Source organism: uncultured Algoriphagus sp., from assembly GCF_963974365.1.
In the GTDB taxonomy this organism is placed as follows: domain Bacteria; phylum Bacteroidota; class Bacteroidia; order Cytophagales; family Cyclobacteriaceae; genus Algoriphagus.
Genome location: NZ_CAXBBX010000011.1, coordinates 115343 through 173013, shown reverse-complemented (window position 1 = coordinate 173013; position 57671 = coordinate 115343). Strand labels below are relative to the sequence as shown.

Here is a 57671-nt window from a genome sequence, read left to right as displayed (position 1 = left end):
CATATCTACTTTATTCATAAATACTACTAGTTGAGGTACACCTACCTGGCGAGCTAGAAGGATGTGCTCTCTAGTTTGAGGCATTGGTCCGTCAGTAGCTGCTACTACTAGTATAGCGCCGTCCATTTGGGCAGCACCAGTTACCATGTTCTTAACGTAATCAGCGTGACCTGGACAATCTACGTGAGCGTAGTGTCTGTTTTCAGTTTGATATTCTACGTGAGAGGTGTTAATGGTGATACCTCTTTCTTTTTCTTCCGGTGCATTATCGATAGAAGAAAAGTCTCTTAATTCAGATAGACCCTTACTAGCCAGAACGGTAGTGATGGCAGCAGTCAAAGTGGTCTTTCCATGATCTACGTGACCAATCGTACCGATATTAACGTGCGGCTTGGAACGGTCGAATTGTGCTTTTGCCATGCGTGAAAATCCTCAGTTTAAGTTTAAAGATAAATTTATTTTTTTTCAATATAAGCCGAAATGAGCCAACGAGGGGATTTGAACCCCTGACCCCTTCCTTACCAAGGAAGTACTCTACCCCTGAGCTACGTCGGCTTAGACTCTTATGCTTTCCGTAGAAAGCAAAGAGCGGGAGACGAGGCTCGAACCCGCGACCTGCAGCTTGGAAGGCTGCCGCTCTACCAACTGAGCTACTCCCGCTTGTAATCTTTTGAGATGAAATCATCTCTGCCGCTCTACCTCTAGGTACTAGATCTTGCGATTTATACCTTGGAGAGCTACTTCCCTATAAATCTGGTCTTATCCAGATTTTTTTCGCCCAGCAAAATTAGGAAAAAATTTTGCATTAGGACAATAGTGTGGGGGAAATAGGATTCGAACCTATGAAGACTTAAGTCAACGGATTTACAGTCCGTCCCAGTTGGCCGCTTTGGTATTCCCCCAACTAACGCTACTTTTCAAACCTTTCTCTCTGGCTTTTCTATCGTAACGGATGGCAAAATTAGAGGCTTTTATTAAAGATTCAAAACATGCATTTCAAATTTGATGAGATTTTGTTGTTTTTATTTCCAAACAATTAAAAATCAAGCCATTAATTTTCATCTTTTAGTGCTTCTAAAAAATATTGGTAATACTGAACTAGGTCGGTATCCTTTTCCAGTGATGCTACATCACTGATTCTTTTCAAAATCTCAGGATCATCAGAAAAACCCAATAGTCCTTGAAATGCCCCCAAACGAATGTAGCTTCTCGAATCAGAAGACATTCTTTGTAATAGAAAAGTGACTGCATTATCCTCACCCTCTTCAGGGAACCGGCTGAAATATTCTCCAAAATACCCAAGGTAATAGTACAATCCCTCTCCTGATATAGTGTTTGCCTGGTCTATAAACCAATCTCCTTTTCCGGGAATGGCATTAGTAATGTAGTAATCAGCCACAGGAATTACCATTCGAAAGTTACTCTCTGTAGCGTAGCCTTCAATCACCGCTGGATCTACAGTTTGCGACTCCATCGTTACGAGACCCATCAGCGCAGATCCTGCTACCAAATAGGAAGAATCCTGTGCTAACTTTAGAAATGTTGTGTAAAAGTCATCTGGAGAAAATGCTGAAAGCACATCCAACGCTCCTGCTCTGACTGAATTTCTAGTATCATTTAGCGCCATGTCGCTAATTTTTCGAGCTAATTCAGGCGTATCTTCGAGCCACTCTGGATATCCTTGGAGAATAGATAAGGCTAATTCTCTGACCGACCAAAACTGGTCTGTCAATGCCTCAGGGATAATTGACTCCAATTCAGTCACGGCCTCCCAAGTAGCAAGACTATCCAGTGCTTCATACCTTGTAACGCCAACATTGGAAACTCTAAATTGCTGGCGCATTTTTTCTGTGTTTTTTCCAAAAGACTTTTTGGCTAGGAGATTTTTCTGTTCGTCAACAAAAACCAAGTCCACCGAATTTTCATTTTCTAAAGAAATTTGCTGAGAAGCCTTGGTTATTATAAAGCGCTTACTTTTTCGCACTTTCCCTTCATACCAGCTCACATCCAAAGGAAGTTGATACAGTGGTGTTGTGTTCAAATTTTGTTGTTGAGTGACGGTTATTTTAATGTTTGTTGGGTCTGAGTAATCAAAATCGAAGTGAAGATCTGGATGTCCTTTTGCTAGAAACCACTGGTTGAAAAACCAATTCAAATCCTCTCCGCTCACCTTTTCCATAGCTATTCTGAGATCATTCACTTCTACATTCCCAAAGGCATGTTCAGTCAAATAATAATTCAAACCCCTATAAAACGCCTCTTCCCCCAGGTACTCGCGAAGCATGTGAATTATTACTCCGCCTTTGGAGTAACTATGCGAGTCAAACAAATCTTCTGCATCCTGATATTCAAATCGTATCAGCGGGACTTGCTTAGTCAATGCTTCGGTGAAATAATTTTCTGTTTCTGCTATCAGCTTGAGTTTTGCCTCATCTTCACCATACTTATATTCGTTCCATAGGAACTCACTGTAATTAGCAAAGCCTTCATTCAATGTAAGATTTGCCCACGATTCCATGGTCACATAATCGCCAAACCATTGATGAAAAAGCTCATGAGCAATGATGTAATCCATCTCAGAATCAATCGCTTCCCGTTCGGTAAGTCTTAGTTCCTCCATGAAAATAGACACCGTAGTATTCTCCATCGCGCCGGAAACAAAATCTCGAACAACTACCTGATCATACTTAGGCCAGGGATACCGCACACCAAGTAATTCGGAAAAGAAACCAATCATCTCAGGGGTATTTCTAAATACTTTTTCAGCTCCCTTTTCATACCCTTTTTCCACAAAGTAACCCAACGGAACATCCTCCCAATTAGCTTCAATCTTACCAAAATCACCTATGGCAAATGCAGACAAATAGGCTGAATGTGGAAGTTTCATTTCCCAATAATCCTTCCTCATTCCATTTCCCAAATTCTCTTGCTTGATTAATTCTCCATTACCAATAGTCATCAGCGTATCTGAAACAGTCAATTTTATCAGCTGAGTGAATTTATCATTGGGAGAATCTATCGTAGGAAACCACTTCGAACTGTGCGCAGTCTCGCCTTGCGTCCAGATCATGGTCGGCTTACCTGGCAAAGTATCAAGCGGATCTATAAAATAAAGGCCTTTGGTATCCGTAATAGCCTCACTACCCCCACCGGCATTTCTCTCTGGAAAGGCCTTATAATCTAAGACAATCCGAAAAGTATCCGATCTAGACAATTCTCTAGGGAGGTGAATGTGAATTTTATCCTCATCGTAATCATAAGGAACCGATGCAGAAGTTCCATCCTGAATAAATAATATCTCCCCCAATTCAAAATCCTGCGCATTAAGAACCAATTCTTGACTTGGATAGAAAAAAGGTTTTATCGTCAGCTCAGCTTTCCCAAGTACTAGTTGATTTTGGTAGTCAAATGATAAATCCAAGTCAGTGTGGAGTATATCAAAATCTTTTTTGGCTGCTGGCTTATAGGCTTCAATTTCAAGCTCCTTCTCTGCGACAAGTGCTTCTAAAGCTGTGCTATCGACTTTTTTCAAGGGGATTTCCACTATCTCCCTATCTTCAAGCTCCTGAGTTAAGACTTGAGTTGATTTACATGCAATCCCGAAAAGAAGAAAAATAACCGACAAACCAGTTGAAGAAATCCATTTGGTTTTTGGCGTATGCTTAGCTAATTGATTCATTTTTAAAACGTATGAAGAAGGATCAGTTTTAGGGGAAATTGTATATTCGGTTTCAAATTAACATGAATGTTTACAGTTACCATCCAAAACAAAAGCTATTCGGTAGAAAAAACCGACGATTCACTTCAAGTAAATAGCAAATCGATCGATTGGGACCTTAAGTGGGTTTCTGATCGAAAAATACACCTGATCCATGAAAACAAGTCTTTAGAAGCTGAGTTAATTTCTATAGATAAGGAAACAAAAACAGTACAACTCAAGCTTGGAAATAAAATCTCCAGTCTCCAAATCAAGGACAGATTTGATCTACTTTTGGAGCAGCTTGGAATGAACGCCAACGCCTCTCAGACTTTGAAAGAGATAAAGGCGCCTATGCCTGGATTGATTCTAGACCTGAAAGTGAAGGCAGGTGATGAGGTAAAAAAAGGAGATGTAGTCTTGATTTTGGAAGCTATGAAAATGGAGAACATCCTTAAATCCCCTGGAGACGGGATTGTGAAGGCAGTAAAAGTTTCTCTCAATCAAAGTGTAGAAAAAAACCAAGTCTTGATTCAATTTTAGCTTTTAAGCCTAGCATAATGAATTGAAGAAATTATATTTGTCGGATTATTTAGTGCAAATCGTGCCCTGCCCGATTCTTTTTCAGTCAATTTTGCTAATGTTTTTTAGCGCCAATCTGAGAATAACGCGCCTCAAATAATCGCAACAGTAGCGATAATCAACCTCTGAAAACAATACCAATCACATGAAATCGAGCCTTCCGAAAGTAGCAATCAGAACTGCTATCAAACAGAATGCGAGATACCATGTGGCCTTTGAAAAGCAAATTATAAGCACATGAAATACAAGAGAATACTGCTCAAACTCAGTGGAGAAGCGCTAATGGGTGATAAGAATTACGGCATCGATCCAGTTAGACTTCAGCAATACACACAGGAGATCAAAAAAGTACACGACATGGGGGTGGAAATTGCGATCGTAATCGGAGGTGGCAATATTTTCAGAGGAGTTCAAGCTGAATCATCCGGAATCGATAGAGTTCAAGGTGACTACATGGGGATGCTAGCGACCTTGATCAATGCTATGGCTCTTCAGAGTGCACTTGAGCAGGGTGGAATGTATACTCGCTTGATGTCTGGTATCAAAATTGAAAGTGTTTGCGAACCATTTATCCGCAGAAGAGCAATCCGCCACCTAGAAAAAGGTCGTATCGTTATTTTCGGAGCGGGTATTGGCAACCCTTATTTCACTACAGATTCTACTGCAAGTTTGAGAGCAATCGAAGTAGAAGCTGACATCGTTTTGAAAGGAACCCGAGTTGACGGCGTCTATACTGCCGATCCGGAAAAAGATTCAACAGCCACAAAATATAAAATCATTTCGTTTCACGAAGTGTATGAAAAGAACCTAAATGTCATGGATATGACAGCCTTCACACTTTGCCAAGAGAACAACCTTCCAATCATCGTGTTCGATATGAACTTGTCTGGAAACCTTAGCAAATTAGTACAAGGCGAAGAAATCGGGACTTTGATCACTTCTCTATAAGTTTTAAAATCATGGAAGAAATCGAATTATACTTAGAAGAAGCAAAAGAATTGATGCAGAAAGCAGTAGCTCATACTTCTGCCGAACTTTTGAAAATCCGTGCAGGCAAGGCAATGCCAAACCTCCTTGACGGAATTACAGTGCAGTACTACGGTGCAAACACGCCTTTGAGTCAAGTATCATCAGTGAACACGCCTGATGCACGTACGCTTTCCATTAAGCCTTTTGAACGTTCCTTAATTTCTGAAATTGAAAAAGCCATCATCAATTCGGATCTCGGACTTGCACCTCAGAACAATGGTGAAGTGATTATCCTGACTATTCCTGCACTTACTGAAGAAAGACGTATTTCGCTGGTGAAGCAAGCTAAGCATGAATGTGAAGGTGGAAAAATCTCACTGAGAACCGTTCGTAAAGACATAAATGACGAACTCAAAAAGCTTCAAAAAGATGGTGCGTCTGAAGATGAAATCAAACGCGCTGAGGAGGTTGTTCAAAAATTAACTGACCAATTTTCTACTAAAATAGATGAACTACTAGCCAAGAAAGAAGTAGACATCATGAAAGTCTAACTCATAAAAAAACCCGGTTTGAAACCGGGTTTTTTTATGCCTAATTTTTCTCAATTAATTGCCAGAGCTAATATTTATAAACGTGGCAACACCAAATCGAACTCCCCCACGTAGAAACTTACTGTCTTCAAATCCTGCCCCCATTTCTACCCGGAAGATTCTAAAGAGATTGTCCAGTGAATATCCTACCTCCCAATAATTTGGAGAGCTGTCTGTCTTCAGGTAATTAAAGAAAATATTCTCCCGGACTCCTGAGAACCTGAGCATGGGCAATTGGGTAAAAATGAATTTTCTAAACTGATAATGTACAATTCCGGAGAAATACTTCGAATTCGTGCTGTACTTGTAATAGTCCATGAAACGATAATTGGATGCAGGCCCAAAGTTTGAAAAAATGGTTCTATTTCCTCCGAAATGCTGGAAATCGGGAAAATAAACCTGATCATTTGACAAAAAAGCTCCCGCAGAAAGGTTGAAGTCCAGCTTGCCACTCACTCCAAATGTGTAGTCATGCTGAATTCCAATTTCTAAATGGTCGAAATCTGCCGCAGTTCCATCGCTACTAATTCCGCCAAAAGCCTTGTTATAAGCAAGCTTGACTAAAGGAGAACGCCCAGTAATCGGATATTTTCTTCCGTTTCTAATTCCGTATTTTATCCCAGGCCTCCATTCTAGCTCCGCATTCAATTTTAAAATATCGTGATCTGCAAATGAGTTTGAATTTGTCTCTACATTCTCAGGCTGATTGGGTGAATATTCCCGCCCTTCCTTATTGTAGAAACTGTAATTATTGGTATCGAACAATTCGGTACGATTGGCATAGGTCATGTTTACACGATAAGTAATCCCTCCATTTACCCGATGCGCCCAGTAAGCTTGCGCAAAATCCTGTTCGTAGAGCTTCATGTAATTCTGCCTGAAAAGCAAGGAATACACCGCATTCACCTGCTCGTTGATCGGCTCTCCTCCATTAAACTGATAGATGAACCTACCGCCTTTCAATCCAAAAGTAGTCCCGGATATAGGCAAGGTACTGGACCATCGGAAGTCTACTTTCCCGTAAAAGCGATTGCTCGAAAATCCATAGCGGAGCTCAGGTTCTATATTGAAGCTTTTGCGCAGTATGCTCACACTATCTGCAGCCTTAGTGACTTTCTCCTTTCGGTAGAAAAGCGCCATTCCCAACTTAAAACCCTCAACCGTATTGAAGGATGTTTTTGTCCAATTTTGCTTAAACCCAATTGAAGTTCCCTTTCCCAAATTGTAAGTCGCTCCATTCATAAAATCCAGAGGTTTGAATTTCCTCCTCGCTTTTTTGGCAATAGAGTCTACATCACTCATCTTGGCCGCTTCTACCGTCGCCACACTATCATCCCGCTGATATCCCTGAATCTCACTTTCGGTCAAAGGAACTGGGCGAATGCTATCCCAATAAGCTTGATTGTATTTTTTCGCCATGGAATCTACCTCATAGTAGCTTTCTTCTATCACCTCTGGTTCCTCCTGCTCTTGCTGGTTTTCTTTCTCGTACTCATTCAGGAGTTTTCGATATTCCTTTCTGGTTTTAGGTTCTTCTGATGCGAGCTGCTCCAGCGCCGACAGAGACTTGTCAAACTTGACCGCCTCATCAGGAACTTCCTGCACTTTCTCATCAATAATCTCTGGGACCAATTCCAAATCAGGGTTTAGCTCGATTTCATACTCGCGGGTAGATGCGAGGTATTTGAAATTACCTTCAAACCCAAAAATCTTCCCCCCAAAATCATACGTATGAGTCAACGGCATCCACACATTTTCAGCTACTGGGGCATATTGCTGCTTTGCCGTAATCTGAAAGCCCAACAAAGATGTCTGTAGATTCAAACTGTGAATTGCCCACAAATCTTCAATTATGTAAATAAAACCTTCAAAGACCTGCTCTCCTCTGGAGCGTGGGGTTACCTTGATTTTACTTACCATCACATTTTGATCAAAAAAGCTTCCTTCGTATTTGAACTTATAATATTGGAAGGCAGATCTGGAAAGTGGAGAGATTATTCCATTAATTTTCTCTTGGTAAAAAGTAGTCTGAATGTAGGGAGCTGGAGAAGTGGATTGATTATCACCATTGGTGCGGATCGAAATCACTTTTTCCTCCACCTTATTTGGCTGAGTAAACGTAATCCTCGACACAGATTCAGAAGTGTAAGCTTCATTAAGCTTTAGTCCTTCTTTTTCTATAGTCTTACGAAGGAAAAACGGCGCATCTGTCAGCTTTCCAGTTCCCTTGAGATAGACAGTCATACTGTATTTCTGGATTTGAAGCCGGTGATATTTTGCCTTTGCGATTGCTTTTCGCATAATAGTCAGCGCCGGATCTTCCGCGCCAGCCCTTACTTCCACTTCTGCCAAGGTATATTCTTGTGGCTCCAGTACAAAGTCTTTGACTGTCCATTCGTCAGTGACGATGATGGTCTCGAGTTGGGACTTGTAACCTAGATACTGAATTAACACATCGTAAATGCCTTTCGGAAGTTTATACTCAAAGCTCCCTTCCTCATTGGTAGGAACTCCGTCGCCCAGGTTCCGAATATATACTGAAGCAAATGCTAAAGGTTCACCCTCAGTGGTCGTCACCCTACCACGGATTCCCTGTGCATTGGATTGATTAGTATAAAAAAATGAAAGGAAGGAAAAGCTTAGGACAAGAATTAAGTGTACTTGTTTTTTCATAAAAGTTGGTTTGACAATCAAGATAGTCACCTTTTCAAAAACGGCCTTTCTAGCGCTCATGTTTTAAGATGATTTAGGGATTTTTTTATTTCCTACAAAAGTCTCAAATCACATTACCTACTAAGCGAAACTATTCTAATTAGGGCTAACTATTCAAGTATTTGACTAAAAAACTTCCACTCAATTTTTCTTATTTCTTACAGCTTTTTAAAAAATTTTAAGAAAGTCTTTTATCGAAAAAATTTCTACAGCACCTAGAAAGATTTTTTTTTGAATTTTTTAAAAAAAATACCATTCCATGACTTTTCGAAAATGGAAAACGATTTCCATTACCAATATTTCAACAAAACCTTGAATATATTAATCAATCACTTGTTAAAACAATATTCTGTTAAATCGTGTTTTCCGAATGCCGAATGGCACAAATGTTAATAATTGCAAAATTAAAATTTATGCACCACTTTCGATTCGAGATGTAATGAACTAATTAAATCTCGCAGATACCAAACAATCAAACCCTATGAGAAACTATTTACTTAAACAAAAGGCGTTTCTACTTGCCTTAGCGCTCATCTTCTGCGCTACTCTTGTAGCCAACGGTCAAGGGAGAACTGTGACAGGAACAGTCATGGATCCTACGATTGGAGAATCAGTTCCTGGAGCTACAGTACTTATTAAAGGTACTACCCGGGGAACTGCAACTGACTTAGATGGTAAGTTTTCACTTGACCTACAGCCAGGCGATCAGATACTTGTTATTTCATTTGTTGGATATTTAGTCCAGGAAGTAGAAATCGGTAACCAAACTAACATTACTATCAACCTGGAAGAAGACATCCAAAGCCTTGAAGAAGCGGTAGTAATCGGATATGGCTCACAAGATAAAAAAGAGATCACCTCTGCGGTGGTAGCTGTGAAGCCTGAAGACTTCAACAAGGGTAATGTATCGAACCCAGCTCAATTACTTCAAGGTAAGGTAGCCGGATTATCGATCACAAGACCAGGTGGCAACCCTAACTCAGGCTTCAATGTAAGACTTAGAGGTCTTTCCACTTTCGGAGCAAACTCTTCTCCCCTAATTGTTTTGGATGGAGTGATCGGTGCCTCATTGGATAATGTCGATCCTAACGACATTCAATCCATCGATGTATTGAAAGATGGTTCTGCAGCTGCTATTTATGGAGCAAGAGGGTCATCAGGTGTAATTTTGGTTACTACTACCAAACAAAACCCAAAAGATGGAAGGGCTAGTGTCTCTATTAATTCCTTTGGCACAATGGATCAAGCTACTAATCTGATCCCAGTGCTATCTGCTGAAGAATTTGTAGCAAGAGGAGGTACAGATTTCGGAAGCAAAACGGACTGGAGAGATGAATTAATTGATGATTCGTTCTCTTATACAACTAACGCAAGTTTATCCGGTGGATTTAATAACACCAACTACATGGCAGCAGTAAACTACCGTGACAATCAAGGGATCGTAAATGGCGTTTCAAATAAGAGACTGAATACAAGGCTGAATCTTTCTCAAGGAGCACTTGATAATAGACTTAGATTTAATGTCAACCTCTCTTTTACGAATGTGGACAGAGAATCTATCAATGATGCAGCATTTAGATATGCTACACTATATAATCCTACTGCTCCTATTTTTGAAGATACACAAGATGCTAATGAGCGTTTTGGCGGCTACTTCCAGCGAGATCTTTTCGATTTTTATAATCCTGTGGCTTTAGCAAATCAGCAGAAATTTGTGAGTGAGACGAAATCAGCCCTGACTTCCTATAGAGCTGAATTCGATATTATTAACAATCTGACTATTTCCGCGCAATATTCTCAGGATAGAAGCAACACACTTTCAGGAGATTTCTGGTCTAGACTTGACTACAACGTAGGTCTAGGAACTGGCGGTTCGGCCCAGAGAAGAACTAATGACCGAGTGCAAAAGATTTTTGAGACTACGCTTCGTTATGAGCTTGATCTGAGTGATGGTTTGAATATGACTCTATTGGCTGGTGCAGCTACACAATCCACCAAAAATCAAGGTTTCAATGCTAGAGTAAAACAATACTTATTTGACTTAGGCTGGGACAACTTAGGCGCAGGTTCTATTAGACTTGGTAATAGCACAGAAATCGCTTCTTATGCCAATGAAGATCAGCTTAACTCTTTATTCGGAAGAGCTAACTTCAACTTGAACAATCAATTCTTCCTGTCTGCTTCAGTTCGTGCAGAGACTTACTCAGGCTTTGGAGCAAACAACCAAACGGGTGTGTTCCCCGCTGTAAGTTTAGGTTCGGATTTCACTCAGATCTTTAACATGGGGCTATTTAGCCAGTTCAAACCAAGAGCTTCATTTGGAATCACTGGGAACCTTCCTCCATCTCCTACTTTGGCGTTAGGTGTATATGGCAACGGAAACAGAGTGGATCTTGATGGAGATCCCCTTACTACGACTGACGTATACGTAGGTATCGTACAAAATTCAAATCCAAACAAGGATTTAAAGTGGGAGACCAAACAAGAAATCAACCTTGGTTTGGACTTCGGACTATTCAATAACAAGCTTACCGGTAGCATGGATTACTACATCAGAAACATTTCTGATCTCCTATTCAACGTACCTGTTGCAACGGGAGCACCTAACCCATTTGATCCAGGAAGATTCAATACTGCTTCATCAACTTGGGTAAACCTTGCTGATTTGAGAGCAGCAGGATTCGAGTTTGCACTAAGCGCACATGACATTCAGTTGGGACCTATCAAATGGCATCCAAGCGGAAACTTTACCATTTATGACAAAACAACGATAGAGAGTTTGTCAGCAGGTGACTTAGGATTTGATGAGTTAAGGTTTGCGACTCCAGGATCTCCAGGTCAAAATAACAACCCAATTATTTATAACAGAGTAGGACAAACACTGGGTGATTTCTATGGTCCTGTATTGGAAGGCCTGACAGAGGATGGTCAATACATTCTTTCTACCACCGATCCAGATGAATTCCAGAAGTTGGGTAATGGTCTTCCAAAAGGAGAATTTGGCTTTGCCAACAACTTTGTATGGGGTGGCTTGAATTTAAGCTTCTTCTTTAGAGGAGCTTGGGGACATGATCTTTACAACTCGTACAGAGGCTTCTACGAAAACCAAGATGCATCTTCTAACACATGGAATTCCGTAATAACTGACAAAACCCCTGTAGTGACTTCAACTCCTACTTTCAACAGTTCTTACATTGAGAATGCATCTTTCATTCGCTTGGACAACATGGAGTTGGGATACAATTTCAAAACTCCAGCGAAAAACCTAAGTTCGTTCAGAGTATATTTTGCTGCGCAAAATCTATTCACAATCACCGATTACACTGGAGTAGATCCTGAAGTGAGAATTACTGATTCAGAAAATGGTAACGGTTTCACTACCTCATTATCTCCTGGTCTTGAGCGTAGAAACACCTACTTCCAAACGAGATCATTCACATTAGGTCTTTCTCTAAATTTTAAATAACAAAATCTAACTACAGAGATATGTTAAAATATATAAGTAAAATCTGTCTTTTGGTTCCAGCTTTATTTCTGCTGGGATCATGCTGGGAGCTAGATCAAGAGGTTCTTGATGGGGTGACACCTGATGATGTTGCAAATAGCGACAATCCTATTTTGATTGATGTATTGAAAGCCTCTGCTTATTCCAGAATCGTCGGAAGCTGGGGTGGCCACAATAGTATCTGGTCGATCAACGAAGTAGCCTCTGATGAGATGGCTATACCGCAGAAAGGTCCGGATTGGGAAGATGGTGGCATCTGGCTAAGAGTACACCGCCATACTTGGGGTGCTTCCGAAGACGCATTCAACAACTCTTGGAACTATTGCTTTACGGCAGTTGGTGAAATCAACAACTTGATTATTTCTTTTCCGGATGTTGAGTTACTAGTAGCCGAATTAAAAGTGCTGCGTGCTCTACCTTACCTATGGCTAATCGATTCTTTTGGCAATGTGCCAATCATTACCGAAGAATCCACTGGAGGAAATCCTACGAATAATTCTCGTCAAGAAGTGTTTGACTTCATCGAGCGATCAATTTTGGAAAACATAGATCTTCTACCTAAAGAAGACACCAGAACCACGTTGAATTACTATTCGGCGCATGCAATGCTGGTGAAACTTTACCTAAATGCAGAAGTATACACTGGTACTGCAAGATGGGCAGATGCAGAAGCTTCAGCTAACGAAGTGATCTCTGGGCCTTATTCATTGAGCTCAAACTTCTTCTCCAACTTCGCGACAAGAAACGGAGGATCTACTGAGAACATCTTGACACTTCCGTACGATGAGAACAATGCTCCAGGATTTAACCTTGCTATGATGACCTTGCACTACTTGAATCAAAACACATTTGATCTTAGTGCTCAGCCATGGAATGGATATGCTTCCCTAGAAGAATTTTACAATAATTTCGACGAAGGAGATGTGAGAAAGCAGAGCTTCCTGGCTGGCCCACAATTCTCCTCTGATGGAACTAGATTGGAAGATCTATCGGCAGAAGCAAGTGATCCTGACGGTCAACCATTGACCTTCACCCCTAATATTAACATGCTCGCTCCTAATGCGCTTAGACAAGCCGGAGTAAGAGTTGGAAAGTTTGAGTTCTCCTCAGGTGCTGGTCAAGAATTAAGCAATGACTATCCATTGTTCAGATTGGGCGAGATCATTTTGGCAAAATCAGAAGCAGCTTTCAGACAAGGGAAAATTGCTGAAGCGCAAGATGCATTGGATCAAGTAAGAGGAAGAGCTGGTCTACCAGTGGTTCCAGTGTCCTTGGATGCGATTTATGATGAAAGAGGATTTGAAATGTTCGCAGAAGCTAGTCGTAGAACTGACATGATTAGATTTGGCAAATTCAGTCAGCCTTGGTGGGAAAAAGGAGTTTCTGAAGACTTCAGAAAGCTATTCCCAATTCCACTTCAGCAGATCAACGCAAATCCTAACTTGGTTCAAAACCCAGGCTATTAAAAGAAGCTAGTTGTAAGAATTAAAAGGAAGTACATCTAGTGTACTTCCTTTTTCACTTAATGGGACGTGGTACTTCTGGTAAGAATTCAGAATGAATGGCCATAAAACTTTCGATTCTCTTAACATCGGCTATCTTAACATCTTAATCGTTAGACACCCCTAATCCCCATAGTCAAACGAAGTATTACGCGTAATGAAGACCCTGCATAACCAATTACAATTCCCCTTACTAGTACTAGTATTTGTAAGCCTCAGCCTCTTTTCATGCCAATCTGAATATCAAAAAATGGAGGAAAAAGAATTGGCTTCCGGTAAAATCCAAAATGACCTCTTTTTAGGATTAGAACTCGGGATGGATAAAAAGATTTTTTATGAAAAGTGCTGGGAAATGAATAAACAAGGTATTTTGCTAAACGGCCCAACAGAACTTTCTATCGAATATCAAGTAAAATTACCATCCGCCTTGCCTTCAAAAATGCGCTTTTACCCTAAATTCAATCAGGACAAAATATACCAGATGCCAGTGGACTATACTTATGAAGGATGGGCACCATGGAACGAGGAACTTTCGGTTGAGAAACTGAGAACTGATGTATTAGCACTCTATGAGAAATGGTACGGTCCGGGCTTTATAGAAGTGAAAAGTGAAGACGGAAATCAAGTGGCATTTGTTAAAGTGGATGGTAATCGTAGAACTAGAATATTTAAGAAAAATCTGTCAACAGTACGAGTCGAGATCATGGATCTGAATATTCAACATGAGCTAGAAAAAGATCCCGCATGAGAAAGTCAGTCATCATATTAGCTGCATTTGCATCGCTTCTTGCCTGTAAGCCCAAAGTGGAGCAAACGAAGACGCTCTTTGAATCCATTCCTACTTCTGAGTCAGGGGTTGACTTTGCAAACGAACTTTCTTTCGATGAAGAGTTCAATATTTTCACGTACAGGAATTACTACAATGGCGGTGGGGTAGCTCTCGGGGATATAAATAATGACGGGCTTCTTGATATTTACTTTACAGCCAACCTAGGTCCAAACAAACTTTACCTGAACAAAGGCAACTTCAAATTCGAGGATGTGACCGAAGCATCTGGAACAGCAGGAACCCGTGCCTGGAGTACAGGAGTCGCTATGGCAGACGTGAATGGGGATGGTTTTTTGGATATTTACGTTTGTAATTCAGGTGATATCGCAGGTGACAATAAACAAAATGAGCTGTTCATAAATCAGGGAAACGGCACCTTTTCTGAGCAAGCAGAAGCTTATGGATTAGCGGACAAAGGGTTTTCGACTCACGCTGTATTTTTCGACTATGACAAGGATGGTGACTTAGACACTTACCTACTGAACAATAGCTACCAAGCAATCGGCAGTTTCAATAAAATGCAAAATGAACGCCCTAAACGCGATTCTGTAGGAGGAGATAAACTCTTCAGAAACGACAATGGTAAATTCGTCGACGTCAGCGAGGAGGCCGGAATCTATGGATCCATCATCGGTTTTGGCTTGGGAATCACGATTGGAGATGTGAATCAGGATTCTTGGCCGGATATTTTTATTTCCAACGACTTCTTCGAAAAAGACTACCTGTATATCAATAACCAAGATGGAACGTTCACCGAATCGCTTGAAAAATCCATGCGCTCAATCTCTGCCGCTTCGATGGGTGCAGATATCGCTGATATCAATGGAGATGGGTTGCTGGATATATTCGTGACCGATATGCTACCAGAGCCTCAAGTGAGATTGAAGCAGGTGACCACTTTTGAGAACTGGGATAAATTCACCTTCAACAAAACGCATGGGTATCATTATCAGTATTCCAGAAATATGCTTCACATCAATAATGGTGATGGCACTTTCAGCGAAATGGGAAGAATGGCTAATTTGGAAGCTACAGACTGGAGCTGGGGTGCATTGATCTTCGACATGGACAATGATGGTAAGCGTGACCTATTTGTAGCCAATGGCATATACCAAGATGTTACTGATCTGGATTACCTGAATTTCATCGATAATGAAGAGACCAAACTCAAGATCATCTCCCAAGAAGGCGTAGACTACAAAGCATTGATCGATCCTATCCCGATCAATCCAATTCCAAATTATGCTTTCCGAAATCTTGGGGAATTAGAGTTTGAAGATGTCTCCACTGCTTGGGGTTTTGGTGAGGCTATCCATTCCAATGGCGCGGCATACGGAGATCTGGATAATGACGGTACGCTTGATTTGGTCTTGAACAACGTGAATAAACCTGCTTCGATCTTCAGGAATTTATCAAAGGAATTTTATCCGGATTATCACTCCCTACAAATAAAGCTAGTAGGAAAAGACAAAAATACCGATGCTATAGGAGCTCAGATTAAAGTCTTGGCAGGGAACCAAACCTTCTTTGCCGAGCAAATGCCAAATCGTGGGTTTGAGTCTTCTGTTGATCCAAAAATCACAATTGGACTCGGTAAAATAAATTCTATAGACCTGCTTAAAGTCCTTTGGCCAGATGGGACTTTTACTCACTTAGAGAACATCCCTGCGGACACCTTACTTACACTGAATTGGGCGGATGCCAACCCAATTCTTGAAAATGAAAGTTTCTTTGACAAAAAAGAACCTACATTTTTCCACCAGGAAGAAGTCTCAAATTTGAGCTTTACCCATGTGGAAAACCCAATGGTAGATTTTGATAGAGATAGGCTCACTGTTCACATGTATTCGACAGAAGGCCCAGCTTTCGCAAAGGCGGACGTGAATGGAGATGGAATCGAAGATCTCTATTTTGGCGGAGCCAAAGGTTTCCCTGGTCAGCTCTATTTAGGATCTACCTCTGGTCAATTCAATAAGTCAACACAAAATGCTTTTGAAAATGACGCCATTTCGGAAGATGTAGACGCAAAATTCTTTGACGCGAATGCAGATGGGAGCTTGGATTTAATGGTTGTTTCAGGCGGAAATGAATCTGGACTTGGAACGCCGGAACTTACTGACAGATTATACCTGAACGACGGAAAAGGCAATTTTACCAAAAGCACTCAGACAGGATTCAACTCCAAACGAGGAAGTAGTTCTGTAGTCGAAGTGCTTGATATTAATAAGGACGGGTCTCCGGATCTGTTTATTGGAGGTCGACTTGTGCCTTTTGTTTATGGTGCTCCCGCGAGTAGCAGCATTTGGATCAACGATGGCAAAGGCAACTTCACTGATCAGACCGCTACATTGGCTCCAGAGCTGAACGAAATTGGAATGATCACCGATGCCAAAGTTTTGGATTGGGACAATGACGGAGTCGAAGATTTGGTGCTTGTTGGAGAATGGTTGGCGCCACTATTCATGAGAAACACTGGAGGCAAGTTCCAGAAAATTGAAATGCCGGAACTTCAAAATCTAAAAGGTTGGTACAGAACGGTGGAAGTTGCAGACCTAGATGGAAATGGTTTACCAGATTTGCTATTAGGAAACAACGGTTTGAATTCCAGATTCAAAGTCTCAGAAAGCACTCCTGTGAAAATGTACTTGAATGACTTCGATCAAAATGGATCAGTGGAGCATATTTTCATACGCGAAGAAGGCGGTGTGCAGGTTCCTTACACGCTGAAGCATGAGTTGGAAAAACAAATACCATCGATCAGGAAGAAGTATATGCGTTACAGCAACTACAATAATCAATCGCTTTCGGATATTTTCCCAAAAGACGTATTGGACAAATCTATCATCAGCGAACTCAACAATCTGTCCTCAGGTGTGCTAATGAATGAAGGGAATGGAAAATTCACCTGGAAACCCTTCCCAAGAATGGCTCAGCGTTCTTACGTTTTTGCAATCCATGTAACAGACCTGAATCAAGACGGTATTCAAGATTTGATCCTAGGCGGGAATCTGTTCAATGCAAAACCTGAAGTCGGAAAATACGATGCGAGCTATGGTGATGTATTGCTTGGAAAAGGCGACGGAACTTTCGACTATTGGCCAAATTCTAAAAACGGACTTCAGCTAGAAGGTGATATCAGAGCATTTGCAGACTTGGGAGAGGGAAAACTCTTGGTCGTAAAGAATAGCGCACAAGCGGAGATTTGGAAGTATTGAAATGAAGAATTTTTCTTTACCCTTTCTAATTGCAATTAGTCTACTTTTTTCCTGCAAGGAAAAAGCAAAAGAGGATACACTTTTTGAATTGATGCCAAAAGAAAAGACTGGAATCTCCTTTGAAAACACGCTGATCTCTTCAGATTCCCTGAATATTCTTGAATACCTCTATTTCTACAATGGCGGCGGAGTAGCTGCTGGAGATATTAATAACGACGGCTTGGTAGACTTGTATTTTTCAGGAAATCAAGTTTCAAACCGTCTCTACCTTAACAAAGGTGATTTTCAGTTTGAAGATATTACCGAATCTTCAGGAGTAGATGGTGATGGTGGCTGGTCCACTGGAGTTACTATGGCAGATGTAAACGGGGATGGACTGCTGGATATCTACGTAGCCCAAGTCGGTGATTACAAAGGATTATCCGGAAAAAACCTGCTTTATATAAATCAGGGCGACACAAAATTTGTAGAGTCAGCTGAAGAATATGGGATAGATTTTAAAGGTTTTAGTACTCAGGCAGCCTTCTTTGATTACGATCGAGATGGGGATTTGGACATGTATTTATTAAATCACTCGGTCAAATCTCCTGAAGTTTTTGCGCAAGCTGAGCAAAGAAACTTAGCCGATGAAGGGGGGGATAAACTCTACAAAAACCTAGCTTCAGAAGGCAGGATAGGTTTTGAAGAAGTCACCGAAGTCTCTGGAATTTATTCCAGCGTCTTAGGATTCGGTCTTGGTGTCGGAATAGAAGACTTCAACGTCGATGGCTGGCCGGATATTTATGTTTCCAATGACTTCACCGAAAACGATTACCTCTACCTGAATCAGCAGGATGGGACTTTTGTAGAATCCCTGCAAAAACTAATCTCTAATACCAGTCGCTACAGCATGGGAAATGATGTGGCGGACCTGAATGGAGATGGATTTCCTGAGATTTTCACCACCGACATGCTTCCGCTAGATCCAGAAATATGGATGAAATCAGTTGGAGAAGACAAGCCTGAAGTATATCAGATCAAGAAGCAATTTGGCTATGCTGATCAATACGTCAGAAACCACCTTCAGCTCAACCAGAACGGAAATGGATTCAGTGAAATCGCTCTTTTTTCAGGAATTTATGCATCTGATTGGAGTTGGTCGCCACTGATTTTTGATATGGACAATGATGGACTGCCGGATATTCATATCACTAATGGCATAGAAAAACGACCTAACGATCTTGACTTCATTCAGTATAGTCTTCAGGCTGAACCAATCTTAACCTTGACTGAGCTGCGCCAAAAGCAAATCGAAATGCTACCTACCGTCAAGCTTCCCAACTTAAGTTATCAAAATAATGGTGGGTTGATATTCTCAGATCAAGCTGCAATTTGGGGTTTGGATCAGCCGAGTTATTCCAATGGCAGCACCTATGCAGACTTGGATAATGACGGAGATTTGGACCTGGTTACCAATAACCTGAATCAGCCTGCATTTATCTATCAAAATCACACCGAAAAATCCGGGAATTCATTTTTGAGAATTAATCTTAAAGCTGAAGGAAAAAACCCGTTTGGGATGGGTGCTAAAGTAGGGATCTACTACGAAGGACAAGCCTTATTCCAGTATTACTCTGGAAGCAGAGGATTTATGTCTGGAACATCATCTACATTGGTTTTTGGGCTGGGAAAAACTCAGGAAATAGATTCCATCTCTGTCAGCTGGCCTAATGGAGCAAGGGAGATCTTTTCAAGCCAATCAATCAACCAAACTTATTCGCTTACCCAAGGTAAAGGAAAGCCACTCCTCAGGCTAGAAAAAGACACTCAAGACTCTTTTAAATCCCCTGAAATCTCATGGGAGCATGTGGAGAAAAACACGGTAGATGAAACAAAACGGGAGTATTTGATCCCGAAAAGCTTTGCGAGTATGGGACCAGCCTTAGCAATAGGCGATGTAAATAACGATGGACTGGACGACTTCTATGTCGGGGGAGCACAGGAACAATCAGGAGCGTTATTTATCCAACTTCCGAATGGGGAGTTTGAAGAAAAAAAACAGCAAATATTCGAGCAACTAGCCAGAGCAGAAGATGTAGTGGCAGAATTTGCTGATCTGAACGGAGATGGAAATCTGGACCTCTACGTGGGAAGCGGTGGAAATGCCCATCCTAGTGGAGCACTTTTCAACTTTGATCGTATTTTTTTCGGAAATGGAAAGGGTGATTTTCTTTTTAACCCAATGGCATTACCCAAAGTCGGTGAAAACACCTCCACGATAGCAATTCACGATATAGACGCAGACGGTGATCTAGATCTATTTGTAGGTAGCTCAGTGGAAGCTGGCGATTATGGGGTGAGTCCTTCGAGCGTATTGCTCATCAATCAAGGCAATGGGACTTTTCAAGATAAGACTGCAGCTTGGTTTGGAGAGGGAAAAGAGTTAGGAATGATCAATTCTGCACGCTGGACTGATCTGACTGGGGATGGAAAGCGTGAACTAGTGTTTACGGGTGATTGGCAAGGAATCCGGGTTTTCAGGAATATCAACGGAAAATCCCTCCAAGAAATTTCTATCAACGGGCTGGAGCATTCTTCCGGATGGATTCAAGACCTAGCAATTACCGATATAAATGGAGATGGCAAACTTGATATTTTAACAGGAAATCTAGGGTTGAACTCAAAACTAAAAGCAAGCGTAGACCAACCACTATGGCTCTATCATTCGGATTTTGACGAGAATGGTCAGGCAGACCCAGTCATTTTTCATTCTATGGAGAATCGTCTGGTTCCTTTTGCTTCCAGAGATGAACTAATCAAACAAATTCCTGGGCTTAAGAAAAAGCATACCTCTTATCAGAGCTATTCACAGATTACTGGCCCATCAGATTTATTCTCAGAAGAAGCCTTGGAAAAGGCCTCAAAGTATGCAGTTTACGAATTTCGCTCCGGCGCTTATTTGCAGCAAAAAGATGGTAGTTTCCTATTTGACCCATTTCCTGATACCGCCCAGCTATCCCCTACCTTCACTATTAGCTGGGATGAATCTGAATCATCAGCTTTACTTGGCGGGAATTTCTCTGGATATCGCGTAGATCTGGGTAGTAATTCAGCGGCAGCGTTTCAGTCTTTTCACTGGACAGAAAAGGGCTGGGAGAGAAAGACATTTACCAATACAATCCCTTCGAAATCACAACTCAGAATCATTCGTCAAATCAAGGTAAACGGAATTGAATTTGGACTTGCAGCAAGTAACTCAGGGCCCATTTACTTGATCAAACTTGATTGAAATCTTTTGATACTTCCTTTATTTCCAATAGCTTTGAAAGCCAAACAAGTTCAACTGAAGTCCGCTTTGACAAAGCTCTACCTCGATTTCAGACTAACACAGACTTAAAAAAATCCAAAATATGCGTATCCTAAAACTCATGCTAATTTCAGGAATACTCCTGACTGTAGCCTCTTGCGCAAAACAAGTTGATTATACCGATGCCATCACAGATGGGCAATACATTAGTGAAGCCCAGAATAGAATTACCGAAGTGATCATCCATGATATTTTCTCTCCGCCAGTTGCCGCGAGAATCTATACCTATGCCTCGCTTGCTGCCTATGAAGTCGCTGCATCGGTGGATCCAAATTACGAATCTCTTTTAGGTCAACTTAACGGATCTGAGAAGATCACCTTTACTCCATCTGAAAAAGTATATCCTCCTTTGGCATCGCTTGCTGCATACTATTATGTAGGTACAGGGTTGATTTTCTCAGAAGACATGATGAATGAGCACCGGGATGCGACCTTTGCTACCTTGAAAGAAAAAGGCATTCCTGAAGATGTATTTGAGGCTTCTCTAGCCTACGGCAAAGAAGTGGGTGACGTGATCAAGGCATATTCCTCTAAGGACAATTACCATCAAAGTCGCTCTTTCCCGAAATTCACCGTGACGGGTGAAGAAGGAACTTGGCAACCAACTCCTCCCGCTTATATGGAGGCGATTGAACCACATTGGAGTAAGATCAGAACTTTCGTTCTAGATTCAGCTTCCCAGTTTAGACCACTGCCACCACCTCCATTTTCTACGGAACCAGGAAGTGAGTTTTACAAAGTCGCCAAAGAAGTCTACGACATGGATCGGGCTGCAACTCAGGAACAAAAAGACATCGCATTATTTTGGGATTGTAATCCTTACAAAATGAATGTGAAAGGTCACGTGATGTTTGCTGAGAAAAAAATCACACCAGGAGGACACTGGATGAGCATTGCAGCGATAGCATCTAAAGCCGCAGGAAAAGACTGGAAAGGCATCACAGAAGTTTTCGCCATGACAGGTATTTCTTTGAATGAAGCATTCATTTCCTGCTGGGATGAAAAATACCGAAGCAATCTCATCAGACCTGAAACCTATATCAATCAGCACATCGATGAGCAATGGGTACCACTTCTACAAACACCTCCTTTCCCAGAGCATACCAGTGGACATAGTGTAGCCTCTGCAGCTTCTGCCTACACATTGGCACATATCTTTGGAGACGAGTTCCATCTAGTAGATAGCTCGGAAGTGGCTTATGGCCTTCCAGTCCGAGAATACAACTCATTTTCTCAAGCTGCGGAAGAAGCAGCGCTGAGCAGATTTTATGGAGGCATACATTACCGACCCGCGATAGAATATGGAATCACCGAAGGTCGTGATTTAGCTGCTTTCATCTGGAAAAAGGTTGACACAAAACCCAAAAATGTAGCAAGTAACTAACACCAAAAGCATCCGCCTCAACGGATGCTTTTTTGTTACCAAATTATGAAATATGACCATTGAATGAACTCATCAGGACTCTTCTGGTTTATATTCTTGGAGATATTCTTTATCTTAACTCATCACCTTTTTGAATCGGACTTATCCTTTTCTTGTTTTTAAACCTACTATTTTATGTCAAAAACCATCATCGTTTCCAATCGCCTTCCTATCAGCCTACGTCACCGCAACGGCAGATTCGAGTTCAAACCAAGTGCCGGCGGGCTAGCTACCGGCCTTGGGTCAATCTATAAAGAAGGAGAAAATATTTGGATCGGATGGCCAGGAAATACCGTCGACGATCCTGAACAAAGAGCAGAAATCATTCTTGAACTTCATGAGCTAAAAATGGCTCCTGTTTTCCTATCAAAGGAAGATGTAGAAGAATTTTACGAGGGTTTTAGTAATGAAACACTTTGGCCAGCATTTCACTATTTCACACAATACATGGTCTATAATCCAGAACACTGGGAAGCCTATGTACGCGTGAATCAAAAATTTTGTGATGCTATCCTGAAAAAAGCCGGACCAGACGATACGATCTGGATTCATGATTACCAGTTGCTTCTACTTCCGCAGATGCTACGTGAAGTGTTACCAAATGCTACTATTGCTTTTTTCCAGCATATCCCATTCCCATCCTACGAGATCATCCGAATGATTCCTTGGAGGAAAGAATTGCTGAATGGAGTGTGCGGAGCAGATTTGATCGGTTTTCATACCTACGACGACATGCGTCACTTCCTCAGTGCAGTAGGGAGAATTACAGGCTTATCCAGTGAAAGCGGCTACATCCAAGCCGAAAACAGAATCATCAATGTGGATTCTTTCCCCATGGGAATTGATTACGACAAATTTGCCAAGCAGGCAAAAAGCAAACGAACGCAACGCTTTGTAGGGGAATTTGGGAAGCAAGTAGAAGGTCAAAAACTACTTCTCACAATCGATCGACTAGACTATTCCAAAGGAATTCCTCAGCGAATTCAGGCCTTCAATCAATTGCTCGAGCAGCATAAAGAATTGCATGGCAAAGTATCCATGATCATGATCGTGGTGCCAAGTCGTGACAAAGTTCAGTCGTACAAAGAACTGAAAGAGGAAATTGACCTGCTCGTAGGGCGTATAAATAGCGAGTACTCCACGCTGAATTGGGTACCCGTGCATTACTTCTATAGAAGTTTCCCTTTCGAAGAACTGAGTGCCTTCTACAACATGTCTGACATCGCGCTAGTAACTCCCCTGCGTGATGGTATGAACTTGGTTTGTAAGGAATTTGTGGCCAGCAAAACTGATCAGACTGGTGTATTGATTCTCTCGGAGATGGCTGGTGCTTCCAAAGAGCTTCAGGATGCAATACTGGTCAATCCAAATGATCGACAAGGTGTGGTTGATGCGATTTATAATGCGCTTTCTATGCCGTTGGCGGAGCAAAAAGCCAGGATCAGCAGTATGCAGGAAAGTCTCAAAAAATACGATGTATTCCAATGGGTGAGAGTATTCATGGATCGTCTGGAGCACGTGAAGAAAAAGCAGGAAGAACTCACATCCAAAGATGTGGACACCAAGGTGATGAATGAAATTCAAGCAAGCTTCAAAAAAGCTAAAAATGCGGTGTTATTCCTGGACTATGACGGCACACTTACCGGATTCCATTCGGACCCGCAGAAAGCATATCCTGATGAAGAATTGAAAAAAATAGTGAAAGACTTAAGCGCACTTGCCCAAGTGGTGGTCATCTCAGGAAGAGATAAGGATACCCTAGGGAAATGGTTCAATGGTCAACATATTGACATGATTGCCGAGCATGGTGTATGGGTCAAAAAGAAGGAAAACAAGGGCGATTGGGAACTTTATGCCGAAGTCGAAGATGGCTGGAAAGACGATATCCGAAAAGTAATGGAATATTACGTACTCCGGACTCCTGGTGCTTTTATAGAAGAAAAACATCACTCACTGGTTTGGCACTACAGAAAAGTGGAAAGTGGTTTGGGAGATCTCAGAATGCGAGAGCTTTTCAGTCACCTGAAGTACATGGCCAGAGGCTACAACTTGCAGGTACTGGAAGGAAATATGGTTTTGGAAATCAAGCGACCTGACATCAACAAGGGCCGAGCAGCTACAGCGATGATGAAAGGAGCAGAATATGACTTCATATTGGCGATTGGTGATGACTGGACTGATGAAGACACGTTCAAAGCAATGCCAAAAAATGCCTATTCTATCCGAGTTGGTTATGCGTATACCCAAGCAAATTACAATATCAAATCATTCAGACAGGTAAGGCAACTGCTTCAAAAGTTGACTTCTTGATCTCTTGATCTGAATAATGATCTGAATTTTAATGATAGGAGCGAAAGATTTTTCGCTCCTTTTTTTATGTGCTTTTCGTTTGGTTCAAGTCCAGTATGGATCAAGTCTCATGACCATGGCCTAAAGAATTTCTGTCTTCAGACTGCTTCAATTATTAACATATTCAAGAACCTTCACTTGCCCCAGCGGAGCTAACTATGGGTAAAAAAAGGCAATTCGTTTTTACTGTGCCTTTAGGTACTGCGCTACAATTAAAACAAGTAATAAAGCCGTACCTAACGGCACGGCTAATTAGGGAATTAATTATTTCCTACCCACAGAATGTCCCTAAGGGGACTGAATAGCTGAGAACGAAGACTTTGAAAACCAAAAGTGACAGCTACGGAAAACCTACGGCTCCAGCTTAGACTGATGGAATTGATAAGATTTTTTACGGTAAAATATTTTTATCCCCACCTAATTAAATCCCGACTTTCCCATTTGTGAAAACCACCGTGCGCTCTGCGGCATAAACTACTACAGATACTTCTTATACAGATTATCCAAGATTCTCTTATCAATTTCGGTCAGTGGTGATTCTATATCCCGCTGAACAAAGTGGAGCTTAAACGAACGTATTGCAGCTTTTTCATCACTTACGTCGTAGCCAATAATTCTTAATGCCAATACCGGATCTACTGTATTCGATGGCAAAGAGTCGGTAGTTTCTATAGGAAAAGTAGTGGCATTTTGAGAAGATAAAACTGGGAAAACCACATCCTCATCATACCATAAACCATATCCTTCCTCAGCTAATTTTTTCCAAGGGAAATAGGTACTTGGGTCGACTTTTCTCGATGGCGCAATATCCGAATGACCGATAAAATTGGCTGTTGGAATTCCATATTTCCACTTGAGCCGCTTAAGCAAAACCAATAAACTTTCAATCTGTGCCACAGTAAATGGCTCGCTTCCATTGTTATCCAATTCGATGCCGATGGAAGCTGAATTTAGATCTGTGTCATTTCCCCATCTTCCTCTTCCAGCATGCCAAGAGCGCAAATAATCATTCAGCATCTGGACAATCTCACCATCTCTACCTACGACATAATGCGAACTTACTTGAGTTCTGCTAAGTGTGAATGTATTTATCGTTTGCTCCAGTGAGTCTTGAGCTGTGTGGTGGATGATCACATAGTTTGGCTTTCTGATACTAAAGTTGGTTGTTCCCACCCATTCATCAGTGATGCTGAGCGTATCGTAATCCAGCTCAGCTTTTGTTTTAGGAATTTCTTGAATGGTAGCCGTGGCTTCCTTGACTGCCTTTTTATGTGCTTTATTATTCTCACGGTAGATGTCTTTGGAACAGGAAGCAAAAGCTATCGAAACGCAGATCAATAAGGAGACTGAGGTAATTTTATGGAAACGCATATGTTGTACTAGTTAATCAGAAATCGAAGCTACAAGTATTGTACTAAGCCTGAAAACCAACTGTAGAAAAGTGATGGAATATGATGATAACCTTTGAGGTCTTTTTTGGACCTCGAAGGTTTTTTGGTCAAAAAATTAAAACCTTCGAGGAGATCCAGAAGTCTGACGACATTCAGGATTACACCCCAAAGGTTAATAAAAGTCCTGCTTCTGGAGAAGCAGGAAAATACTAGTTGTAGTCAATACAATGACCTCAATATCTGCGGAGATCCGCGCTAGGTATCCGCGAATATCTGCGGGGAATATATTACAAGAAATTCGGTCTGTCCAACTTCCTTCCGATACGGAAAGCAGCATTCATCAGTCCAACATGGGAGTACGCCTGAGGGAAATTTCCCCACTGACTTCCTGTCTTCTGATCTACATCTTCGGAGAAGAGATGCAAGTGATTACAATATTTAACAAGGGTCTCAAAACCTTCCACAGCCTCATCTAATCTTCCTACGCAAGCTAGTGCCTCAATGTACCAGAATGCACAAATCAAGAACGTAGTCTCTGGCACACCAAAATCATCCATGTGCTTGTACCGATAGAATAGGAAATCCTTTGCCAACAACTCATCTTCCAAAGCTTTCAGATGATCATTTGCCCGCTCCAGATCTTCTCCAAAATATCCCATGGTGATCAACTGTAGCGTGGAAGCATCCATGTAAGTAGAACCTAAAGCTTGTCCATAGGCTTTCTTATCCGGTAAATAACAGGATTCAATTTTTTTAATAGCGACATCACGAAGCTCAATCGCCTTTTGGTACATGCTATCATCTTTCAGACGAATACCGATTTTTGCGGCAGCACAGGCTCCAGCCCAGTGAAACAAGAAGGTATAGCAGTGCTCCTGAGCTAGATTTCTAAACTCCCAGAGCCCCGCATCTTTCTCATTCATCGTGGCTTCGATCTTATTCAGCAGATTCATGATCATCGGCTTGGAGCTACTTCTCTCCTCTTCTGTAAAACGCTGATCAGAATAAAGAGGCAGCAAGGAAACCAAAACCTGACCATAGAGATCATTCTGAATATGGGTATATGCCTGATTACCGAAGCGAACTGGCTTCTCACCCAAATACCCATCCAGATCGGAAATCTCCTCTGTAAGCAAAGAATCACCTGTAATCGAATAAAGCGGCTGGTAACGTCCATCAAGTCCAGGCCGAAGATTATGAATAAACTCGAAGTACTTCTCCAATTCCTCAAAGTGGCCTAGGCTATTGAAACAAGTCAATGTGTAATAGCTATCCCGAATCCAGCAATAGCGGTAATCCCAGTTTCTGGTCGATCCTGGGGACTCAGGCAAACTAGTCGTTGATGCTGCAATGATGGCTCCTGTATCTTCGTACTGGTGGATTTTCAGGATCAAAGCCGAGCGTAGTACAAGCTTCTGATGAAAGTTCGAAATACTGGTAGACTTCACCCATTCCTGCCAATACGCAGTGGTAGCATGTAAAAACCGTTCAGCGGTAGTTTCTATAGGAGCTTCCAAAGGTCTACCATAGGTAAGCACCAAGTAAACAGGCTTGTTCAAAGCAAAAGCTTTCCCGTCCATAATGTAGCTAAGCGGAGCGTTGGTAGAAAGTCTGAGCTCCTGATCTGTATCCATAAAGCGGATATGATTAGATCCCATACTCGATTTTAGCAATCTGGCTCCATGCTCAGCCGAAGGTTGGCATTTGATCAGGATTTTCGGAGATCCTGATATCGCTTCGATTTTCCGGATCAGCATCAAAGGTTTGTAGTAGCGATCGAAGTTTTTGAACCGTGGGGCAAAGTCAGTGACAGCATAGCTTCCCTCTTCGGATTTGACCGTTGTCTTCAGGACATTGGTGTTTTCCAAATACTCCTGAGAGGACTTAAAATTTCCAGACTCTGGATGAATGGTGAATTCTCCACCCTTCTCCCTGTCTAGCATTCCCCCAAAAATAAAATCTGAATCAAATCTTGGCAGACACATCCAACTGATATTTGTGTCCAATTCCACATGGGCGATAAAGGCACAATTGCCTATCACCCCACTTCCATAGGTATGTTTTTGCATTAAGGTCAGGTTTGAAGTTGAAAAGTCAGGCTTTTGGGTCAATCTTCAAGAAAGGGAAAAAGAGTGCTTAATCCAAAAAATACGGGGATTTTAGCATTGCTCCTTTATAAATATGACTAGCCTCCTGTAAGGATTAAAATAAAACATCACTCACTCTTCTCATATTCAAGAAAATCAATTACCTGCTTTTTAAACAAACTGGGAATTCCTGATTCTGCATTGATTATTACATCCTCGCCATCTACAAAATAAGACTGGATCGCCTTGACTTCATAAGGTATTTTATCAAGCTGATTCATTTCATAGAATTTATTCTTTTTATCATAAAACACAGAATAGGGATATCCCATATCATCCAACATTCGAACTAGATCACTTTTATCAATTCTTTGATTTTTACCCGCAAACACCCAGATCACCTCCAGTTCAGGGTAATTGAATTTTAGATCAATCCATCCTTTAGAGTTCATCTCCAAGAAAAAAAGATCCCTTTGAGTTAAATCCAAATAACCCACGAATTTCTTAGGACATTCCAGACAAAGTGGCTTAGAGTTTTCACCAATTCGCAATTCTTCTAAGCCTTCTGGAAATTTTATTGTAGTAGGATGATCTCTGCATGAACTTAGTAAAGTGATAGTTAGAAAAAGGCAAAGCGAGAGATAAATTTTTCTTTTAATCATTAATCTTAGTTGTGAGTAATATTGGATAGTCATAGTTCATTTCTTGGAGGTTAGGTGGTAAATCCCCTTCCAATTTCTTTTTCAATACCGAGTGATAGGTCAAAAACGTAATTTCTCCATTTTCCATTGCAATAGGGTCACTGTACACCTCTTCTTCAGAGGATGTGCCATCCCAATAGTTTGAATTCCCAGTCTCCTTATTGATGAGAAGTAATTTCTTGAAAGAACCTGCCTTACTTTGAATATGGATGTTAACCAAGTAATTGCTATCATCCTCAAAGACTGATTTTATCGTTGCAAATCCGTTTTCCTGTAGTCGACTAAATCCTACCATGAGATCTACATCCCAAAAGTTATCTGGAAGTGAATACTTTCCCATATCAATTTCCAAAATAGGCATTAATCCTGCCTCAGAATATTCATAAACTCGGTTGTTGAAAATTTCGGAATAGAGCAGGTTTTCACCTGATTCATAGAAATTTCGCTCCCCCATTGGTAGCATTTCATTCTCATAATCATTAGGCAAAAAAGTAGATTGAATGATCCCAATTGAATCTGTCAAAACAACACGGTTAGCTACAATTGGGAGGTTATATCCACCAGCCAAAAGAAAATTACCAGAAGATGGAATGGTAAATGACCCTGCCAAATAATCGGTTTCAAAAACTGTAGTGAGCCTAGCGACGTCTTCAATTTTAATGATAGTGGACTTATCGCCCAATGAAGACAAAACCAGCAGGTTGCCTTCATTATCAATTTGAAAATCCTGCAAACCCAGCAGTTGACCTGGCCCTTCACCTATCGAGGCTGCGGCACCTAGATATTTCCCATCAGAAGAAAATTGATGCACTGCATCTCTTGTCCCAATGTCCATCACATAATAACTCTCTTCATTTTGGTGCACCCTCAAATCGAGCCCCATCAAGTTAAATTGATTGGTTTCTAATGGGATGAGTTCCAGAATTTCAAACTTTTCTATGTTCATTAGTTCTGATTCCTCAAGTTCAACGTGAAGAATACTTTCGTCAGAAACTTTTTCAGAATTAGTTTTGCAGGAAAAAAAGGTTATTAAAATAAAAATCAGGGATAAGCGAAAGTACATATAATCAGTTTTTTAATTCAAAAAAAACAATAAAACAATTAGAGGCAAACGAGCCTCTAATTATCACCTATTTATAGAGAACACTTATAGCATGCTTCATAAGCTGCAGAGCATAAATGCCCAGTTTGATAGTTTTCACAGTTATAGACTACAACTTCCCCAGAGCACCAATACATTCTTTGATAGCAAGGTTTTACAGGAACGTCTGCTTTAGCGTGGAAAGATACTCCTGTGCTCATCATAGCCCCAATAAAGGCCATTCCAAATAATAACTTTTTCATAAAACTTTAATATTGAACTAATTAAAAAAACTCGGCCAAGAATAAGGTCTCACTTAAGACTTCGGTATATGGTTACTATTTTTTTTAATCGCAAGGATTAGTTTGAAAATAACTAGAAACTTATTTACACAGCAAATACCTGTGTATCAGCTTCATTTTCATAACAAAAGAGACTTCACTTGCTACCCATCTCCACACTGAGACTGATTACTGAAACTGCTTACTGATACAACTTCTTATCCCGGATATAATCTGCCACCCCATCAGGAAGTAGGTATTTGACAGATTTTCCGGCAAGAATGGATTTGCGGATAAAGGTGGCTGAGATATCTAAAAGTGGTGCGTCGATCAGCTTGATATTCGGATGCTCAAAGGAGATCGCGTCGCCTGGTCGTGGATAGACGAAGATCTCATAGTTGTCCAGAATGGTCTGGTAATTCTTCCAGCGCTTCAGCTGAGTCAGGTTATCCGAACCTAAAAATAAGCAAAACTGATGTTGCGGGTGTTGATCGGTCAGGTAAGCGAGGGTATCTATGGTGTAGCTAGGCTTGGGCATGGAGAACTCCACATCTGAAGCCCGAAACTGATAATTGTCCTCGATCGCCAGCTCCACCATTCGCAGTCTATCAAACTCATGAATCAAAGACTGGCGTTTTTTAAGAGGATTCTGTGGACTCACCACAAACCAAACCTGATCTAAATCTGTGCGGTCGTGAAGCGTGTCTGCTATGATCAGATGACCAATATGTATGGGATTGAAGGAACCGAAGTATAGACCGATTTTCAAGATTTTATCTAGCTAAAAATTCGCTGACCAAATACTCAGCTTCTGCGCTTGACTTTGAGAATTCGTCATTAACTACAGTGACATCAAACTGGGGTTCAAACTTGGATTCAAACTCAGCTTTGAATAAGCGGCGGGAAAGTGATTCTTCGGATTCTGTTCCTCGATCACTGAGTCGTGTTTTGAGTACTTCCAAGCTAGGGACTTTCACAAAAATCGCCAAAGCCTGCTCTCCGAAATATTTTTTCAAGGCTAATCCACCTTTGACATCCACATCGAAGATAACTGCTTTACCGGAATCCCAGATACGTTGGATCTCTTCTTTTAGCGTACCGTAGAAGTTACCGGCATAGACTTCTTCCCATTCTATAAATGCATCTTCGTCTATTTTCTTGATGAATTCCTCCTGAGAGAGAAAGTAGTAATCTTTGCCATGAACCTCATGTCTTCCACGTTTGTCACGTGTACAGGCAGAAATAGAAAATCCCAGATTTGGGATATTTTGAATCAAATGCTTCACTAAGGAAGTCTTGCCTGATCCTGACGGAGCAGAAAAAATAATAGCCTTGCCTTGTGTCATGATTATTTTATGTCCTGAATCTGTTGACGGATTTTATCTGCCAATTCATTAGGTACAGCATGTTTGGTACACTTTGTTTTCAATACATCACGAATGGCTTGCTCCAAGTGATAATGTTCAAAACACGGTTGGCACTTAGCCAGCTTTTCCTTCAAGACTTCCTTGCCAGAATCCTGAAGTTCTCCGTCCAAAATACTTTCTAGCAACTCAAAACATTTGTTTTCGTCGCTGCATTGCATCTTTCGCTCTCCAGATGGGTTGTCATTCATTTCCATGGGTAATTATTCTTTATTAATCCTCCTCTTCGTCCGTACTATCGGTATTATATCCCATATTCTGGGCATATCCCTGAAGTTTCTCTTTCAAGAGATTCCTTGCGCGGTGCAATCTGGATCTTACTGTCCCGATAGGGATGTCCAGTATCTTGGCCATCTCCTCGTAGGTAAATCCTTCCAAATCACACAGGATAATCACCGTACGAAAATCCACTGCCAAGCTATTAAGTGCATTTGAGATCTCATCACCGAGCATATCCTTCACGGATTCGGCCCTGAGATCGCTAGTAGTTTGGTAGTGAACATCATCGGAGTTGTAATAAGTTTCAACTTCCTGATAATCTACCTTTGCTGGCTGCTTACTTTTCTTCCTATACTCGTTTATAAAACTGTTCTTCAGAATTCTAAATAGCCAAGCTTTGGCATTAGTTCCCTGTTCAAACGAGTTGATAAAACGATAGGCCTTCAGGTAAGTATCCTGCACAAGGTCTTTGGCATCATCCTCGTCAAAGGTGAGCCTGTAGCCAAAATTGTACATTGAGTCTATGTGTGGCATAAACTCTCCATCGAAGATGGCATTTTTCTCTTCCTGAGAATATTTTCTGCGCTGAACTTCCGACATAAGTTCCAAAAGTAATGATTGGGTCAATTTATAACTAGAAAATGAGAATAATTCGAACGCATCCTTTTGGAAATGCGTTCTAATTTCTTCAAAAATATACCAACAAATTACAGTTTAGACAGCGATGTTTGTTCTTCGACTCTTCTCCAGGTTACCATTATCGGTACTTTACATTTTTTCAGACATTCTTTATTTGATAGCTAGATATGTGGTCGCGTACCGCAAAAAAGTCATTGATGAGAACTTACTTCACGCTTTTCCAGAGAAAACTCCAGCTGAAAGAAAGTCTATTCGAAATAAGTTCTACAGGAATTTCACAGATGCTTTCTTTGCCGAAACATTCAAGATGTTGACAATTTCCGAAAAGGAGCTTCGGCAAAGATTTCAAGTTGTCAATCAGCACATGGTTGATGATCCAGTGAAAAACGGAAAAAGCTCACTCATGATGGCTGGACATGTTTTCAACTGGGAGATGGCTATTCTCGGAGTCGCATTGAACACAGAAGTTATTGCTGAGACTGTTTATTTGAAACTGAATAATACTTTCTTCAATAAGTTAATGCTGGAAATCCGTACACATTTCGGAGGAATAATGACTGAGAAAAGTGCATTTAGGCGCAGTATGATTAGCCTAAGAAATACACCAAGAATTGCTCATTTGGCCGCTGATCAAAGACCACCTGTATCGGATAGTCGATACACGCGGGAGTTTTTGAACAGGCCTGCCCTGTTTTTCGAAGGTGGAGAAGTTCTGGCAAAAAAATTAGGCCTCCCAGTTTTCTATGGTACTATGACCAAAGTCAAACGGGGACATTACAAGTTTGAATTTTCTCCATTGGCATCACCGCCATACGCAGCGGATGCTCCTCATAGCATTACTGATGAGTTTTGTAGGCGACTTGAAGATAACATACGTAATCAGCCTGATCTTTACTTATGGAGTCACAAGCGTTGGAAACTATAAGGCAAAAAGGCAAATTTCATTGCTAGTGATAATACTGTGGTCAAACAAGCACTTTGTGACTGATAAGGTTTTAGTACGGTAAGAATCCGAGTGATTTCCTTTTCTTTGTGAGTAATTGACAGGATCGACGCGATTTACCCAATAACTAATGACCTTTGTAATAAGGCTTTTCTCTTATCTTCCACTTCCTATACTTTATTTGTTTTCCGATTTACTTTATTTGGTGGCTAGATTTATTCTTGGCTATCGAAAAGATGTAATTGATAAAAATCTAAAATTTGCTTTTCCTGAGAAAACAGAACAAGAACGCAAAAGCATCAGGAATCGATTTTATAGAAATTTCACTGATTCATTTGCAGAAACCATCAAACTTCTGACTATTTCCACGAAAGAGTTTGAGCGAAGATTTGTATTGATTAATTCTCGATTTCTCGACGAGGCCGTTTCATCAGGTACTTCCGCTTTGTTGGTTTCCGGGCATTTGTTGAATTGGGAAATGGGTGTAGTAGGAATAAATCATGCGATCCAAGCTCCTGTAGAAACAGTTTATCTTAAGGTAAATAATCCTTTTTTTGACAACCTGATTAATTCTATTCGGACACATTTTGGCGGAATAGTTACAGAAAAAAAGGCTTTTCGAAGGACCATGCTTACCTTAGCAAAATCACAAAGAGTAGTATTGCTTGGTTCAGATCAAAGACCTCCTAGTTCGGAGAAAAGATACAAAAGGGACTTCTTAAACAGGACCGCTGTGTTTTTTGAAGGAGCAGAATTTCTTTCTAAAAAGATGGAGTTGCATGTCATTTACGGCAAAATGACCAAAACAAAAAGGGGCCATTACCGGTATGAAATGATCAAAATGGCAGAACCACCATTTGCTGGACATGTAGAGCACAGCATCACAGATCAGTTCTGCGAGTTGCTCGAAGACAACATCAGACTTCAGCCGGATTTATACCTATGGAGCCACAAGCGGTGGAAAATATAAATTATGAATTGCAAGGACTTTTCCGCCGTGGCGGATTGAAAAATTGAAAGATTGGAAAATTCCCAAACTCTAACTTTAATCTCAAATCTTGATACTAGCTACTTGATACTCTCTCTTGATTCTTGTATCTAGTTTCTTGCTTCAAAACAAAATGGATTACCTCGATAGTTTAAACCCAGAGCAGCGACTGGCTGTAGAGCATACGGATGGACCTGTTATGATCATTGCAGGTGCAGGTTCTGGAAAAACCCGTGTACTTACCTACCGCATCGCCCACCTGATATTTGCCAAAGGCGTAGATGCCTTCAATATTTTGTCATTGACCTTTACCAATAAGGCCGCTGCTGAGATGCGCCATCGAATTGAGACTGTTGCCGGACTGGAAGCGAGAAATACCTGGATGGGCACCTTTCACTCCGTATTTGCAAAGATCCTTCGGGTGGAAGCTCCAAAAATCGGCTACCCTTCCAACTTCACGATTTACGATTCAGACGACTCCAAGTCACTGATCCGTACGATTGTAAAAGAAATGCGTCTTGACGACAAAGTTTATAAAGCAAACGCAGTACTCTCTCGAATTTCGGGAGCCAAAAACCGCCTGATCACTTGGAAAGTATATCAGGATGATCCCTTTGTGAAAGCAGACGATGAAGCTGCCATGAAACCGAAAATGGGAGAAATCTACCAGCGGTATCAAGACAGACTTTTCAAGGCCGGAGCGATGGATTTTGATGATTTGCTATTTAATACCAATATCCTATTCAGAGACCATTTAGATGTGCTGAACAAATATCAGCAGCGCTTTAGGTATGTGATGGTGGATGAGTTTCAGGATACAAACCTTAGCCAATATCTCATCACTAAAAAGCTGGCAGCAGTACATCAAAACATCTGTGTGGTAGGCGATGATGCGCAAAGTATCTATGCTTTCCGTGGAGCGGATATCCAGAACATCCTCAATTTTGAGAAAGATTATCCTGATCTATTTGTGGTAAAACTGGAGCAAAACTACCGATCTACCAAGATGATCGTAGATGCTGCAAATTCTATCATTGAGAAAAATAAAGCGCAACTCAAGAAAAACGTCTGGACTTCAAACGGTGACGGAGATCAGATCGAATTGATCAAAGCAAGCACAGATTCTGAAGAAGGCAGAATTGTAGCCTCCACGATTTTCGAAGAGCGAAATACCAAAAAACTTAATAACAGCGACTTTGCGATTCTTTATAGAACAAACTCCCAGTCTAGAGCGATAGAAGAAGCCCTTCGGAAATTGAATTTGACATACAAGATCGTTGGCGGACTTTCTTTCTACCAAAGAAAGGAAATCAAGGATCTGATGGCTTATATGAGATTCACTGTGAATCCCGTGGATGAAGAGGCATTCAAACGAATTGTGAATTATCCAAAGCGCGGAATTGGAGATACTTCGGTGGATAAGATTCTAGTCGCAGCATTTGATCATGATATGCAGCTTTGGGAAGTAGTTCAAAATGCACACAGCTTCATAGGAAGTAGAGCCGCCAGTCAACTGGATGACTTTGCGACGATGATCAAAGCTTTCAAAATCGAAGTGGAACGCAAGGATGCTTTCGAAGCAGCAAGTAGCATTGCGAAGCAAAGTGGTCTTTTGCGCGAGCTTTATGAGGACAAAACCATAGAAGGTCTAAACCGCTACGAGAACGTCCAGGAATTGCTCAATGCCATCAAAGAATACGTGGACAATGAAGAGAATGAGGACAAGAGCCTTGGTGCTTTTCTTCAGGAAATCGCTTTGTTGACAGATAATGACCGTGACAAAGACACTACAGACGCTATCACGTTGATGACAATTCACTCTTCAAAAGGATTGGAATTTAAGCAGGTTTTCGTGGTAGGGATGGAAGAGGATTTGTTCCCTTCACAGATGATGATGCAAAGCCGCGAAGATCTCGAAGAGGAACGAAGATTGTTCTACGTAGCCACCACCAGAGCGATGGATAAGTTATATTTCACTTATGCGCTCACGAGGTATCGCTACGGCAGGTTGCTGAATTGTGAACCGAGCAGATTTTTGGAAGAAGTATCTCCAGATTGCATCAAAGTGAGTAAAAAAGTATCTTCGAAGGAAATGCCAGGAGCATTCCGCAGAGAAGGATTACCGGGAACTTCGGAATCATCAGGCTATATTGGTATTAAAAAGAAGCCGGAAAGCAGGATGCCTACGGCGATGAAACTTCATACGCCAAGTCCGGATTTCAAACCTTCCAATACAAATAATCTTCAGGCAGAGCAATTGATAGAACATCCAAAGTTTGGTTTTGGGAAAGTTCAAAAGATTGAAACAGAAGGAATTAACCGAAAAGCGACCATTCAATTCGAGCATTTTGGTGAGAAAACATTATTACTTAGCTTTGCGAAGCTCAGAATTATAGACTAATCACCTGCTCCCCTGCCTTTTGGTAATTTTTTCATTACCTTAATTAGCGCTAAACGGGATGCAACATGGAGCCATTAGAATTAGACAAACAAAAACTCATTTTGAAAGAATACGGCAAAAACATTCAACGCCTCGTTGATCATATCACGGCGATTGAAGATCGGGATAAGCGTACCCAAAGTGCATACACGGCAATTGAAATCATTAAGCAGTTGAATCCTACAATGAAGCAGGAGAATGACCAGAAGCTTTGGGACGATTTACACATCATGTCCGATTTCAAACTCGAAGTAGATTCTCCATTTCCTATCCCTGAGAAGGAATTGTTGGGAAAGAAGCCTTTGCCAATCGGCTATCCAAAAGGTGAAATTCGATTTAAGCACTACGGTAGAAACATCGAAAAACTGATAGAAAACGCCATCAAAATCGAAGACAATGAGGAGCAGGAAGCTGCTGTGATTTTTATCGGTCAACTGATGAGAAGCTTTCACTCTACCTGGAACAGAGAAAATTTTGATGATGCCATAATCTTGGACGATATCAAGACGTTATCCAAGGGTAAATTGCATATCGATCTGGAGAAGGTGAAAGAAAACGGCTTATTTGAATCTAACACACACCGTGATTTCAAATTGCCGCTTCAGGAGGAAAGAAGAACTTCCAAAAACAAGCGATCAAATCACAGCAACAATAATAAGCGCCGCTCAAACAACGGACATAATAAAAAACGTAGAAATTAATGGGTTCATTTCGGGTCAATGGTGGAATCAAACTTAAAGGCGAGATTATTCCTCAAGGAGCAAAAAACGAAGCACTTCAAATCCTATGCGCTGTTCTCCTCACCCCGGAGAAAGTCACAATCCAAAAGATCCCAAATATAGTCGATGTCAATAAGCTCATCGAGCTATTGAGCGATATGGGTGTCAAAGTCACCAAGGAAGGGCCTGAGACTTATACTTTTCAAGCTGACGAAGTCAATCTTGACTTCATGGAAACGGAAGAATATTTGAAAAAAGCTTCCGCACTTAGGGGCTCAGTGATGTTACTAGGTCCTTTGCTAGCAAGATTCGGCGCTGGAAAACTTTCCAAACCTGGAGGAGATAAAATCGGCCGCAGAAGAATGGATACGCACTTTACAGGTTTCCAGAAGCTTGGTGCAAAATTCAATTACGACGCTAAAAACGAGATTTTCCACATCGATGGAAAAAACCTAAAAGGTTGCTATATGCTTCTGGACGAAGCATCCGTCACCGGTACAGCGAATATCGTCATGGCGGCAGCAATGGCAGAAGGCACCACCACTGTCTACAATGCCGCTTGCGAACCTTACCTTCAGCAGCTTTGCGACATGCTCAACCGTATGGGGGCAAAAATCACTGGAGTAGGATCCAATCTTTTGACGATAGAAGGAGTGAAAAAATTAGGAGGAACCACTCACAAGATGCTTCCAGATATGATCGAAATCGGATCTTTCATAGGACTAGCAGCCATGACTCAATCCGAAATCACGATCAAAGACTGTCAGATTCCTCGACTTGGGATTATTCCGGAAACCTTCCGAAGAATGGGAATCCAATTGGAATTCCGAGGAGACGACATTTTCGTGCCTGCACAGAAGCATTATGAGATTGAGACGTTCATTGATGGTTCTATCCTGACTGTTGCCGATGCGATCTGGCCTGGATTCACTCCTGATTTGTTGAGTATCGTTTTGGTAACTGCTACTCAAGCAAAAGGAACCGTTCTTGTTCACCAAAAGATGTTCGAATCCCGCTTATTCTTTGTTGATAAGTTGATCGACATGGGAGCTCAGATCATTCTTTGTGATCCACATAGAGCCACTGTAATCGGTTTGGACAGAAAAACTGAATTACGCGGAATCCGAATGACTTCTCCAGATATCCGTGCAGGGGTAGCCTTGCTTATAGCGGCACTATCCGCGAGCGGAACTTCTATCATCGACAACATCGAGCAGATCGACCGTGGATATCAAAATATCGACGACAGGCTAAGAGCATTGGGAGCAGAAATTGAGAGAATCTCCTGACCATCGCACTCCATAAATGAATGAGGGCTTTGAAATAATTTCAAAGCCCTTTTTTATGAAACTGTGTAAGCGTAGTTAGCCCGATCTAGCCTTACCTCCACTTTATCAACTAGATAGAAAATTTTCCGACTGGTCACACCTGAGAAAACCAGGCTACCAATACCTATTAGTACTCAAAATAAATACCTCAGCAATATTCTTTGATTTCTTTCCTTCCCGAAATTTTTGGTAAATTCTGGCTCGAATAGCCAAAACAACCTATATGTCAAAGAAAAAACTCCGAAGCCAAGACTGGTACGGGCGCACCGGAAAAGACGGAATTATCTATCGTTCCTGGATGAAAAACCAGGGTTTTCCTCACCACCTATTTGAAGGAGATAAGCCTGTAATCGGAATCTGTAACACCTGGTCCGAGCTTACGCCCTGTAATGCACATTTTAGAGATCTTGCTGAAGCGCTAAAGCGCGGAATCTGGGAAGCTGGAGGATTTCCTTTGGAATTCCCCGTGATGTCACTGGGAGAATGCTCAGTAAAGCCAACTGCTATGCTTTTCAGAAATCTAGCCAGTATGGATGTGGAAGAAAGTATCCGGGCAAACCCTATGGACGGTGTAGTTCTCATGTGTGGATGTGACAAAACCACTCCATCACTCGTAATGGGAGCTGCATCTGTAGACATTCCTTCGATAGTTCTTTCGGGTGGCCCAATGTTAGTCGGTCGCTATAAAGGTAAAAAAATCGGTACTTCAGATATCTGGCGATTTGCCGAAGAGTTCAAACTCGGTAAAATGACCCAAGCTGATATGATAGACGCTGAAGCAGCAATGTCCCGCTCTGTAGGACACTGTGCTCCTATGGGCACTGCATCGACTATGGCTGCCATGGTCGAATCACTTGGCCTCTCACTTCCTGATAATGCAACGATTCCAGCGGCCGATTCCAGACGAAAAGTACTGGCTCACATGACAGGTATGCGTATCGTGGAAATGGTCAATGAAGAATTGAAAATGAGCAAAATCCTGACGAGAAAAGCATTTGAAAACTCTATTATGGTGAATGCAGCGTTAGGCGGTTCTACCAATTTTATCCTCCACCTTACAGCCATTGCGAAGCGAATAGGAGTGGATATTGACTTGACTGATTTTGACAAATTCTCTTCTATCATTCCTCTGATTGCGAATGTCCAGCCTTCTGGAGAACATTGGGTGGAAGACTTGTTTTATGCCGGCGGACTTCCAGCTGTCATGAAAGAAATAGAAAAATACTTGCACCTTGATTGTATCACTGCCAACGGCAAAACAATCGGTGAGAATTTTAATAAAGCCGAGTGCTACGATAGAAACCTAATTGGGACATTTGAAAAACCAATCAAACCGGAATCGGGGATCGCTGTGCTAAAGGGCAATCTCTGTCCAAATGGCGCTGTGATCAAGCCTTCTGCTGCCTCTCCGAGCTTATTGACACATACTGGGCGTGCAGTAGTCTTTGAAAATATTGATGACTACAAAGCGAGAATTGATACTCCAGAATTGGATATTGACGAAACCTGCGTGATGGTAATGAAAAACGTAGGGCCAAAAGGTTACCCTGGAATGCCCGAAGTTGGTAATATGGGATTACCTCAAAAGCTTCTTGCCAAAGGAGTTAAAGACATGGTTCGTATTTCTGATGGAAGAATGAGCGGAACAGGTTACGGCACCGTTGTCTTACACGTCTCACCAGAATCTGCAATCGGTGGACCGTTGGCTTTTGTACAAAATGGAGACATGATCGAACTCAATGTACCTGCTAGAACTTTGAATCTTATGATATCTGAGGAAGAATTTGAAAAGAGAAGAGCGGGATTCCAGCCATTAAATCTACCCTATGAGCGGGGGTACGTCAACCTTTTCCTCGACAAAGTAAACCAAGCACATGATGGAGTTGATTTTGATTTTCTCCAAGGAAGTTCTGGCTCTGAAGTAAAACGGGATTCGCATTAAAAAATGAAACCCAAAAAGACAGCCATAATCACCGGTGCAGGACAAGGAATAGGCTTGGCTATAGCCGAGAAACTTGCTGCCCAAAGCGTGAACATAATTATCAATGATCTAGAGGAAGGCCTGATAACTGAAGCCTGTAAGAGAATTAGTATTATTCATGGTGTTCAAGCCATTGCTGTTGCAGGTGATTCTAGTGCTGAGGAAGTGATAGATGAATTGATCCAAACAGCTCAGACCAATTTTGGAACGCTGGATATTGTGGTTGCTAATTCAGGAATTACCCTTTTCGGGGCTTTCTTAGACTACTCCAGAGCGGACTTTATGGAAGTCTCCCGAGTCAATCAGGCCGGGACTTTCTTTCTGGCTCAGGCAGCGTCCAGAGTCATGAAAGATCAGCCTAATGGCGGTGCTCTGCTTTTCACCTCATCCGTCACAGCTCATCAAAGTCATGAAAATCTCGCCGCCTACGCAATGAGCAAAGCAGCATTGGAAATGCTGGCGAAGAATCTTGTCTTAGAATTAGCCCCTTTTAAGATAAGAGTCAATACCATCGCTCCAGGGGCGACAGTCACTAACCGGACAAAGTTGGATCCAGAATATGAAAATACCTGGTCGAAAATCACGCCTATGGGACGTCCTGCAGTGGTGCAGGATATCGCAAATGCTGCAGCATTTTTGGTATCGGATGAGGCAAGACACATTACTGGACAAACACTCATTATAGACGGAGGTTGGACGAGCGTCAGCCCTTCTCCATATGCCTGAAAACCATCAAATCACTCTTAAAAACTTGAAGTTAGTCAAGCATGCTCCCGCACCATGGAAATTGAAGGGAGAGGGAATAATTTTGATCTATAAGTTTTCAAGGAAGTGGGTAGAGCAACACGGGATTTTACCAGAGCATCTGAAAGGAAAATTCAAAGGGGGCCTGGGCTATGTCATGCTGGTAAATTATCACACTTCACCTGTTGGTCCGTACAAAGAGTTACTCTTTATACCCGGAAAATTCACCTCTTATCGCAAGCAGGCAATCACCAAAATATATGTGAACACGGAAGTAAGCACGCAAAACGGCCATGTGAACTGGGGGATTCCTAAGGAGACCTTACCAATTTCATGGGAAAATCAAGATGGAAAAGAGGTTATCCAAGTGAAAGACGGGGAAAAAACAGTTTTCTCCTGCGAAATCAAAGCAGGCGGAATTTCCTTTCCACTATCCACCAGCCTATTACCCATCGAACTGCATCAACATTGGGATGGGGTGGACTTTTTCACCAAACCATCTGGTAGCGGCTGGGGTAAAAGAGCTACCATAAAAAATCTACAAATAGATTCAGCATTTTTTCCAAATATCGCCACACAAAAGCCACTTTTCGCAGTCAAAATAGAACCTTTTCGAATCCAATTTCCAGAAGCAACTTATGCTATATAAACCATTCACAGAAGCTCATATTATAGTCACTGGTGCTGCTTCTGGAATCGGGGAAGAGCTGGTAAGGCAATTGACACCATCAAACCCTGAGATTTTGGCAGTGGATTTTGACTTTGCAGGGTTGGAGAAATTGCAACGTGAATTCCCAAAAATCCATACTCTACACGCTGATCTCGCTGACAAATCTGGCAATGAAAAGATGTTAGAATGGATCTCCACTACGTGGGAAAGAGTAGATTTTTGCTTTGCAAATGCAGGAAAAGCTCAGTTTGCTCCTGCAGAAGATCAAAACTGGAAAGAAATGGATCGCCTTTTCCAACTCAATGTCCACAGTCCGATCCAAATTGGCATGGCAATTCGCGAGCTTTTTCCGGGCGCAAAATTCCGTCTAATCATTACTGCTTCGGCCATGTCATTCTGGACCATTCCTGGTTACAGTTTATACGCCGCTAGCAAATCTTCTTTACTGCAATGGGCACGAACAGTCTGGCTGGAGAAAAAAGGACACTGGCTCACCTTAGTATTTCCCATCGCAACTAAAACCCAATTCTTTGAATCTGCCGGCAAGGATATTCCGAAGGCTTTCCCCATACAATCTCCCAGCTGGGTAGCAACGACGATTCTGAGAGGAACAGCCAAAGGAAAGAAAAGAATCTTCCCTTCGCCCCTTTTTGTAAGTATGCTGGTTTTAAATCGATTTTTCAGATTCATCAAAAAGCTATATCAACTGTTTGAATACCAGAAGTATAAAAAGTGGCTAAAAAAACAATCTGAAACTTAAGTCTGTTAACTTTATAAAAAACCGACACCATGAAAAATTTTGTTTACGCTCTACTAGTGGTCTGCGCCCTGCAGGCATGTCAACCCAAAGAAACCACACCAGACACCTTGCCGATGAAAGTGGCGATGGCGTATGGTTTCGACAAGTTTGACGAGATCAACTCCATCGCATACACTTGGAATGTCCGACGGGACTCCGTAAATGTGATGACAAGAGACTGGAAATGGAATATCAAAGACAGAACGGTTTACTATGCCACAGCAGATACCAGCTACACCTACAGCCTGGACATGCCAGCAGATTCTTTGCCTGAAGCCGACAGAGGATTCATTAATGATAAGTACTGGATGATGTATCCTTTTCAGCTGGCATGGGACTCTGGCTATGAATACGAAACTGAGGAAAATGTCCCGACCCCTATCGCTGGAACAAACTCTACCAAACTGACAATAGTCTATAACGGCGCAGATGGATACACTCCGGGGGATGCATATGACTTGTATTTAGATGAAAATCATATGATCCTGGAATGGGTATTCCGAAGAGGAAATGGTCCGGAGGGCCGACCGACCACTTGGGAAGACGTAGAGCAATTTGGCCCAATCAAGATGGCTACAACACATGCCAATCAAGCTGGAGAGAAGTTCATTTGGTTCTCGAATATTTCGGTGAATTAAAAGATTTAAATACCTAAAAATTAGCCGCTTGGATCATGCAAGCGGCTTTTTTTATTGCTTTTCACTATCTTGAAAGATAACAACACACCCAATCAAACCTATTTTAAAATGAAACCAAACAGAAGAAATTTTATCAAAACCTCTAGCCTTTTTCTTGGCACAGGACTTCTTGCCAATCCATTTACAGCTTTTTCAAAGTCCAAGAAAAACTACACTGTGGGAGAAATCATGGATTTATTTATTGCCCAAATTCCAAATACTCCCTTCCCTACTACCGTTGATACCTTAAAATCCGGGAACAAAGATCAGGTTGTCACTGGCATTGTCACCACCATGTTTGCCACAGTTACTGTGATCCAGAAAGCCATTGAGCTTAAGGCGAATTTTATCATTGCACATGAACCTACTTTCTACAATCATCTGGATGAAACAGCTTGGCTAGAAAACGATCCAGTTTATCAGTTCAAAAGAAATCTTCTCGATAAGCATGGCATAGCTGTCTGGCGAAATCACGATTATGTACACAGCCTAGCAATAGATGGCGTGCAGGCTGGGGTGGTGAAGGAATTGGGCTGGGAGAAATATTACAAGCAAAAAGCGGTATTGGATCTTCCTGAAACTACCCTCGGGAATCTAATCACGCACATCAAGACAAAGATGAACGTCCCTCAGCTTCGCTATGTAGGAGATCTTGCACAGAAGGCAAGCAAAATCATACTTATGCCTGGGGCCGCAGGTGGAAGAAGACAACTAGAAATGATCATGAAAGTAAAACCCGATGTGCTGATCTGCGGAGAGAGCCCAGAATGGGAAACGCCAGAATACGTCCGAAACGCAAATGAAATGGGTGAGAAACTTGGATTGATTGTGATCGGCCATTCGGCAAGTGAAGAAGGCGGCTCAGAATTTATGAAAACATGGGTAGAGGAAAATGTCCCAGGCATTCCGGTAACTCATTTTGCAAGTGGCAACTCTTTGAAGATGTTTTAATAGCTTTAAAAGCTTTCTACTTATTCACTTCTCATGAAAAAAATTATCCTAGCATTCTTCCTCCTCGGCTTGCATTTCTCTATTTCAGCCCAACAGCTTTCCAATGATGAAAAAAAGCTGATAGCCGAAGTAGAGAAAAACTACATAGCAACCGTAGCGCTTCTTAAGGAGGTTACTAATATAAATTCAGGCTCACTGAATCTGGAAGGAGTAAAGGCTGTGTCCGATGTTTTCGAAAGAGAATTTCAAAAGATTGGATTTGAAACAGAGTGGTACAAACTTCCACCAGAAGCCAAAAGAGCTGGGCATTTCATTGCTTCGCGCAAAGGCAATTCCGGTAAAAAGGTTTTCATCATCGGTCATCTCGATACAGTTTTCGAAAAGGAAATGCCTTTTACTCCCTTTACCTACTTGAATGATTCTACGGCAACGGGACAAGGAGTGAATGACATGAAAGGTGGGGATGTGATGATTTTTGCAAGTCTGAAAGCGCTGTATGATTTGGGAATGCTAGAGGATAAAACGATCACCGTTTATTTCACTGGCGATGAAGAAAGCTCAGCAGATGAAGAGCTTTCCCGAAGGGATTTTATTGCAAGAGCAAAAGAACATGACATTGCATTGGCCTATGAGACCGCCCAGAGTTTCGGGATCGCAACAGTGGCGAGGAGAGGTAGCAGCGGATGGAAATTAAAAACTAGCGGAAAACAGTCCCATTCCAGTGGTGTTTTCAGGGAATCTGTAGGCTACGGAGCTATCTATGAAGCCGCGAGAATCTTAACAGAATTCCAAGAGGAATTGTCAGGCGAGCAGTATTTGACCTTCAATCCGGGACAGATTATCGGAGGTTCAGATATCAACTATAATACCGAAACCGGGAAGGGTGAAGCGCTTGGCAAAACAAATATTGTTGCCAGAGAGGCATTTGTAACTGGTGATTTAAGATTTTTAGGCGAAGAGCAAAAAGCTGCAGCACGTATAAAAATGAAGGCGATTGTAGATCGGCATCTAAATCAAACCAATGCCGAAATCAGTTTTGAAGATGGGTTGCCATCCATGATCCCTACCGAAGGAAACATGGCGCTGGCAGAGCAGCTCAACGAACTCAGTGAAGATATGGGGTTGGGCGAAGTGAAGCCTGGCGATCCTGGGAGTCGCGGTGCTGGAGACATTTCCTTTGTAGCTGACTTCGTGGATTGTTTAGATGGTCTCGGTGCTTCAGGAAATGGAGCGCATGCTCCTGGAGAAACAATTAACATGAAAGAATACCCAGAATTAATAAAAAGAAGCACCTTATTCCTTTATCGATTGACGAGGTAAACCAGTAAATTCGCGCCTTTTCAAAATGATATTAAAGATAAATGCCTAAAAAGAAGTCAAGGTCTGCGCCGCTAGGTTTAATATTTCTTGGAGCGATCCTGATCTGCGCAGCGATATTCTTTATTTATACTACTTGGATCCAGCTTCATGGTAAACCTTCTTATATCAACAAGCCAATTTCTGAACAGGAGGAGTTAAAATTTGAATACGTCTTCAAAACCCAAACTAATGGCATTTTGGGAATAGATATCTCTCATTATCAAGGCAAAATCAATTGGGATGAAATCGAACTGAAAATCAAGGATCGACCTATTGAATTTTTCATTTTCCGAGCGACTATGGGTGATGATCAAGATGAGCTTTTTCAGGAATATTGGAAAGCCCTGGACACGATGAACATCAGGCGAGGCGCTTATCATTATTATCGCCCCAACCAGAACAGTAGCATCCAAGCTGAGAACTTTATCAAAAGTGTACGCTTGAAACCCGGTGATTTTCGCCCAATCCTTGACATTGAGAGGCATTCTACGATTCAATCCAAAGATAGACTCAGGGAGGGAATTCAAAACTGGCTAAACATAGTCGAAGCTTATTACGGCGTTAAACCCATTATTTACACAGGCGATAGGTTTAATACTGATGTGCTGGTTGGTCATGGATTTGAAGATTACCCCCTTTGGGTAGCAAATTATAATCCTATTAGAGAGCCAAAAAGTGATTACTGGGTCATTTGGCAGTTTAGCGAAAAGGGAAGAATGAAGGGAATTTATGAATCCATTGACCTAAACGTGTTGAGGGGTGGGCCCAAAACCCTGGAGGCACTGCTGATCGAATGATCAAGTACTTTGATTTAGCATAGATTTTTTTTGAGACTTTCTAAATACTTGACTCTAAGGATCAATCCAAAATTCTTTTCCCATGGGATAAGTGAAAAAGTATTATAATTTGCAAATGCAGTGCTTTTAACCTAACCCAAAAAAGACCGTGAAGACTTACTACTTCCTTTTATTTTTTCTTCTACTAAGTACATTTAGCGTGAAGGCTCAAGATGGCTATGAATACGGCCCAAACTCAGAAGTCTATGAGACCATTCCTAAGGGAATTGTAACAAAACATTCCTGGGAAAGCACGACATTTCCAAACACCATCCGTGATTACTATATCTACGTTCCATCACAATATGATGCCTCACAGCCAGCTGCCCTGATGATTTTTCAGGATGGACATGCCTACGTCAATACAGAAGGAGATTTCAAAGTGCCTACCGTTTTTGACAATCTCATCGCTCAAGGAAAGATGCCAGTGACCATTGGGCTTTTTATCAATCCAGGACACCATAAAGATCTACCTGAACCAGAAAGTCCTTGGAGAGCCAGCAATAGGAGTATGGAATACGACGACATGTCCTCTACCTACAGTGATTTCTTGTTGAATGAAATGATTCCAGAATTAAAGAAGGATTATAACATCTCTGATAATCCTAAAATGACAGCAATTGCAGGGCTTTCTTCTGGAGCCATTTGTGCATTCAGCGCGGCCTGGTTTCATCCGGAATCTTTTCATAAGGTGCTCAGTCATTATGGAAGTTTCACAGACATCCGTGGTGGGCACAACTATCCACCGATGATTCGTAAGACAGATAAAAAAGCGATCAAAGTATTTATGCAAGACGGCTCATCAGATCTCAATAATCACTATGGAAACTGGTGGCTAGCCAATCTACAGATGGAGTCTGCGCTGAAATTCAAGGACTATGAGTATGAGTTTGTTGGAGGCACTGGAGGGCATAACGGCAATCATGCAGGTTCGATTTTACCGGAATCTCTGGCTTGGCTTTGGAGTGATGTAGTGCCTAAAAGAGTTGCTTCACAGGTATACTCTTTTCCATCAGTAAAAGCTGACACAGTACTTATGAAAGGAGAAACCATGCATCTTGATGACATGGAATTCACAGCGAACTTCATGAATCCATCGGCTCAGAAGACCTTTTTCGATACGAAAAAAGAGCAAATCCTGATCATCAAGGAAGGAGAGGTAAAAGCAACTTTGAACGGCAAATCCACAACTCTTGGGGCAAATAGCGTGGTAGTTATCATACCTGGCGACAAAGCGGAATTTACAAGTTCATTTGAAGGCGCGGCATATTACCAGATGGCCTATAGTTCGAAGGATTTTAATATGAAGCGAGGAAAAAAGGCGGGATCAGAGATCTTGGATTACAGCCAACTCGAATATAAAACGCACGATCTAGGTGGGATTCGAAATTATTTTCACCGAGAAACTGCCATGTGCCCATACTATGAAATGCACATGACAAATCTGAATCCAGGTATAAAAAGCCATGAACCTCACACCCATGTGGCCACAGAAATCGTCATCATGATAGAAGGTGAAACTGAGATGGAAATTGGTAACCAGAAATACCTGGGAAAAGCTGGAGATGTTTATTTCTTAGCCTCCTCCGTCCCACATGCGATTCGAAATATGGGAACTGAACAGGCGAGGTATCTGGCATTTCAGTGGGACTAACTAAACTGGGATTCTTAAATTTGCTTCACTTGTTTAAGAGGCTTAACTTATTAGGCTAAACCCTGTTACCATGCCAGCCTTTTCGATTCTCATTTTATTACTTCTGCTATTTTCTAATCCGACTGAGAAACAAGCACCTAAAGCTTCTCAACCTAACATCCTGTTTTTGATTGCTGATGACTGGTCTTTTCCGCATGCGGGAGTGTATGGAGATCAGGTGGTTCTCACCCCAACTTTTGATCGATTGGCCGCTGAAGGAGCGTTGTTCACAAATGCCTATACTGCTTCCCCTTCCTGCTCTCCTTCTAGGGCATCAGTTCTTTTGGGAAGATACCCACACCAAAATGAAGCGGGCGGAAATCTCTGGTCAGAATTTCCAGCGCAGTACCCAACTTATGTAAGTTTACTGGAGGAAGATGGGTATTTCACAGGTTCATCCAGAAAAGGCTGGGGACCAGGAGATTTTAAAGTAAGTGGAATGGAAAATAACCCATCCGGGAAAACCTATGAGGATTTCAAATCCTTCCTTGCTGAAAGACCTAAAGATCAGCCTTTCACCTTCTGGTTTGGAAGTACAGATCCACATCGGGAATATGTCCCAAATACTGGAATTCAGACGGGGATGCAGCTTGAAGATGTGATCGTTCCGGGATTTTTCCCAGACAATGACTGTGTCAGAAATGATATTCTAGACTACTATTTTGAGATAGAAAGATTCGACAGAGAATGCGGTCAGCTGATCAAAATGCTCCAAGAAGCTGGCGAACTCGACAATACTATCATCGTGATGACCAGTGATAATGGCATGCCTTTTCCTCGGGCCAAAGCTAATTTATATGATTACGGCACCCGGATGCCGCTAGTGATCAGATGGCCGGACAAAATCAAAGCAGGAACGGTCATCGATGACTTTGTGAATTTCATAGACTTCGCCCCAAGTTTTGTGGAAGCTGCCGGATTAGAAGCAGAGACGATGAGCGGACAATCTCTTTGGCCCCTTTTTGCTGGGGAAAAACAAGACCGGGATCAGGTATATCTGGAAAGGGAGCGCCATGCCAATGTGAGAAAAGGTGACCTATCCTACCCTATGAGAGCAGTCAGAGATCACAAGTATTTATACATCAAGAATATGATGCCTGAGCGAAATCCTGCCGGAGATCCCACAGTTCACCAATCGGTGGGTCAATATGGAGACGTGGATAATTCTATCACCAAGTTTCTCATCATGGCAATGGAAGGGAAATCTAAATCTGGTTCACCAGACTATTTCAAATTGGCATTTGACAAAAGACCAGAAGAGGAATTATATGATGTAGTCGCAGATCCTTATCAGTTAAATAATTTGGCAGATGACGAATCCCTAGCAACTGTCAAAGAAAACATGAGGAAAAAGCTACAAAACTGGATGGAAGAAACTGGAGATTTGAGAGCTAAAGATCCACGTTCTTTATACTGGGATGAAGTACGCTACACGCCTGATTACCAAATGAAAGATTTTAACCTTTCTCAGGGAATAGAGGAATATCGAATAAAGCCGCCATTTGGAAAATATGCTAAAGAGGGAATCCCTTGTATACAAGGCAATTAATTGCTAAAGCCTTCTCAATTTGCTACCTAGCTGATCGGAATCACCGGTTTTACTTCACCACCATCGCATCCTTATTTGGCTTATAGCCAATTCTATGAGCCAGCACATAGAGTGAATCGCCGGCACTCATTTCAAATGGAGATTGGTACACCGTCCAAACATCTGAAGTACTTTTCTTGTAGCCTACAGAAGCGCTTTTTGTCGCTGAAGAAAGTGATACTTTTCCATTATCAAAATGAACTTCAGCAGGTTCCGTAGTAGGTGGTACATCTGCTCCACCCCACCATTGACTTACCATTTCCATCTCTGGAATTGCCCCTAGATCTCCATAATCTTCAATCCACTGTAGATGAGCGTTGCGAAGCTCTGTTAGTTTATCTGCATAGTCAGGATTTCCCGCTAGGTTATTAAACTCATAAGGATCAGAATTGGTATCGTATAACTCTTCCTCGGGTTTGGTTTCATCAAACCAACGCTCTTGATTTGCATCTAATTTTCCTTCTTCGTGGAGCTGTAGCATATGAACCATCAGTGGATTTTGCAGTCTATAGCGGATATTCTGATAGTTAGGTTTATCCGTCATGTAGTTTTTGATGTATTTAAACCTGCCATCACTGACAGCTCTCACTCGATCTACTTCTGAATCCATGCGATCCCGTGCAGCATAAATATATTTTCTAGGCTCTGATTTTTGATCACCCAAGAAAGCCTGCCCTTGCATAGTATCAGGGATTTTTACTCCCGCTAGGGAAAGAACAGTAGGACCAAAATCAACAAAGCTGACAAGCTGGTCGTCGACCGTTCCAGGTTTGATAAATGGAGCTTTCACAAAAAGTGGAACTCTCAATCCCCTATCGTACAATTCTCTTTTGTAATAAGGCATACCATCCCCATGATCTGAGTAGTAGAAAATGATGGTGTTTTCATACAATCCATCCTCTTTCAAATGCTGCAGAAGTTCTCCAACCAGCGCATCGAAGCGCATGATATTGGTAATAAACCGAGCCAAAGTTCTCCTGGTAATTGAATCATCTGGATATACTGGCGGCACCGTCACATCAGCCGGATCTATTAGCAACTCTTCATTTTCCCGTGCCCAAACCTGAGATTCATGGGTTATGGTATAATTGAAAATGGAGAAAAATGGCTGGTTTGGATCTTTACGATTTCTCCAATGAGCTTTATTACTACTCTCATCCCACATGGTACCAGGACCGACAAACTGATAATCTTCCTTTACATTATTACTGGTATAGTATCCAGCCATCCGCAAATACTCTGGATAGCCATGCATTCCGTCAGGAATCACCGCAGAATAAGGCTTATGATCGGGAGGATAATTAGCTCCAGGCGCAGAAGAGAAAGAAAGTGTACGCATATGCATCGCACCAATCGAAGTCTGATATGCGCCCGTGATCAGCGCAGCCCTGCTTGGCGCGCAAACTCCAGCAGTGGAAAAAGCATTTGTAAAAATCACTCCACTCCTAGCCAGAGAATCCAAAACCGGAGTTTTCCCACCAGTACCTCCATAGACTCCCAAATGCTCAGGAGACATATCTTCATTCACAATCCAGACAATATTGGGCCGTTCTGGATATACTATTTCTGCTGGTGTATCTGCCTTTTTTTGACAGGCAAACAAGACAGACGAAAGAAAACAAATGGAAAGTAAATGCTTCATAGGTTAGTGGGTTTATACATTTCAAGTTATTCTATTTAGCCTAGAAATTAAAACCTTCTGCATAGGATAGGGACCAAAAACCATAGAACATTTCCCATTACCACTTCTAATAGCAAAGTTCTTTGGAATCAAAGCCAGCTTTGGTAACTTAAACATCTATCCCTGATCCCAACCATGGCTCCAATTAAAAACTTAAACCGTAGAGAATTTCTTGGTTCTGCAGCTACCGTAGCTGCATCTATCTCCATCGTTCCTTCCAATGTCATTGCTGGCCTAGGCAAAATCCCACCTTCCGATCAAATCACTGTAGCAAATATTGGCTGCGGTACCCAAGGGTTGCGGGAAATGGGCGAGCTTTTACAAAACCCGAAAGTTCGGGTAGTTTCTGTTTGCGATGTAAATAAGTACACTGAAAATTACATTGACTGGTCGCCGTATGGCATTAGAGATGACATGCGAAAAACACTTGGAGATGACACCTGGTGGAGTAAAGTGAAAGGAATTGCCGGTGGAAGAGATGTGGGTCAGGCTTATGTAGAAAAATATTATGAGAAAAACAGTCCATCCGGAACCTACAAAGGCTGCACTTCCTACGAGGATTTTCGGGAGTTTTTTGCAAAAGAAAAAGGAGTCGACGCAGTCAAAATCATGACTCCAGATCATACTCATGCTTCTATTGCATTGGCAGCAATGAACCAAGGGATTCATGTGGTCACCCACAAACCTATTTCCAATAGATTGCTGGAAGGCAGGAAAGTGATCGAGAGAGCAAAATCAAGCGGTGTTATCACTCATTTGCTGGCTTGGTCCGATAGACCGGAATACCGGCAGATCAAAGCTTGGATGGATGAAGGATTGATTGGTGAACTAAAAGAAATCCACAATTGGTCATATAGACCAGTTTGGCAGCAATGGACTAAGCGTCCCGCTGGAAATGAAACTATCCCAAAAGGCTTCAATTGGGATCTTTGGCTCGGGCCAGTTCCTGAAATGGATTACCATAAAAACTATACCCATAATGTCTTCCGGGGATGGTATGATTTCGGTGGCGGTTCGGTGGCTGATATGGGGCATTATAGCTTGTTTCCACTCTTTGAAACTTTAGGCATCAACAAATCACCGATAAGCGCCAAAGCTTTTGGAACCACTACACGTGAAGAAATCAATGGCGTCTATCAGTGGGTGAAAAACGATGTGGCTTTTCCAGCCAGCTGCATGATCAAATGGAAATTCCCGGAGCAGGCTAGCCTTCCTTCCTTTGACCTAATTTGGTACGATGGGGGGATGAAACCTTTTGCACCTGAGGAACTGGAAATAGACGATAAAGAAACACCTGAAGAAGGATTGATGCTTGTTGGGACCAAAGGAAAAATCTTGGGAGGCTTCAGGGGAGAAGACCCAGTATTACTTCCTGAAAGTAAAATGGATACTCGCCCAACTTCCGAGAAAATAGATTCCAAAAACGTAGAAAGAAACACTTCAGCCTGGGTAGAGGCTATACAATCAGGAAAGCAAACCCCGGGAAGTTTTATCCGAGCTCAGACGATTACGGATACTATTAATCTGGGTGCAGTCGCTTTGCGAGCAGGAAAAAAAGTAGATTTTGACTCCACCACTTTGAAGATCACCAATGATGCTGAAGCAAACAAATTGCTCAGCAGAGAATATAGAAAAGGATGGGAAATTTAGTGATCAGTTGTCAGTTTTCAGTTTGCATCAAGTCTCCAATATATTAAGCAATAAGTACTCATAATTACCTAAGTCTTTACCTAAAATCACCATGAATACCAGAAGAAAATTTATCAAATCAGCAGGACTTGCTTCTGCAGCCTTAGGGTTAGGATTACCTCAAATGGCTTGTTCATCCACCAAAGCAGATCCACTTTTTAAAATATCTCTTGCCGAATGGTCACTGAATAAACAGCTTTTCGCAGGTAAAATGGATCATTTAGACTTTCCAATTCTTACCAAAAAAGTGGGGATAAGCGCAGTAGAATACGTCAATCAATTCTTCATGGATAAAGCAAAGGATAAGGCTTACCTAAAGGAAATGAAAACAAGGGCAGAAGGAGAAGGTGTGCGTTCTGTTTTGATCATGTGTGACAGTGAGGGAATGATGGGCGCAGCTACAGCTGAAGAACGTGCTCAAACGGTGGAGAATCACAAAAAGTGGGTGGAAGCGGCGAAGTTTCTCGGCTGTCATTCCATACGCGTAAATGCCTATTCTTCCGTTCCATGGAGTACTTCTAAGGAAGACTTTGATAAGTCAAGTGACCTCGCCAGCGACGGCCTACATTCACTTTGCGAGTTTGCAGATGACTTCGACATCAATGTATTGATAGAAAATCATGGTGGCTTCTCCAGTAATGGAAAGTGGCTAGCTGAAATGATCAAGAAAGCTGATCATCCCCGAGCTGGCACGCTCCCTGATTTCGGTAATTTCAGAATAGCAAATGTAAATGGCAAAGCCGTCTCCTATGATTCTTATAGAGGTGTTGACGAATTGATGCCTAGAGCAAAGGGAGTGAGCCTTAAGCCAAAGGTTTGGGACGATAATGGAAATGAATCGCCCTTAGACTATACTAAAATGATGAAACTGGTACTAGCCCATGATTTCCACGAGTATGTGGGAATTGAGCATGGGGAAGAGGGTAGAGAGTGGGAAAGTATTGAAGCAATTAGGATAGAACTAGAGAAAACGAGAACTCAGCTAGAATAGGTAGTTAAGCCTTTCTTTAGTCAAGAATTATTGATCGGAAAACATTTATCAATTCACATGAAAACTGATTTCATATGCACTATCCCAGTGCTCCCCTCTCAAAACATAGCCCGAGATCTTGATTGGTACTCTAGGACATTTGGGTTTGTGAAAACCTTTGGTGATCACATGTATGCTGGTATGCGATTGGAAGAAATTGAACTTCACTTGCAATGGCATGCAGACACTCCCTCAGACCCCTTGCTTGGAGGATCAGTGGTACGAATTTTTGTCAAAAACATAGAACCTTACTTTGAATCTTTAGTCATAAAAGGCGTGGTAAAATGTGATAAACTACTCAAAAATACAGCTTGGGGAACACATGAGTTTGGTTTATACGATCTTAATAATAACTCCATTTTTATAGTAGAAGACATAGAATCCTCAGCAGAAAAAACTTCATGAGTAATTTTGCAGAGTTTCAAATTCCTTTTGCTTTTCCCTATTTGCACCAATGAAACAACAACTAGGACAAATCGCGATTTTGGTAAGGGATTACGATGAGGCAATAGAATACTACACGAATATTTTAGGCTTTGAATTAATCGAAGACACCCATATCAGTGATGTAAAGCGCTGGGTAAGGGTTGCTCCTCCTGGATCTACATGCCATTTGCTACTCGCAAAAGCTACCAATGAGCTTCAGAGAAATCAAATCGGATTCCAATCTGGAGGAAGAGTATTTCTATTTTTATATACTGACAATTTCTACCGGGATTATCATAATTACACTGCAAAAGGAGTTGAGTTCATTCGAGAGCCTTCCGAAGAAGCCTTTGGAACAGTGTCAGTCTTTAAGGATTTGTATGGAAATCTTTGGGATTTTATAGAAAGAAAGTAACCATCCATCGATAAAGAATTCATAATTTTAAATTCACCCATTTTAAATTCTACTTTGGAAAACCAACCCAACAATCCACTTCACGGCGTAAAGCTTGCAGACATGGTCGAACATCTGGTAGAGTTCTATGGATGGGAGGAACTTGGTGAGCGGATAACTATTCGTTGCTTCACACATGACCCTTCAGTCAATTCAAGCTTGAAGTTTCTTCGTAAAACCCCTTGGGCTAGAGAAAGAGTGGAAGGATTGTATTTGAAGTCTTTGCGTGACGCGAAGAAAGGTTAATTGTAACCTTTGAGGTCTTCAAGACCTCGAAGGTTTTGATTGAATAGTGGATTTAGCTCTAATTGGTTCAAGTCTCATGACTTGGACCTACCATTATGAAGTCTTCAGTTTCAATTAAGTGAAGCATATAAGAGAGTCAGAAGAATACATTCCATATGGCACAAGTCTGAAGACTTGCGCCAGAAAGGGTCATTGAATCGCATTTGTGCTCTTCGTGAAAACACCGTGGGCTTTGCGGTTCAACTAATCAAGACCTTCGAGGTATTCCAAACCTCAAAGGTCACAAAAAAACCCGAAGGAATCTTCGGGCTTTTCGTTTTATGGTTTGTGGTTATTATACGTAGTTATTCAACATCACAGGCATAACTAGCATTAGGATGTCTTCGTTTTCATCCTGCTCAGCTGGAAGGATCAAACCTGCACGGTTAGGCGCAGAGAACTTCAAGCTAACTTCTTTGCAAGAAAGGTTATTCAACATTTCCACCAGGAATTTCGCGTTGAATCCAATTTCGATATCCTCTCCATCGTGCTCACAAGAAAGTCTCTCGTTCGCCTCGTTAGAGAAATCAAGATCTTCAGCAGAAATCATCAATTCGCTACCTGTCAATTTCAATCTTACCTGATGAGTGGTTTTATTTGCATAGATCGCGATACGACGAAGTGAACTCAACAATTCTGAACGGTCAATCGTCATCACATTCGGGTTTTCCGCAGGAATTACATTTTCGTAATCAGGGAAACGCTCATCGATCAAGCGACAAATCATCTTGATATTATTGAAGTTGAAATAGGCGTTTGACTGATTGAACTCTACAGTTACCGGAAGATTTTCTGAAGGCAAAGTTGACTTCAAAAGGTTCAATGCCTTACGAGGAATAATCAAAGTAGCAGCATCCTGTGAAGCAATATCAACTCTTCTGTATCTCACCAGTCTATGTCCGTCAGTTGCTACGAAAGTTGTATTCGTTGGGCTTAGATTGATGTAAACACCAGTCATCGCAGGACGAAGTTCATCAGAACTAGTTGCGAAGATCGTGTTTGAGACAGCTGAAGAAAGCACCTCAGTAGACATGTCTACAGAAGTAGCATTGCTTACAGTTGGGATTTTCGGGAAGTCAGTTGCATTCTCACCAGCCAATCTATATCGACCATTGTCAGAACTGATCTCAACCGCATATGTATCATGATCAATGCTGAAAGTAACCGGCTGCTCTGGTAGGTTTTTCAACGTCTCGATCAAAATCTTTGCAGGCACCGCGATATTTCCATCTTCCTTAGCCTCCACGTTGATTTCAGTAATCATAGAAGTCTGCAAATCAGATGCGGTAATGGTCAATAGACTCTCTTTGATCTCAAAAAGAAAATTTTCCAAAATTGGCACTACGGGATTGGTTGTCACCACACCGTTGATAGCCGAAAGCTGCTTTAATAATGCAGAAGAGGAAACAATAAATTTCATATGATTATAATTTTTCTATTGAAGGTCATATGTAATCTCGCATAGATTATGAACATCCCAATCTGAGAAGTTTAGTCATGCTCGATTTCATATCGTAGGGCTTAATATATTTTTACTTTTGAATGGGGGTAAATTTATAAATAAATTCTAATTCGAACCGTCGTATAAATGATTCTCTGACAAAATAATGAAATAGAACCTATTTTTTTGACTCAGTTTATTCTGCGGCTATACTTATTCTTTCTAATCCACCAGACCAATCCTCCAAAAATCACCAAAACAATCACCGGAGCTAGCACATTCAATCCTTGCCAGAATGCCTTTTGCTGCGCAATCTTAGCCTTATTCAAAGGACGAATCTGAAAAGATCGGGTACGGGAAGCGATAATTCCTTCCGGATCAGCAAGATATTGTGCTAGATTTTTTAG

The 57671-nt window shown here is 41.6% G+C and carries 45 protein-coding genes and 3 tRNA genes (2 of these 48 running past the window's edge); 31 read left to right on the top strand and 17 right to left on the bottom strand.

The genetic code is table 11. The features are described from left to right. From tuf to AACZ87_RS15910, 5 genes are all read right to left on the bottom strand, one after another. Positions 1 to 420: the start of an elongation factor Tu gene (tuf, locus tag AACZ87_RS15930; protein ID WP_339868664.1), read on the bottom strand. It extends 768 nt beyond the left edge of the window; 420 of the gene's 1188 nt are visible here — the first part of the coding sequence; its start codon is at positions 418 to 420; its stop codon lies beyond the left edge, outside the window. A gap of 63 nt (positions 421 to 483) precedes the next feature. Further along, a tRNA-Thr gene (locus tag AACZ87_RS15925) sits at positions 484 to 555 on the bottom strand. A 32-nt stretch (positions 556 to 587) separates the two neighbouring features. Further along, positions 588 to 660: transfer RNA gene (locus AACZ87_RS15920), tRNA-Gly, on the bottom strand. A 159-nt stretch (positions 661 to 819) separates the two neighbouring features. After that, positions 820 to 902 (bottom strand) — tRNA-Tyr (locus AACZ87_RS15915). A 149-nt stretch (positions 903 to 1051) separates the two neighbouring features. Then, positions 1052 to 3679 carry a M1 family metallopeptidase gene (locus AACZ87_RS15910; protein WP_339868663.1) on the bottom strand — a complete coding sequence of 876 codons (2628 nt, stop codon included), beginning with the start codon at positions 3677 to 3679 and terminating at the stop codon, positions 1052 to 1054. Positions 3680 to 3745: 66 nt separating this feature from the next. Here AACZ87_RS15910 and AACZ87_RS15905 point away from each other — a divergent pair, with 66 nt between their 5' ends. From AACZ87_RS15905 to frr, 3 genes are all read left to right on the top strand, one after another. Beyond that, complete coding sequence (locus AACZ87_RS15905; protein ID WP_339868662.1) at positions 3746 to 4240, top strand: acetyl-CoA carboxylase biotin carboxyl carrier protein subunit; 495 nt, start codon at positions 3746 to 3748, stop codon at positions 4238 to 4240. A gap of 276 nt (positions 4241 to 4516) precedes the next feature. Beyond that, complete coding sequence (gene pyrH, locus AACZ87_RS15900) at positions 4517 to 5227, top strand: UMP kinase (protein ID WP_339868660.1); 711 nt, start codon at positions 4517 to 4519, stop codon at positions 5225 to 5227. 11 nt (positions 5228 to 5238) lie between these two features. Further along, complete coding sequence (frr, locus tag AACZ87_RS15895) at positions 5239 to 5799, top strand: ribosome recycling factor (protein ID WP_339868659.1); 561 nt, start codon at positions 5239 to 5241, stop codon at positions 5797 to 5799. Positions 5800 to 5853: 54 nt separating this feature from the next. Here frr and AACZ87_RS15890 read toward each other — a convergent pair whose 3' ends face one another. Continuing rightward, the gene (locus AACZ87_RS15890; RefSeq protein WP_339868657.1) at positions 5854 to 8511 is read right to left on the bottom strand and encodes a DUF5686 and carboxypeptidase regulatory-like domain-containing protein; all 2658 of its coding nucleotides are present in this window, start codon (positions 8509 to 8511) and stop codon (positions 5854 to 5856) included. A 520-nt stretch (positions 8512 to 9031) separates the two neighbouring features. Between AACZ87_RS15890 and AACZ87_RS15885 the strand changes: the two genes are divergently transcribed. The 7 genes from AACZ87_RS15885 (at position 9032) to AACZ87_RS15855 (ending at position 24680) form a co-directional block, all read left to right on the top strand. After that, complete coding sequence (locus tag AACZ87_RS15885; RefSeq protein WP_339868655.1) at positions 9032 to 12016, top strand: TonB-dependent receptor; 2985 nt, start codon at positions 9032 to 9034, stop codon at positions 12014 to 12016. Positions 12017 to 12036: 20 nt separating this feature from the next. Then, a complete protein-coding gene (locus tag AACZ87_RS15880; protein ID WP_339868654.1) occupies positions 12037 to 13521 on the top strand; it encodes a RagB/SusD family nutrient uptake outer membrane protein in 1485 nt (494 codons plus the stop codon). Positions 13522 to 13807: 286 nt separating this feature from the next. Further along, on the top strand, positions 13808 to 14305 hold the full coding sequence (locus tag AACZ87_RS15875) for a hypothetical protein (protein ID WP_339868652.1): 498 nt from the start codon (positions 13808 to 13810) through the stop codon (positions 14303 to 14305). Beyond that, the gene (locus AACZ87_RS15870) at positions 14302 to 17601 is read left to right on the top strand and encodes a VCBS repeat-containing protein (RefSeq protein ID WP_339868650.1); all 3300 of its coding nucleotides are present in this window, start codon (positions 14302 to 14304) and stop codon (positions 17599 to 17601) included. Before AACZ87_RS15875 ends, AACZ87_RS15870 begins: the two co-directional genes overlap by 4 nt. A 1-nt stretch (position 17602) precedes the next feature. Beyond that, positions 17603 to 20869 carry a VCBS repeat-containing protein gene (locus AACZ87_RS15865; protein WP_339868648.1) on the top strand — a complete coding sequence of 1089 codons (3267 nt, stop codon included), beginning with the start codon at positions 17603 to 17605 and terminating at the stop codon, positions 20867 to 20869. Positions 20870 to 20990: 121 nt separating this feature from the next. Then, positions 20991 to 22331 (top strand): vanadium-dependent haloperoxidase, encoded by a 1341-nt coding sequence (locus AACZ87_RS15860; RefSeq protein WP_339868646.1) that lies wholly within the window; start codon positions 20991 to 20993, stop codon positions 22329 to 22331. 174 nt (positions 22332 to 22505) lie between these two features. Next, on the top strand, positions 22506 to 24680 hold the full coding sequence (locus AACZ87_RS15855; protein ID WP_339868644.1) for a bifunctional alpha,alpha-trehalose-phosphate synthase (UDP-forming)/trehalose-phosphatase: 2175 nt from the start codon (positions 22506 to 22508) through the stop codon (positions 24678 to 24680). A gap of 516 nt (positions 24681 to 25196) precedes the next feature. Here the strand turns inward: AACZ87_RS15855 and AACZ87_RS15850 are convergent. Beyond that, positions 25197 to 26090: an N-acetylmuramoyl-L-alanine amidase gene (locus tag AACZ87_RS15850; RefSeq protein WP_339868643.1), complete on the bottom strand. Its 894-nt coding sequence runs from the start codon at positions 26088 to 26090 to the stop codon at positions 25197 to 25199. Positions 26091 to 26170: 80 nt separating this feature from the next. Between AACZ87_RS15850 and AACZ87_RS15845 the strand changes: the two genes are divergently transcribed. Continuing rightward, on the top strand, positions 26171 to 26323 hold the full coding sequence (locus tag AACZ87_RS15845; protein ID WP_339868641.1) for a hypothetical protein: 153 nt from the start codon (positions 26171 to 26173) through the stop codon (positions 26321 to 26323). A gap of 74 nt (positions 26324 to 26397) precedes the next feature. Here AACZ87_RS15845 and AACZ87_RS15840 read toward each other — a convergent pair whose 3' ends face one another. The 7 genes from AACZ87_RS15840 to AACZ87_RS15810 all read right to left on the bottom strand — a co-directional run bounded on the left by AACZ87_RS15840 (position 26398) and on the right by AACZ87_RS15810 (position 32503). Next, complete coding sequence (locus tag AACZ87_RS15840) at positions 26398 to 28179, bottom strand: glycoside hydrolase family 15 protein (protein WP_339868639.1); 1782 nt, start codon at positions 28177 to 28179, stop codon at positions 26398 to 26400. A 146-nt stretch (positions 28180 to 28325) separates the two neighbouring features. Then, entirely contained in the window at positions 28326 to 28859 is a 534-nt protein-coding gene (locus AACZ87_RS15835; RefSeq protein ID WP_339868637.1) for a hypothetical protein, read from the bottom strand. Further along, positions 28852 to 29961 carry a 6-bladed beta-propeller gene (locus tag AACZ87_RS15830; protein ID WP_339868635.1) on the bottom strand — a complete coding sequence of 370 codons (1110 nt, stop codon included), beginning with the start codon at positions 29959 to 29961 and terminating at the stop codon, positions 28852 to 28854. The genes AACZ87_RS15835 and AACZ87_RS15830 overlap by 8 nt, the downstream gene beginning before the upstream one ends. Positions 29962 to 30462: 501 nt before the next feature. Then, entirely contained in the window at positions 30463 to 31029 is a 567-nt protein-coding gene (gene nadD / locus AACZ87_RS15825; RefSeq protein WP_339868633.1) for a nicotinate (nicotinamide) nucleotide adenylyltransferase, read from the bottom strand. A 4-nt stretch (positions 31030 to 31033) separates the two neighbouring features. Next, a complete protein-coding gene (gmk, locus tag AACZ87_RS15820) occupies positions 31034 to 31606 on the bottom strand; it encodes a guanylate kinase (protein WP_283414101.1) in 573 nt (190 codons plus the stop codon). Between the two features lie 2 nt (positions 31607 to 31608). Then, positions 31609 to 31881 carry an anti-sigma factor gene (locus tag AACZ87_RS15815; protein WP_339868630.1) on the bottom strand — a complete coding sequence of 91 codons (273 nt, stop codon included), beginning with the start codon at positions 31879 to 31881 and terminating at the stop codon, positions 31609 to 31611. Positions 31882 to 31897: 16 nt separating this feature from the next. Beyond that, positions 31898 to 32503 carry a sigma-70 family RNA polymerase sigma factor gene (locus AACZ87_RS15810; RefSeq protein ID WP_339868629.1) on the bottom strand — a complete coding sequence of 202 codons (606 nt, stop codon included), beginning with the start codon at positions 32501 to 32503 and terminating at the stop codon, positions 31898 to 31900. Positions 32504 to 32627: 124 nt separating this feature from the next. On the opposite strand from AACZ87_RS15810, the gene AACZ87_RS15805 reads away from it, so the two are divergent. From AACZ87_RS15805 to AACZ87_RS15735, 15 genes are all read left to right on the top strand, one after another. Next, entirely contained in the window at positions 32628 to 33467 is an 840-nt protein-coding gene (locus AACZ87_RS15805; protein WP_339868627.1) for a lysophospholipid acyltransferase family protein, read from the top strand. A gap of 148 nt (positions 33468 to 33615) precedes the next feature. Beyond that, positions 33616 to 34455, top strand: coding sequence for a lipid A biosynthesis acyltransferase (locus AACZ87_RS15800; protein WP_339868625.1), 840 nt, complete (start codon positions 33616 to 33618; stop codon positions 34453 to 34455). A gap of 151 nt (positions 34456 to 34606) precedes the next feature. Continuing rightward, positions 34607 to 36874, top strand: a complete 2268-nt coding sequence (locus AACZ87_RS15795; protein WP_339868623.1) for a UvrD-helicase domain-containing protein — start codon at positions 34607 to 34609, stop codon at positions 36872 to 36874. Between the two features lie 65 nt (positions 36875 to 36939). Further along, positions 36940 to 37614 carry a DUF4290 domain-containing protein gene (locus AACZ87_RS15790; RefSeq protein ID WP_339868621.1) on the top strand — a complete coding sequence of 225 codons (675 nt, stop codon included), beginning with the start codon at positions 36940 to 36942 and terminating at the stop codon, positions 37612 to 37614. Continuing rightward, positions 37614 to 38921 carry a UDP-N-acetylglucosamine 1-carboxyvinyltransferase gene (gene murA / locus AACZ87_RS15785; RefSeq protein WP_339868619.1) on the top strand — a complete coding sequence of 436 codons (1308 nt, stop codon included), beginning with the start codon at positions 37614 to 37616 and terminating at the stop codon, positions 38919 to 38921. The genes AACZ87_RS15790 and murA overlap by 1 nt, the downstream gene beginning before the upstream one ends. Positions 38922 to 39183: 262 nt before the next feature. Next, positions 39184 to 40902, top strand: coding sequence for an IlvD/Edd family dehydratase (locus AACZ87_RS15780; protein ID WP_339868617.1), 1719 nt, complete (start codon positions 39184 to 39186; stop codon positions 40900 to 40902). Positions 40903 to 40905: 3 nt separating this feature from the next. Further along, entirely contained in the window at positions 40906 to 41667 is a 762-nt protein-coding gene (locus AACZ87_RS15775) for an SDR family oxidoreductase (protein WP_339868615.1), read from the top strand. Then, positions 41660 to 42334 carry an acetoacetate decarboxylase family protein gene (locus AACZ87_RS15770; protein ID WP_339868614.1) on the top strand — a complete coding sequence of 225 codons (675 nt, stop codon included), beginning with the start codon at positions 41660 to 41662 and terminating at the stop codon, positions 42332 to 42334. Before AACZ87_RS15775 ends, AACZ87_RS15770 begins: the two co-directional genes overlap by 8 nt. Continuing rightward, positions 42324 to 43115 (top strand): SDR family NAD(P)-dependent oxidoreductase, encoded by a 792-nt coding sequence (locus tag AACZ87_RS15765; protein WP_339868612.1) that lies wholly within the window; start codon positions 42324 to 42326, stop codon positions 43113 to 43115. The genes AACZ87_RS15770 and AACZ87_RS15765 overlap by 11 nt, the downstream gene beginning before the upstream one ends. Before the next feature lie 29 nt (positions 43116 to 43144). Then, positions 43145 to 43792, top strand: a complete 648-nt coding sequence (locus AACZ87_RS15760; RefSeq protein WP_339868611.1) for a hypothetical protein — start codon at positions 43145 to 43147, stop codon at positions 43790 to 43792. A 108-nt stretch (positions 43793 to 43900) separates the two neighbouring features. Continuing rightward, on the top strand, positions 43901 to 44782 hold the full coding sequence (locus tag AACZ87_RS15755) for a Nif3-like dinuclear metal center hexameric protein (RefSeq protein ID WP_339868610.1): 882 nt from the start codon (positions 43901 to 43903) through the stop codon (positions 44780 to 44782). A gap of 33 nt (positions 44783 to 44815) precedes the next feature. Continuing rightward, the gene (locus tag AACZ87_RS15750; RefSeq protein WP_339868609.1) at positions 44816 to 46102 is read left to right on the top strand and encodes a M20/M25/M40 family metallo-hydrolase; all 1287 of its coding nucleotides are present in this window, start codon (positions 44816 to 44818) and stop codon (positions 46100 to 46102) included. Positions 46103 to 46143: 41 nt separating this feature from the next. Continuing rightward, complete coding sequence (locus tag AACZ87_RS15745; RefSeq protein WP_339868607.1) at positions 46144 to 46938, top strand: glycoside hydrolase family 25 protein; 795 nt, start codon at positions 46144 to 46146, stop codon at positions 46936 to 46938. Positions 46939 to 47137: 199 nt separating this feature from the next. Beyond that, the gene (locus tag AACZ87_RS15740) at positions 47138 to 48631 is read left to right on the top strand and encodes a cupin domain-containing protein (protein WP_339868606.1); all 1494 of its coding nucleotides are present in this window, start codon (positions 47138 to 47140) and stop codon (positions 48629 to 48631) included. A gap of 70 nt (positions 48632 to 48701) precedes the next feature. Further along, the gene (locus tag AACZ87_RS15735) at positions 48702 to 50219 is read left to right on the top strand and encodes a sulfatase (protein ID WP_339868604.1); all 1518 of its coding nucleotides are present in this window, start codon (positions 48702 to 48704) and stop codon (positions 50217 to 50219) included. A 49-nt stretch (positions 50220 to 50268) separates the two neighbouring features. Here AACZ87_RS15735 and AACZ87_RS15730 read toward each other — a convergent pair whose 3' ends face one another. After that, positions 50269 to 51900 (bottom strand): sulfatase, encoded by a 1632-nt coding sequence (locus AACZ87_RS15730; protein WP_339868602.1) that lies wholly within the window; start codon positions 51898 to 51900, stop codon positions 50269 to 50271. Between the two features lie 174 nt (positions 51901 to 52074). Here AACZ87_RS15730 and AACZ87_RS15725 point away from each other — a divergent pair, with 174 nt between their 5' ends. From AACZ87_RS15725 to AACZ87_RS15705, 5 genes are all read left to right on the top strand, one after another. After that, positions 52075 to 53589, top strand: coding sequence for a Gfo/Idh/MocA family oxidoreductase (locus AACZ87_RS15725; RefSeq protein ID WP_339868601.1), 1515 nt, complete (start codon positions 52075 to 52077; stop codon positions 53587 to 53589). A gap of 91 nt (positions 53590 to 53680) precedes the next feature. Beyond that, a complete protein-coding gene (locus tag AACZ87_RS15720) occupies positions 53681 to 54619 on the top strand; it encodes a TIM barrel protein (protein WP_339868599.1) in 939 nt (312 codons plus the stop codon). A 57-nt stretch (positions 54620 to 54676) separates the two neighbouring features. After that, entirely contained in the window at positions 54677 to 55063 is a 387-nt protein-coding gene (locus AACZ87_RS15715) for a glyoxalase/bleomycin resistance/extradiol dioxygenase family protein (RefSeq protein WP_339868597.1), read from the top strand. Between the two features lie 49 nt (positions 55064 to 55112). Then, positions 55113 to 55499 carry a VOC family protein gene (locus tag AACZ87_RS15710; RefSeq protein WP_339868595.1) on the top strand — a complete coding sequence of 129 codons (387 nt, stop codon included), beginning with the start codon at positions 55113 to 55115 and terminating at the stop codon, positions 55497 to 55499. A 54-nt stretch (positions 55500 to 55553) separates the two neighbouring features. Further along, complete coding sequence (locus AACZ87_RS15705) at positions 55554 to 55784, top strand: VF530 family protein (RefSeq protein WP_339868594.1); 231 nt, start codon at positions 55554 to 55556, stop codon at positions 55782 to 55784. Positions 55785 to 56118: 334 nt separating this feature from the next. On the opposite strand, the gene dnaN is transcribed toward AACZ87_RS15705, so the two are convergent. Both dnaN and gldG read right to left on the bottom strand, forming a co-directional pair. Beyond that, the gene (gene dnaN / locus AACZ87_RS15700; RefSeq protein WP_283414079.1) at positions 56119 to 57243 is read right to left on the bottom strand and encodes a DNA polymerase III subunit beta; all 1125 of its coding nucleotides are present in this window, start codon (positions 57241 to 57243) and stop codon (positions 56119 to 56121) included. A gap of 212 nt (positions 57244 to 57455) precedes the next feature. After that, positions 57456 to 57671 carry the final stretch of a gliding motility-associated ABC transporter substrate-binding protein GldG gene (gldG, locus tag AACZ87_RS15695; RefSeq protein ID WP_339868593.1) on the bottom strand. 1473 nt of this gene lie beyond the right edge of the window, so the window shows 216 of its 1689 coding nt (coding positions 1474-1689); the start codon falls outside the window, past its right edge; it ends in the stop codon at positions 57456 to 57458.

Coding starts and splice junctions, on each gene's coding strand:
- AACZ87_RS15745 (WP_339868607.1), top strand. CDS start 46,144: ATGCCTAAAAAGAAGTCAAGGTCTGCGCCGCTAGGTTTAATATTTCTT.
- AACZ87_RS15750 (WP_339868609.1), top strand. CDS start 44,816: ATGAAAAAAATTATCCTAGCATTCTTCCTCCTCGGCTTGCATTTCTCT.
- AACZ87_RS15880 (WP_339868654.1), top strand. CDS start 12,037: ATGTTAAAATATATAAGTAAAATCTGTCTTTTGGTTCCAGCTTTATTT.
- AACZ87_RS15860 (WP_339868646.1), top strand. CDS start 20,991: ATGCGTATCCTAAAACTCATGCTAATTTCAGGAATACTCCTGACTGTA.
- AACZ87_RS15795 (WP_339868623.1), top strand. CDS start 34,607: ATGGATTACCTCGATAGTTTAAACCCAGAGCAGCGACTGGCTGTAGAG.
- AACZ87_RS15730 (WP_339868602.1), bottom strand. CDS start 51,900: ATGAAGCATTTACTTTCCATTTGTTTTCTTTCGTCTGTCTTGTTTGCC.
- AACZ87_RS15855 (WP_339868644.1), top strand. CDS start 22,506: ATGTCAAAAACCATCATCGTTTCCAATCGCCTTCCTATCAGCCTACGT.
- AACZ87_RS15780 (WP_339868617.1), top strand. CDS start 39,184: ATGTCAAAGAAAAAACTCCGAAGCCAAGACTGGTACGGGCGCACCGGA.
- frr (WP_339868659.1), top strand. CDS start 5,239: ATGGAAGAAATCGAATTATACTTAGAAGAAGCAAAAGAATTGATGCAG.
- AACZ87_RS15890 (WP_339868657.1), bottom strand. CDS start 8,511: ATGAAAAAACAAGTACACTTAATTCTTGTCCTAAGCTTTTCCTTCCTT.
- AACZ87_RS15755 (WP_339868610.1), top strand. CDS start 43,901: ATGAAACCAAACAGAAGAAATTTTATCAAAACCTCTAGCCTTTTTCTT.
- AACZ87_RS15775 (WP_339868615.1), top strand. CDS start 40,906: ATGAAACCCAAAAAGACAGCCATAATCACCGGTGCAGGACAAGGAATA.
- AACZ87_RS15865 (WP_339868648.1), top strand. CDS start 17,603: ATGAAGAATTTTTCTTTACCCTTTCTAATTGCAATTAGTCTACTTTTT.
- AACZ87_RS15815 (WP_339868630.1), bottom strand. CDS start 31,881: ATGGAAATGAATGACAACCCATCTGGAGAGCGAAAGATGCAATGCAGC.
- AACZ87_RS15845 (WP_339868641.1), top strand. CDS start 26,171: ATGATGATAACCTTTGAGGTCTTTTTTGGACCTCGAAGGTTTTTTGGT.
- AACZ87_RS15805 (WP_339868627.1), top strand. CDS start 32,628: ATGTTTGTTCTTCGACTCTTCTCCAGGTTACCATTATCGGTACTTTAC.
- AACZ87_RS15830 (WP_339868635.1), bottom strand. CDS start 29,961: ATGTACTTTCGCTTATCCCTGATTTTTATTTTAATAACCTTTTTTTCC.
- AACZ87_RS15710 (WP_339868595.1), top strand. CDS start 55,113: ATGAAACAACAACTAGGACAAATCGCGATTTTGGTAAGGGATTACGAT.
- pyrH (WP_339868660.1), top strand. CDS start 4,517: ATGAAATACAAGAGAATACTGCTCAAACTCAGTGGAGAAGCGCTAATG.
- murA (WP_339868619.1), top strand. CDS start 37,614: ATGGGTTCATTTCGGGTCAATGGTGGAATCAAACTTAAAGGCGAGATT.
- AACZ87_RS15835 (WP_339868637.1), bottom strand. CDS start 28,859: ATGATTAAAAGAAAAATTTATCTCTCGCTTTGCCTTTTTCTAACTATC.
- AACZ87_RS15715 (WP_339868597.1), top strand. CDS start 54,677: ATGAAAACTGATTTCATATGCACTATCCCAGTGCTCCCCTCTCAAAAC.
- AACZ87_RS15870 (WP_339868650.1), top strand. CDS start 14,302: ATGAGAAAGTCAGTCATCATATTAGCTGCATTTGCATCGCTTCTTGCC.
- AACZ87_RS15770 (WP_339868614.1), top strand. CDS start 41,660: ATGCCTGAAAACCATCAAATCACTCTTAAAAACTTGAAGTTAGTCAAG.
- AACZ87_RS15905 (WP_339868662.1), top strand. CDS start 3,746: ATGTTTACAGTTACCATCCAAAACAAAAGCTATTCGGTAGAAAAAACC.
- AACZ87_RS15735 (WP_339868604.1), top strand. CDS start 48,702: ATGCCAGCCTTTTCGATTCTCATTTTATTACTTCTGCTATTTTCTAAT.
- AACZ87_RS15840 (WP_339868639.1), bottom strand. CDS start 28,179: ATGCAAAAACATACCTATGGAAGTGGGGTGATAGGCAATTGTGCCTTT.
- dnaN (WP_283414079.1), bottom strand. CDS start 57,243: ATGAAATTTATTGTTTCCTCTTCTGCATTATTAAAGCAGCTTTCGGCT.
- AACZ87_RS15885 (WP_339868655.1), top strand. CDS start 9,032: ATGAGAAACTATTTACTTAAACAAAAGGCGTTTCTACTTGCCTTAGCG.
- AACZ87_RS15850 (WP_339868643.1), bottom strand. CDS start 26,090: ATGCGTTTCCATAAAATTACCTCAGTCTCCTTATTGATCTGCGTTTCG.
- AACZ87_RS15910 (WP_339868663.1), bottom strand. CDS start 3,679: ATGAATCAATTAGCTAAGCATACGCCAAAAACCAAATGGATTTCTTCA.
- AACZ87_RS15720 (WP_339868599.1), top strand. CDS start 53,681: ATGAATACCAGAAGAAAATTTATCAAATCAGCAGGACTTGCTTCTGCA.
- AACZ87_RS15875 (WP_339868652.1), top strand. CDS start 13,808: ATGGAGGAAAAAGAATTGGCTTCCGGTAAAATCCAAAATGACCTCTTT.
- AACZ87_RS15790 (WP_339868621.1), top strand. CDS start 36,940: ATGGAGCCATTAGAATTAGACAAACAAAAACTCATTTTGAAAGAATAC.
- AACZ87_RS15810 (WP_339868629.1), bottom strand. CDS start 32,503: ATGTCGGAAGTTCAGCGCAGAAAATATTCTCAGGAAGAGAAAAATGCC.
- AACZ87_RS15800 (WP_339868625.1), top strand. CDS start 33,616: ATGACCTTTGTAATAAGGCTTTTCTCTTATCTTCCACTTCCTATACTT.
- gmk (WP_283414101.1), bottom strand. CDS start 31,606: ATGACACAAGGCAAGGCTATTATTTTTTCTGCTCCGTCAGGATCAGGC.
- AACZ87_RS15725 (WP_339868601.1), top strand. CDS start 52,075: ATGGCTCCAATTAAAAACTTAAACCGTAGAGAATTTCTTGGTTCTGCA.
- AACZ87_RS15760 (WP_339868611.1), top strand. CDS start 43,145: ATGAAAAATTTTGTTTACGCTCTACTAGTGGTCTGCGCCCTGCAGGCA.
- AACZ87_RS15765 (WP_339868612.1), top strand. CDS start 42,324: ATGCTATATAAACCATTCACAGAAGCTCATATTATAGTCACTGGTGCT.